46 protein-coding genes and 1 pseudogene are annotated in these 48,398 nt (G+C 69.9%); 25 read left to right on the top strand and 22 right to left on the bottom strand.

What is annotated here, in order from left to right; translation table 11 throughout:
* Positions 1-86: 86 nt before the first annotated feature.
* From A5706_RS01595 to rimP, 4 genes and pseudogenes are all read right to left on the bottom strand, one after another.
* Positions 87-363 (bottom strand): annotated as a pseudogene (locus A5706_RS01595) (translation initiation factor IF-2 N-terminal domain-containing protein); the annotation flags it as partial.
* Between the two features lie 64 nt (positions 364-427).
* Complete coding sequence (locus A5706_RS31915) at positions 428-676, bottom strand: YlxR family protein (RefSeq protein WP_369831775.1); 249 nt, start codon at positions 674-676, stop codon at positions 428-430.
* Positions 677-828: 152 nt separating this feature from the next.
* The gene (nusA, locus tag A5706_RS01590) at positions 829-1,872 is read right to left on the bottom strand and encodes a transcription termination factor NusA (protein WP_068126381.1); all 1,044 of its coding nucleotides are present in this window, start codon (positions 1,870-1,872) and stop codon (positions 829-831) included.
* Positions 1,869-2,420 carry a ribosome maturation factor RimP gene (gene rimP, locus A5706_RS01585; protein ID WP_068126379.1) on the bottom strand — a complete coding sequence of 184 codons (552 nt, stop codon included), beginning with the start codon at positions 2,418-2,420 and terminating at the stop codon, positions 1,869-1,871. Before rimP ends, nusA begins: the two co-directional genes overlap by 4 nt.
* A 182-nt stretch (positions 2,421-2,602) precedes the next feature.
* Here rimP and A5706_RS01580 point away from each other — a divergent pair, with 182 nt between their 5' ends.
* Together A5706_RS01580 and A5706_RS01575 are read left to right on the top strand one after the other, a co-directional pair.
* Positions 2,603-3,136, top strand: a complete 534-nt coding sequence (locus A5706_RS01580; RefSeq protein ID WP_068126377.1) for a twin-arginine translocation signal domain-containing protein — start codon at positions 2,603-2,605, stop codon at positions 3,134-3,136.
* Between the two features lie 13 nt (positions 3,137-3,149).
* On the top strand, positions 3,150-3,596 hold the full coding sequence (locus A5706_RS01575) for a ferritin-like domain-containing protein (RefSeq protein WP_068126375.1): 447 nt from the start codon (positions 3,150-3,152) through the stop codon (positions 3,594-3,596).
* A 6-nt stretch (positions 3,597-3,602) separates the two neighbouring features.
* On the opposite strand, the gene A5706_RS01570 is transcribed toward A5706_RS01575, so the two are convergent.
* Entirely contained in the window at positions 3,603-5,351 is a 1,749-nt protein-coding gene (locus A5706_RS01570; RefSeq protein WP_068126373.1) for a proline--tRNA ligase, read from the bottom strand.
* 156 nt (positions 5,352-5,507) lie between these two features.
* Here A5706_RS01570 and A5706_RS31910 point away from each other — a divergent pair, with 156 nt between their 5' ends.
* Positions 5,508-6,743, top strand: a complete 1,236-nt coding sequence (locus A5706_RS31910; RefSeq protein ID WP_082964128.1) for a sterol desaturase family protein — start codon at positions 5,508-5,510, stop codon at positions 6,741-6,743.
* Positions 6,744-6,750: 7 nt separating this feature from the next.
* On the opposite strand, the gene A5706_RS01560 is transcribed toward A5706_RS31910, so the two are convergent.
* From A5706_RS01560 to mqo, 7 genes are all read right to left on the bottom strand, one after another.
* A complete protein-coding gene (locus A5706_RS01560; protein ID WP_068126371.1) occupies positions 6,751-8,343 on the bottom strand; it encodes an MFS transporter in 1,593 nt (530 codons plus the stop codon).
* Between the two features lie 33 nt (positions 8,344-8,376).
* Complete coding sequence (gene cobA / locus A5706_RS01555; protein WP_068126370.1) at positions 8,377-9,573, bottom strand: uroporphyrinogen-III C-methyltransferase; 1,197 nt, start codon at positions 9,571-9,573, stop codon at positions 8,377-8,379.
* A gap of 44 nt (positions 9,574-9,617) precedes the next feature.
* Entirely contained in the window at positions 9,618-10,988 is a 1,371-nt protein-coding gene (locus A5706_RS01550; protein WP_068126392.1) for a cobyrinate a,c-diamide synthase, read from the bottom strand.
* 94 nt (positions 10,989-11,082) lie between these two features.
* Positions 11,083-11,697 carry a cob(I)yrinic acid a,c-diamide adenosyltransferase gene (gene cobO / locus A5706_RS01545; protein WP_068126368.1) on the bottom strand — a complete coding sequence of 205 codons (615 nt, stop codon included), beginning with the start codon at positions 11,695-11,697 and terminating at the stop codon, positions 11,083-11,085.
* A 16-nt stretch (positions 11,698-11,713) separates the two neighbouring features.
* Entirely contained in the window at positions 11,714-13,546 is a 1,833-nt protein-coding gene (locus A5706_RS01540; RefSeq protein ID WP_068126366.1) for a magnesium chelatase subunit D family protein, read from the bottom strand.
* Positions 13,543-14,013 (bottom strand): GNAT family N-acetyltransferase, encoded by a 471-nt coding sequence (locus A5706_RS01535; protein WP_068126365.1) that lies wholly within the window; start codon positions 14,011-14,013, stop codon positions 13,543-13,545. Before A5706_RS01535 ends, A5706_RS01540 begins: the two co-directional genes overlap by 4 nt.
* Before the next feature lie 58 nt (positions 14,014-14,071).
* Positions 14,072-15,502 (bottom strand): malate dehydrogenase (quinone), encoded by a 1,431-nt coding sequence (gene mqo / locus A5706_RS01530; RefSeq protein ID WP_068126390.1) that lies wholly within the window; start codon positions 15,500-15,502, stop codon positions 14,072-14,074.
* A 161-nt stretch (positions 15,503-15,663) separates the two neighbouring features.
* On the opposite strand from mqo, the gene A5706_RS01525 reads away from it, so the two are divergent.
* On the top strand, positions 15,664-16,674 hold the full coding sequence (locus A5706_RS01525; RefSeq protein ID WP_068126362.1) for an alpha/beta hydrolase: 1,011 nt from the start codon (positions 15,664-15,666) through the stop codon (positions 16,672-16,674).
* 10 nt (positions 16,675-16,684) lie between these two features.
* On the top strand, positions 16,685-18,064 hold the full coding sequence (gene mtr / locus A5706_RS01520) for a mycothione reductase (RefSeq protein ID WP_068126360.1): 1,380 nt from the start codon (positions 16,685-16,687) through the stop codon (positions 18,062-18,064).
* 78 nt (positions 18,065-18,142) lie between these two features.
* Here the strand turns inward: mtr and A5706_RS01515 are convergent, their stop codons facing one another.
* Positions 18,143-18,619, bottom strand: coding sequence for a Fur family transcriptional regulator (locus A5706_RS01515; RefSeq protein ID WP_068103563.1), 477 nt, complete (start codon positions 18,617-18,619; stop codon positions 18,143-18,145).
* A 100-nt stretch (positions 18,620-18,719) separates the two neighbouring features.
* Between A5706_RS01515 and A5706_RS01510 the strand changes: the two genes are divergently transcribed.
* The 20 genes from A5706_RS01510 (at position 18,720) to A5706_RS01410 (ending at position 38,336) form a co-directional block, all read left to right on the top strand.
* Complete coding sequence (locus A5706_RS01510) at positions 18,720-19,814, top strand: HoxN/HupN/NixA family nickel/cobalt transporter (protein ID WP_231984944.1); 1,095 nt, start codon at positions 18,720-18,722, stop codon at positions 19,812-19,814.
* 39 nt (positions 19,815-19,853) lie between these two features.
* The gene (locus A5706_RS01505) at positions 19,854-20,189 is read left to right on the top strand and encodes a hydrogenase maturation nickel metallochaperone HypA (protein ID WP_068126356.1); all 336 of its coding nucleotides are present in this window, start codon (positions 19,854-19,856) and stop codon (positions 20,187-20,189) included.
* Positions 20,190-20,217: 28 nt separating this feature from the next.
* Complete coding sequence (hypB, locus tag A5706_RS01500) at positions 20,218-20,988, top strand: hydrogenase nickel incorporation protein HypB (RefSeq protein ID WP_068126354.1); 771 nt, start codon at positions 20,218-20,220, stop codon at positions 20,986-20,988.
* A 314-nt stretch (positions 20,989-21,302) separates the two neighbouring features.
* The gene (locus A5706_RS01495; protein ID WP_068126352.1) at positions 21,303-22,358 is read left to right on the top strand and encodes a hydrogenase expression protein HypE; all 1,056 of its coding nucleotides are present in this window, start codon (positions 21,303-21,305) and stop codon (positions 22,356-22,358) included.
* A 46-nt stretch (positions 22,359-22,404) separates the two neighbouring features.
* Positions 22,405-24,204, top strand: coding sequence for a nickel-dependent hydrogenase large subunit (locus tag A5706_RS01490; protein ID WP_068126351.1), 1,800 nt, complete (start codon positions 22,405-22,407; stop codon positions 24,202-24,204).
* 3 nt (positions 24,205-24,207) lie between these two features.
* A complete protein-coding gene (locus A5706_RS01485; protein WP_068126349.1) occupies positions 24,208-25,119 on the top strand; it encodes a NifU family protein in 912 nt (303 codons plus the stop codon).
* On the top strand, positions 25,116-25,763 hold the full coding sequence (locus A5706_RS01480; RefSeq protein ID WP_068126347.1) for a DUF5947 family protein: 648 nt from the start codon (positions 25,116-25,118) through the stop codon (positions 25,761-25,763). Before A5706_RS01485 ends, A5706_RS01480 begins: the two co-directional genes overlap by 4 nt.
* Positions 25,760-26,413: a DUF6084 family protein gene (locus A5706_RS01475; protein WP_068126345.1), complete on the top strand. Its 654-nt coding sequence runs from the start codon at positions 25,760-25,762 to the stop codon at positions 26,411-26,413. The genes A5706_RS01480 and A5706_RS01475 overlap by 4 nt, the downstream gene beginning before the upstream one ends.
* Positions 26,410-27,741, top strand: coding sequence for a hypothetical protein (locus A5706_RS01470; RefSeq protein ID WP_068126342.1), 1,332 nt, complete (start codon positions 26,410-26,412; stop codon positions 27,739-27,741). Before A5706_RS01475 ends, A5706_RS01470 begins: the two co-directional genes overlap by 4 nt.
* 148 nt (positions 27,742-27,889) lie before the next feature.
* A complete protein-coding gene (locus A5706_RS01465; RefSeq protein ID WP_068126339.1) occupies positions 27,890-28,378 on the top strand; it encodes a hydrogenase maturation protease in 489 nt (162 codons plus the stop codon).
* A gap of 3 nt (positions 28,379-28,381) precedes the next feature.
* Complete coding sequence (locus tag A5706_RS01460; protein ID WP_068126337.1) at positions 28,382-28,648, top strand: HypC/HybG/HupF family hydrogenase formation chaperone; 267 nt, start codon at positions 28,382-28,384, stop codon at positions 28,646-28,648.
* Between the two features lies 1 nt (position 28,649).
* A complete protein-coding gene (gene hypF, locus A5706_RS01455) occupies positions 28,650-31,031 on the top strand; it encodes a carbamoyltransferase HypF (RefSeq protein ID WP_068126334.1) in 2,382 nt (793 codons plus the stop codon).
* A gap of 1 nt (position 31,032) precedes the next feature.
* Positions 31,033-31,743 carry a hydrogenase assembly protein HupF gene (locus A5706_RS01450; protein WP_068126387.1) on the top strand — a complete coding sequence of 237 codons (711 nt, stop codon included), beginning with the start codon at positions 31,033-31,035 and terminating at the stop codon, positions 31,741-31,743.
* Positions 31,743-32,411, top strand: a complete 669-nt coding sequence (locus tag A5706_RS01445; RefSeq protein ID WP_068126333.1) for an SIS domain-containing protein — start codon at positions 31,743-31,745, stop codon at positions 32,409-32,411. The genes A5706_RS01450 and A5706_RS01445 overlap by 1 nt, the downstream gene beginning before the upstream one ends.
* Positions 32,408-33,520 (top strand): hydrogenase expression/formation protein HypE, encoded by a 1,113-nt coding sequence (gene hypE / locus A5706_RS01440; RefSeq protein ID WP_082964126.1) that lies wholly within the window; start codon positions 32,408-32,410, stop codon positions 33,518-33,520. Before A5706_RS01445 ends, hypE begins: the two co-directional genes overlap by 4 nt.
* Before the next feature lie 13 nt (positions 33,521-33,533).
* On the top strand, positions 33,534-33,806 hold the full coding sequence (locus A5706_RS01435) for a HypC/HybG/HupF family hydrogenase formation chaperone (protein ID WP_068126330.1): 273 nt from the start codon (positions 33,534-33,536) through the stop codon (positions 33,804-33,806).
* A gap of 11 nt (positions 33,807-33,817) precedes the next feature.
* Positions 33,818-34,957, top strand: a complete 1,140-nt coding sequence (gene hypD, locus A5706_RS01430; RefSeq protein ID WP_068126329.1) for a hydrogenase formation protein HypD — start codon at positions 33,818-33,820, stop codon at positions 34,955-34,957.
* A complete protein-coding gene (locus A5706_RS01425; RefSeq protein WP_255406287.1) occupies positions 34,954-35,688 on the top strand; it encodes a DUF6390 family protein in 735 nt (244 codons plus the stop codon). Before hypD ends, A5706_RS01425 begins: the two co-directional genes overlap by 4 nt.
* Positions 35,689-35,756: 68 nt before the next feature.
* On the top strand, positions 35,757-36,869 hold the full coding sequence (locus tag A5706_RS01420) for an alkaline phosphatase family protein (protein ID WP_068126328.1): 1,113 nt from the start codon (positions 35,757-35,759) through the stop codon (positions 36,867-36,869).
* Between the two features lie 627 nt (positions 36,870-37,496).
* Complete coding sequence (locus A5706_RS01410; protein WP_068126323.1) at positions 37,497-38,336, top strand: PPE domain-containing protein; 840 nt, start codon at positions 37,497-37,499, stop codon at positions 38,334-38,336.
* Here the strand turns inward: A5706_RS01410 and A5706_RS01405 are convergent.
* The 9 genes from A5706_RS01405 to A5706_RS01365 form a co-directional block, all read right to left on the bottom strand.
* A complete protein-coding gene (locus A5706_RS01405) occupies positions 38,323-39,096 on the bottom strand; it encodes a 3-oxoacyl-ACP reductase (protein WP_068126322.1) in 774 nt (257 codons plus the stop codon). The genes A5706_RS01410 and A5706_RS01405 overlap by 14 nt on opposite strands.
* Complete coding sequence (locus tag A5706_RS01400; RefSeq protein WP_068126320.1) at positions 39,096-40,463, bottom strand: aldehyde dehydrogenase; 1,368 nt, start codon at positions 40,461-40,463, stop codon at positions 39,096-39,098. The genes A5706_RS01405 and A5706_RS01400 overlap by 1 nt, the downstream gene beginning before the upstream one ends.
* Positions 40,460-41,188: a gamma-glutamyl-gamma-aminobutyrate hydrolase family protein gene (locus A5706_RS01395; protein WP_231984942.1), complete on the bottom strand. Its 729-nt coding sequence runs from the start codon at positions 41,186-41,188 to the stop codon at positions 40,460-40,462. Before A5706_RS01395 ends, A5706_RS01400 begins: the two co-directional genes overlap by 4 nt.
* A complete protein-coding gene (locus A5706_RS01390) occupies positions 41,175-42,527 on the bottom strand; it encodes a glutamine synthetase family protein (protein ID WP_068126316.1) in 1,353 nt (450 codons plus the stop codon). Before A5706_RS01390 ends, A5706_RS01395 begins: the two co-directional genes overlap by 14 nt.
* Positions 42,528-42,538: 11 nt before the next feature.
* Entirely contained in the window at positions 42,539-43,090 is a 552-nt protein-coding gene (locus A5706_RS01385; RefSeq protein ID WP_068126315.1) for an alpha/beta hydrolase, read from the bottom strand.
* Between the two features lie 59 nt (positions 43,091-43,149).
* A complete protein-coding gene (locus A5706_RS01380) occupies positions 43,150-44,646 on the bottom strand; it encodes a cobyric acid synthase (RefSeq protein ID WP_068126313.1) in 1,497 nt (498 codons plus the stop codon).
* A 79-nt stretch (positions 44,647-44,725) separates the two neighbouring features.
* Positions 44,726-45,583, bottom strand: a complete 858-nt coding sequence (gene map, locus A5706_RS01375) for a type I methionyl aminopeptidase (protein WP_068126311.1) — start codon at positions 45,581-45,583, stop codon at positions 44,726-44,728.
* Between the two features lie 98 nt (positions 45,584-45,681).
* Complete coding sequence (locus A5706_RS01370; protein WP_068126308.1) at positions 45,682-46,266, bottom strand: DUF1707 domain-containing protein; 585 nt, start codon at positions 46,264-46,266, stop codon at positions 45,682-45,684.
* A 44-nt stretch (positions 46,267-46,310) separates the two neighbouring features.
* Positions 46,311-48,131 (bottom strand): penicillin-binding transpeptidase domain-containing protein, encoded by a 1,821-nt coding sequence (locus A5706_RS01365; RefSeq protein WP_068126306.1) that lies wholly within the window; start codon positions 48,129-48,131, stop codon positions 46,311-46,313.
* Positions 48,132-48,398 lie beyond the last annotated feature (267 nt).

Here is a 48,398-nt window from a genome sequence, read left to right as displayed (position 1 = left end):
CTACTGGGGCGGTGCCGGCGGCGTCGGCGCCCCGCCCGGGGGTGGCTTCAGGGCCGTCGCGGCCGGGGCGCTCTGCGCGGCGGCGGTGGCGGGCGCGGCGGTCGCTTCGCCGTTTCCGGCGGGCTTGCTGATCGCCTTGTCCAGGGCTCGATCAAGGGATTTGTCGAGCGACTTGGCGGGTGCCTTGGTGGCGGCCGGCTTGCTGCCGCCAAAGGACTCGCGCAGCCGGCGGGCTACCGGAGCCTCTACCGTCGACGATGCGGATTTGACGAATTCGCCCTGTTCATTCAGTCGGGCGAGCACTTCCTTGCTGCTGACACCGAGTTCCTTGGCCAACTCGTGTACGCGGGCCTTACCTGCCACTACTTCTCCTGTCTATGAGGCGACAGCAGCGGGGCCGCGCCTCGGGTTTAGCTATGACGCATGGTCATCGGGACTTCACGGTGTGCTCATGTTCTTTGCTGCCTCTTCTGTTGCCGGGCGAATCGTGCACTGCCAAATGCTCGACCACCGCGGATGTGTCCAGTGGACCGGTGATGCGCAACGCTTTGGTGAAAGCCCGCCGCCGAATCGCCTGTTGTGCGCACTGTGGCACGGGATGCAACCATGCACCCCGCCCCGGCAGGCTACTCCTGTCGTCAACGATCGCGGCGTATTCGCCGTTCCCCGTCGACACAGCCACCACGCGAAGCAGTTCGGCGGCCAGTTCTCGCTTTCGGCACCCCACACACGTTCGCACGGGGCCCGAAAGTTCGCGCTGGATCACGGCTCAGTCTAGCGTCACTTGACCGGAGGTCAGAACCGCCCGCACGGGCCGGTTAGGTGAGGTCAGTGATCGTGTGCCACCGGGTGACCGGCGCCGTGTTCGGCGTGGCTCTCGGCGTGCCCCGGTGAATCCCCGCGAATGTCGATGCGCCACCCGGTGAGTCGCGCGGCCAGCCGGGCGTTCTGGCCCTCCTTGCCGATGGCCAGCGACAACTGGAAGTCGGGCACCACGACGCGGGCGGCCCGGGCCGTCTGGTCGATGACCGACACGGAGACCACCTTCGCCGGCGACAGCGCGTTGGCGACGAAGCGGGCCGGATCCTCGTCGTAGTCGATGATGTCGATCTTCTCGCCGGAGAGCTCGCTCATCACGTTGCGGACCCGCTGCCCCATCGGGCCGATGCAGGCGCCCTTCGCGTTGAGGCCGGGAACGTTCGAGCGCACCGCGATCTTGGAGCGGTGCCCGGCCTCCCGGGCCACCGCCACGATCTCCACCGACCCGTCGGCGATTTCCGGGACTTCCAGCGAAAACAGCTTGCGGACCAGGTTGGGGTGGGTGCGTGACAGCGTGATCACCGGCTCACGGGACCCGCGCGTCACGCCCACGACGTAGCAGCGAATCCGGTTGCCGTGCTCGTAGCTTTCGCCGGGGACCTGTTCGGCCGCGGGGATCACGCCCTCGGACGCCTTGGTCTCGCTGCCCATCCGCACCACGACCAGCCCGCGGGCGTTGGCCCGGCTGTCGCGCTGGATCACCCCGGCGACGATCTCGCCCTCGCGGGTGGAGAACTCCCCGTAAGTGCGCTCGTTTTCGGCGTCCCGGAATCGCTGCAGCATCACCTGGCGCGCGGTCGTCGCGGCGATGCGTCCGAAACCCTCCGGGGTGTCGTCCCATTCGCTGATGACGTTGCCGTCTTCGTCGGTCTCCCGGGCCATCACGCGAACGGCGCCGGTTTTGCGGTCGATCTCGATGGTCGCGTCCATCTGATGACCCTGGGTGTGCCGATAGGCGGTCAGCAGCGCGGATTTGATCGTCTCGAGCAGCTCGTTGACCGAGATGCCCCGATCCACCTCGATCGCGTGTAACGCGGCCATGTCGATATTCATGTTCCGGCCTCCGTCCTGTCCGGCCGCCCCGCCTCAGCCAATCCAGCCAGTTCCAGCTCTGCCCGGGCTGGCGGTGAAAACTCAACCTGCACAACGGCTTTCACGATTTCGGCGCGGGGGATCTGGCGTACGGTCCAGTCCCGGCCGGCGCGAACCACCAGCGCGACCGTGCCATCGCGGGTCTCCCCGACCCGACCGGTGAGCTGCGATCCGTCGGACAACGCGACCTCGACCTTGCGGCCGCGGGCGCGGCGGAAGTGTTTCTCGCTGGTCAGCGGGCGGTCCACGCCCGGCGAACTGACCTCCAGCACGTAGCTGTCGCGGAAGGCGCCGGCGATGTCCGAGCCGTCCAGCAAAGCCGACGCCGAACGGGACAGGGTGGCGATCGTGTCGAGGTCGAGCGGCTCGTCGCCGTCGGCGATCACGGTGATCCGCGGCGGACGCGTGCGGCCGTCGATGACCACGTCTTCGATTTCGTAGCCGGCGCGCGCGAATTCTCCGTCGAGTAGCTCGATCACCTGCGTCTGCGAAGGTAGCCCGGTGGTCACGGCGAGCTCCTCATCTTGAGTTGTCCGGTCATCTGGCGGATGTCGCCACCCAGGTGGTTTCCGGGTGGTTTCCGGTGTCAGTCAGCTACCCACGATACGCCAGGAAACGCCCATAACGGCGTGATCGTGCGTGGTCACGGTCCTTGGACCGGCCCACCTTCGCGCAATGGCAGGATGTTGCTGTGCCTAGCGCAGTACCGGTTACCAACCGGCGGGGTGTGCTCGCCGGCGCCGCAGCCCTTGCTGCGCTCGGGGTGGTCACGTCCGCCTGCGGCGAACCGCAGCCGAAGCCGCCCGCCGTCGAAAACCTGTTGGGCCCGCTGGACCAGGCCCGCAAGGACAGCGCGCTGGCCGGGGCCGCCGCCACGGCCGTGGGTCTCGCGCCCCAGGTCGCGGCCGCGCTGACCGTCGTCGCGACCCAACGCGCCGCACACGCCCGCGCGCTGTCCACGGAGATCTCCCGGGCGGCGGGCAAGCTCACCGCGTCGTCGACCGAGACCACGAGCCCCAGCCCGGCCCCCACCGCGCCGCCGGGCCCACCGCCGCCACCGCCGCCGGTGCCCGACGTGATCAACTCGCTGCACGCGTCCGCGGAGAACGCCAGCCGGCTGGTGACGACGGAGTCCGGCTACCGGTCCGGGCTGCTCGCGTCGATCGCCGCGTCGTGCACGGCGTCCGCGACCGTGGCGCTGGTGCCCGGGGGGCCGTCGATATGAGTTCCGGCTCGATATGACAACAGGAAAAGACGCCGACAACGCGGCCCTGTGCGACGCGCTGGCCATCGAGCACTCGACGATCTACGGCTACGGCATCGTGTCCGCGCTGTCGCCGCCCAGCGTCAACGACATGGTGGTGGAGGCCCTGGGCCAGCACCGCCAACGCCGCGACGACGTGATCGCGATGCTGGCCGCGCGGAAGGTCAACGCGCCGGTCGCCGCCGCGGGATACCAGTTGCCGATGCTGGTCGGCAGCCCGGCCGACGCGGCGCGGCTGGCGGCCCGCATGGAGAACGACTGCTCGACGGCGTGGCGCGCCGTCATCGAGCACGCGGAGACGGCCGACGACCGCGCGTTCGCAGCCAACGCCCTGATGCAGAGCACGGTCATGGCCGCCAGGTGGAACCGCGTGCTGGGTGCCTGGCCGATCACGACCAGCTTCCCGGGCGGCAACGAGTAGCGCGCGTTACCGGTCCAGGGCCGCCACGATGTCGGTGGCCAGCGATTCGCCCACCGCGAGCTCGCGGGTCTGCCCGCCGAAGCGATCCCGCAGCTCGACCACGCCGTCGGCCCAGCCCCGCCCCACCACGACGATCCGCGGTACGCCCAGCAGCTCGGCGTCCTTGAATTTCACCCCGGGCGACGCCTGGCGGTCGTCGAGCAGCACCTCGAGACCCAGCCGATCCAGGTCGTCGGCCAGGGCGATCGCCCCGGCGCGGGCTTGGTCGTCCTTGTTGGCGATAACCAGGTGGACGTCGAACGGCGCCACGGCGGACGGCCAGCGCAGGCCCAGCTCGTCGTGGTGCTGCTCGGCGATGACGGCCACCATCCGGGAGACGCCCAGGCCGTAGGAGCCCATGGTCAGGCGCACCGGCTTGCCGTCCTCGCCGAGGACGTCGACGGTGAAGGCGTCGGTGTATTTGCGGCCGAGCTGGAAGATGTGCCCGATCTCGATGCCGCGCGCGGACACCAGCGGTCCCGCCCCGTCCGGGGACGGGTCGCCGTCGCGCACCTCGGCGGCCTCGATGGTGCCGTCGGCGGTGAAGTCGCGGCCCGCGACCAGCCCGACGACGTGCCGGCCGGGCTCGTCGGCCCCGGTGATCCAGCTGGTGCCGTCCACCACCCGCGGGTCGACGAGGTAGCGAACGCCATTGCCGCGCAACGCTTTCGGCCCGATGTAGCCCTTCACCAGGAACGGGTACTTGGCAAAGTCGGCGTCGTCGAGCAAGGCGTAATCGGCCGGTTCCAGCGCCGCGCCGAGCCGCTTGTCGTCCACCTCGCGGTCGCCGGGCACCCCGATGGCCAGCAGCTCCCACTCCCCGCCCGGCTGGCGGACCTTGAGCAGAACGTTCTTCAAGGTGTCGGCCGCGGTGATCTCACGGCCCAGGTCGGCGCCGTTGGCCCAGTCGACCAGGGTGGCGATCGTCGGGGTGTCGCCGGTGTCGTGGACCACCGCCTCGGGCAGCCCGTCGATCGGGCGCGCCTCGGGGCGGGCGGTGACGACCGCCTCGACGTTGGCCGCGTACCCGGACTCCAGGCAGCGCACGAACGTGTCCTCGCCGACTTCGCTCTCGGCCAGGAATTCCTCGGAAGCGCTGCCGCCCATCGCGCCCGACACCGCCGACACGATGACGTAGCGGACCTGCAGCTTCTCGAAGATGCGCTGATACGCCTCGCGGTGCGCGTGATAGGCGGCCTTGAGCCCGGCGTCGTCGATGTCGAACGAGTAGGAGTCCTTCATCACGAACTCCCGGACCCGCAGGATGCCGGCCCGCGGCCGCGCCTCGTCGCGGTACTTGTTCTGGATCTGGAAGAGCAGCAGCGGAAAGTCCTTGTAGGAGCTGTACTCGCCCTTGACGGTCAGCGCGAAGAGCTCCTCATGGGTGGGACCCAGCAGGTAGTCGTTGCCGCGGCGGTCCTGCAGGCGGAACACGCCGTCGCCGTATTCGGTCCACCGGTTCGTCGTCTCGTAGGGCGCGCGTGGCAGCAGGGCCGGGAACAGGATCTCCTGCCCGCCGATCGCGTTCATCTCGTCGCGGACGATCCGTTCGATCTTGCGCAGCACCCGCAGCCCCAGGGGCAGCCAGCTGTACAGCCCGGGCGCGATGGGCCGGACGTAGCCGGCGCGAATGAGCAGCTTGTGGCTGGGCACTTCGGCGTCGGCGGGGTCGTCGCGCAGGGTGCGCAGGAACAGCTCGGACATCCGGGTGATCACAGCGGGCCAGCCTAGCCTGGCGACGATGCAGGCCGGGACGGCCTGCTGAGGACACAGGCCATGGAAGTAGCCAGTGGCGTGGGCCTGCCGAAAATCGTCGCCTCATGTGCCCGGAAACTCAGCTTCTCCTCAGCGGCGCGCGATACGTTGACGCGCATGGGCACGTCCGCGACGGGCGGGGGCTCCGGTCACCGGAGCCGGCCCCTGCTGGCGACCTTGACCGCCTTGTATTTGCTCGAGCTGATCGGAATCCTCTGCGCCGCAACGGCTGTCGCGGCCCACAGCGCCGGATTGCTGACGCTGGCCCTGCTCGGCGCGGCGGCGCTAGTGGGCCGGCACGCGACGCGGCTGCTGCAGGGCCGACGGGTGTTGGGCGTGGCCGGCCTGGCCGTCCAGTCGGTTCTGCTGATCGGCGCGATCGCGCTGGCGACCCAGCGACCGGCCGCCGGTGTCGCGGGGGTGGTGGTGGCGGCCGGCGTGCTCGCGGCGTGGGGCCGGCTGGGCAGGCCGGCCCGTTCGGTCCAGCCGTTGACGGCGACGGCCGGGGTCCCGAGCGGGTCAGACGGGGTCAGGCCGGGCCTCGGTGGCGTCGTCCTGGTTCTCCTCACGTCGGCGCTGGTGTTGGCCGCCCTGTCCGTGCGCGGCGGAATCGTGATCGGGATGGTCGTGCTGGCGGTCATCTTCATTCCGCTCGAGCGGCTGTTCGCGCTGCGGCCGCGCCGGATTCTGCGGGCGGGATGGCGTACCGACCTGGTGCACTACCTGGTCAACGGGGCCGCGCTCAAGGTCGGGACCGTCGTCGCGGTGGTGGTGGTCGGCACCGTCCTGCGGGCCTTCGTCCCCCCGCCCGTCCGCTCCGCGATTGCCGCGAGTCCGGGCTGGGCCCAGATCGTCGCCGCGCTGGCGATCGCCACGGTGGGCGGCTACGCGGGGCACCGTGCGGCGCACGAGGTTCCGCTGTTGTGGCGGTTCCACCGCGTGCACCACAGCATCCGCGAAATGGACTGGCTCGCCGCCAGCCACCTGCATCCGCTGGATCAGATCTTCATCCGCTCCTGCGCGGTGCTGCCGCTGTATGCGTTGGGGTTCGGTCGAATCAGCCTGGGCGCCTTCGTCGTGCTGACCACGCTGCAGGCGATTTTCATCCACGCCAATGTGCGGCTCACGTTCGGCCCGCTGAGGTGGGTGATCGCGACCCCGCAGTTCCACCATTGGCATCACGCCCGCGATCCCCGGGCGTACAACTCCAACTACGCCGGGGAGTTCCCGGCCGTCGACGCGCTGTTCGGCACCCTGTACCTACCCGCGCACGGCTGGCCCGCGCAGTACGGCATCGACGAGGGCGAACCCGCGGGATATTTGCGTCAACTGGTGTGGCCGTTTGCGGCCTAGATCCGGGCTAGAGCTCGCCGGCGTCGAGCGCGTCCTTGACCTCTTGCGCGTGGGCGACCTGCTCGGGGGTGTAGCCGATGAGCAGCGCCGCGCCGCCGACGATGACGGCCACGCCGGCCACCCACAGCAACCCGTAGGTATAGCCGTGGTCGAGGGCCTGCAACTGCGCGGTGTTCATGAACTTCACCGGGCCGGTGGTGCCGCCCAGGTACAGCGTGCGCGAGGTGATCACGGCCTGGATGACGGCCAGCACCAGCGGGCCGCCCAGGCTCTGCAGCATCAGCGCGATCGCCGACACCGGGCCGATCTGGTCGAAGCCGACACCGGCGATCGCCGACAGGGTCAGCGGAACCACGCAAATGCCGATCCCGATCCCGCCCACGATGATCGGCAGCACCAGGTTGGGGAAGTACGGCACGCCGCGGTGCATGAAAAGCGAGCCGTAGATCATCGCCCAGAAGAGCAGGAGCCCGCCGCCGATCGTCAGCACCCGCGGTGAGAACCGCGACACCAGCTGCGACGACAGACCGAGGCCGATGCCCATCGCGATGACGAACGGGATGAAGCCGACACCCGCCCGCAGCGCGCTGTAGCCGAGGATGTCCTGCACGTACAGGCCGATGCACACCGTCAGGCTGAACATGAGTCCGCCGGCCAGGAAGATCGCCGCGAACGTGACCAGCCGGTTGCGGTCGCGGAACAGCTCGAACGGAACGACGGGGTTCTCGGCGGTGCGCTCGACGACGATGAAGGCGAGGGCGGCCGCCAGGGCCACCGCGGCCGAGCCGATGGTGGTGACCGAGACCCAGCCCTTCTCCGGGCCCATCGAGAAGGCGAAGACGGCGGCGGTGCAAGCCAGCGTGGCCAGCATGGCGCCGGTCGCGTCCAGCTTCATCCGCTCCCGGTTGGTTTCGCGCAGCGCGGTGCGGGCCAGGTAGATCATCACCAGCCCGATCGGCACGTTCACCAGGAAGGCCAGCCGCCAGGACAGCTCGGTCAGCGCGCCGCCGACGACGAGGCCCATCACGGAGCCGATCGCGGTCATCGCGGCGAACACGGCCGTCGCGGCGTTACGAGCCGGACCCTTCGGGAAGGTGGTGGCCACCAGCGCCAGACCGGTCGGCGACGCGATGGCCGAGCCGATGCCCTGCAGCAGCCGGGCGATGACCATGGTCGCCTCGTCCCAGGCGACCGCGCACAGCACGGAGGAGATGGTGAACAGCGCGACGCCGACGATGAACGTGCGCTTGCGCCCGATGGTGTCGCCGAGGCGACCACCCAGCAGCATCAGCCCGCCGAACGTCAGCACGTACGCGGTGATCACCCAGCTGCGCCCGGCGTCGGAGAGGCTCAGGTCGTTCTGGATCCGGGGCAGCGCCACGATGGCGATGGTGCTGTCCATGGTCGCCAGCAGCTGCATGCCACCGATCGCGATCACGGCCGCGATGAAGCGCCACGAAGGCAGCCACGTAGGCGAATACCTGCCGATACGTGCGGAGGCGGTCTCCGCCGGCGGCGTAGCGCGCACCGGGGCCGGACGATCGGGGCGTGCGGAGGTCCAGTTTTGGGCCGCGCGCTCTGCGTCGTTGAGAGCCGTCATAATGGGTTACCTTACAGTAATCTTAAGAATCTTTTAAACGCCGAACGCAGCTACGGCCCCGATCACGATGATCGCCGGAGGTCGGATCCCCTCGGCGCGGATCTTTTCCGGCGTGTCGGCGAGGGTGGCCCGCAACGTGTGCTGAGCTGCGGTTGTCCCGTGCTGGACCACCAGCACCGGCGTATCCGCAGGTCGGCCGCCCTTCAGCAGCACGTCGACGAACTGCTCGATGCGTTCGACGGCCATCAGCAAAACGATGGTGCCCCGCATCGCGGCCAATGCATCCCAATTCACTAACGATTCGGGGTGGCCCGGCGCAACGTGCCCGCTGACCACCACGAACTCGTGATTTATCGCCCGATGCGTGACCGGAACGCCCGCCAGCGCGGGCACGCCTATGGCACTTGTCACACCGGGCACCACGGTGACCGGAATTCCGGCCTCGGCGCATGCCAGCACCTCCTCATATCCGCGCGCGAAGACGAAGGGGTCCCCGCCCTTGAGGCGCACGACGAAGCTGCCGGACCGGGCCCGCTCGATCATGACGTGGTTGATCGCGTCCTGGGCCATGGCGCGCCCGTACGGGATCTTGGCCGCGTCGATGACCTCCACGTGCGGCGGCAGCTCCGCGAGCAGTTCCGGCGGCGCTAGCCGGTCGGCGACCACGACGTCGGCCTGGGCGAGCAGCCGCCGCCCGCGCACGGTGATCAGTTCGGGGTCGCCGGGGCCGCCGCCGATCAGCGCCACCCCGCCGCGCACCACGTCGGAGCTCTCGGCCGTGATGACCCCCTGCTGCAGGGCCTCCCGGATGGCCGACCGGATGGCCGCGGACCGGCGGTGCTCGCCGCCGGCCAGCACCCCGACCGACAGGCCGGCGTAGCTGAAGGTCGCCGGGGTGACCGCGGTTCCCTCGACGGCGATGTCCGCGCGGACGCAGAAGATCTGGTTGCGTTCGGCCTCGGCGACGACGGCGGCGTTCACCCGGGCGTCGTCGGTGGCCGCGATCGCGTACCAGGCGCCGTCGAGGTCGCCGTCGCGGTATTCGCGCACCGACAGGACGATTCCGCTCATCGCCTCGACGGCCGGGGTGGCGGTGCGCGTGATGACGTGTACGTCGGCGCCGCTGGCGATGAGCAGGGGCAACCGGCGCTGAGCGACGGTCCCGCCGCCGACCACGACGACCTTCTTGCCGGCCAGCCGCAGCCCGGCCAGGTAGGCGTTGTCGGTCACGCGGCAAGCCTAGTGTCGACCGCCAGCGGGTCGACACCATCGTTCTAAGGGGTGCTCGACGGCCGGCCGGCGCGGGCGACGAAGCGCGCCACGGCGCCCGGCGCGGCGGCCGGGTGGGTGTGCAGGTACGACGCGTGCACGCCGGCGAGCACCGCGCCGTCGGAGACGGCCTGGACCTGATCACCCTGGTACACCCACGCCGGCTGGTAGCTCTGGGCGAAAGTCACTGCGGTCCGGTGAAATTCGTGCCCGACCACCCGCTCGCCGACGGAATACAGCGGCGAATCCACCACCGCGACGGCCTCACGGTAGGCCAGCGTGAGGTGCGGCGTGAAGTGCGCCGACCCGGCCAGCACCCCACACATCGGTTGCCCGTCGAGTTCTGAGGCCAGGTAGATCAGCCCGGCGCATTCGGCGTGCACGGGCCCCCCAGCGGCGGCCAGCTCGTTGATCTGGCGGCGGACAACGCCGTTGGCGGACAGCTCCGCGGTGAACTGCTCGGGAAAGCCGCCGGGCAACAGGACCGCGTCGGTGCCGTCGGGCAACGCGTCGACGAGCGGGTCGAACTCGGCGACGTCGGCGCCGGCGGCGCGCAGCAGCTCCGCGTGCTCGGCATAGCCGAAGCTGAACGCCTTTCCGGCCGCCACGGCGACGGTGGCGCGCGCGGCCGGCGTCTCGCCCACCGCCGCGGCGGGATCCCACGGCGCGTCCGCGCAGCCACAGCGGGCGGCCGCCACCACGGCGGCCAGATCGACGTGGCGGGCGACCAGGGCGGTCATCGCCTGCACCGCGTCGTGCGCACGGCGCCCGTACTCCACGGCCGTGACGAGCCCGAGATACCTTGTGGGCAGTTCTAATTCGGCGGTGCGCGGGATGGCGCCCAACACCGGGACGCCGGCCTGCTCGCAGGCCTGTCGCAGCACCTGCTCGTGGCGGGGCGACCCGACCCGGTTGAGGATCACGCCGCGGATGCGGGTGGCGGCGTCGAAGGTCGAAAACCCGTGCAGCAGCGCGGCGATGCTGTGGCTCTGGCCGCGCGCGTCGACCACCAGGATCACCGGGGTGCCCAGTAGGCCGGCGACGTGGGCGGTGGAGCCCGCCGCGGGCGCGGTCGTTCCGATGCGCCCGTCGAAGAGCCCCATCACGCCCTCGATGACGGCGATGTCGGCGCCGGCGGTCCCGTGCGCGTACAGCGGGCCGATGAGCCGCTCCCCCACCAACACCGGATCGAGGTTGCGGCCGGGGCGCCCGGCGGCCAGGCCGTGGTAGCCGGGGTCGATGAAGTCGGGGCCGACCTTGAACGGCGCGACGGCATGGCCCGCCTCGCGCAGAGCACCGATCAAACCCGTTGCGACGGTGGTCTTTCCGCTTCCCGACGCCGGCGCGGCGATGACCACCGCGGGGACCGGCGTCATCGCCGGTTCCGGTGCCGCGAGCGCGCGCAAAATGACACCGAATACGGCGTGTCGCCGTACAAACACGCGCCCTCGCCGGACCAGGCGGGGACGCTCACCACTCGATGCCCTTCTGCCCCTTGCGGCCCGCATCCATCGGGTGCTTGACCTTGGTCATCTCGGTGACCAGATCGGCGGCGTCGACCAGCCGCTGGGGGGCGTCGCGACCGGTGATCACCACGTGCTGGTGGCCGGGCCTGGCCAGCAGGGCGTCGACCACGTCGTCGACGTCGACCCAGCCCCACTTGAGTGGATAGGTGAATTCGTCCAGCAAGTAGAAGTCGTGGCGCTGGGCGGCCAGCCGGCGCGCGATCTCGGCCCAACCGTCGGCCGCGGCCGCCGCGTGGTCGATTTCGCTGCCGGCCTTGCGCGTCCAGGACCAGCCGGCCCCCATCTTGTGCCATTCGACCGCTCCGCCGGCGCCGTCGCGGCCGTGCAGCTCGCCGAGCCGGGCGAACGCCGCCTCCTCGCCCACCTTCCACTTCGCGCTCTTGACGAATTGGAACACGGCCACCCGCAGGCCGGCGTTCCACGCCCGCAACGCCATGCCGAATGCCGCCGTCGACTTTCCCTTGCCCGCGCCGGTGTGCACCGCCAGCACGGGCGTGTTGCGCCGCGCCCGGGTGGTCAGGCCGTCGTCGGGCACTTCGAGCGGTTTCCCTTGTGGCATGGGGGCTTATCCTCGCTCAGGCCGCGCCGCGCACGGCGCGCGTCAGGTGATCGGCGCGCAACTGCTCGAGCCGCACCGCCGGCGCGCCGAGCTGATCCGCGAGTTGGCGGGCCAGCCCCAGCCGCACGTACGACGTCTCGCAGTCCACGACCACCGCGGCGGCACCTTCGGCGAACAGCCGGGCCGCCGCTATTCGGCTGCGCCCCAACGGGTCCGGCCCGGCGGTGGCCCGGCCGTCGGTGAGCACGACGACCAGCGGGCGTCGCGCGCGGTCGCGCGCCTTTTCCCGGATGATCAGCTCGCGCGCGGCCAGCAGGCCCTCGGCCAGCGGGGTCTTGCCGCCGGTGTCGAAGCGGGCGAGCCGCCGACCGGCGATGTGCGCCGACGATGTCGGCGGCAGCAACAGCCGGGCCTGCTGTTGGCGGAAGGTGATTACCGCGACCTTGTCCCGGCGCTGGTAGGCGTCGCGCAGAAGTGACAGGGTGGCGCCACTCACGGCGGCCATGCGGTCCCGGGCGGCCATCGAGCCCGACGCGTCGACGACGAAGATCACCAGGTTGCCTTCGCGCCCTTCGCGGATGGCGCGGCGGACGTCCTGCGGGCCGGGCCGCAGCGGCGCCGTTCCGGTGCGCTCCGCGGCCGTCAGCAGGGTGGCGAACAGGTGCAGCCCGTGCGCGCCGGAGGCGGTGTCGCCGCCGTCGGCGGCGGACACCACCATGCCGGAGGTGTTGCGCGCCCGCGACCGCCGTCCCGGCGCGCCCTCGCCGACGCCGGGCACCGTCAACGCCCGGGTGCGAAACGTCGACGACGGCGGTGCGCTCGGTTTCATCGACGACGACCCCGGCTTCGAATTCGCTTGCGGTGCAGGTGCTTCGGCGGCCTGCCCGCCCCCGGGCGGGTCAGGATCGTGCTCGGGGTCTTCGGAACCGGCTTGCGCCAGGGCCTCGTCCAACTGGTCGCGATCGATGCCGGGCTCGTCGAACGGGTCGCGGCGGCGCCGGTGCGGCAACGCCAGCTCGGCCGCCACCCGGATGTCCTGTTCCTCGACGGCGCTGGCGCCGCGCCACGCGGCGTGCGCAACCGCGGTGCGGGCCACGACCAGGTCCGCCCGCATGCCGTCGACGTCGAACGCCGCGCACAGGGCGGCGATGCGCCGTAATTCGTTGTCCGGCAAGGACACCTGGTCGACGAGGGCCCGGGCCGCGGCGATCCGGCGGGCCAGTTCCGCGTCGGCGTCGGCGTAGCGCGCCGCGAACGCGTCCGGGTCCGCCTCGTAGGCCATGCGCTGCCGGACCACCTGCATCCGCACGTCGACGTCGCGTGACGCGCGCACGTCGACGGTGAGGCCGAACCGGTCCAGCAGCTGGGGACGCAGCTCGCCCTCCTCCGGGTTCATGGTGCCGATCAACACGAAGCGCGACTCGTGCGAGTGGGAGATGCCGTCGCGCTCGATGTGCACCCGGCCCATCGCGGCGGCGTCGAGCAACACGTCGACCAGGTGGTCGTGCAGCAGGTTCACCTCGTCGACGTAGAGCACGCCGCCGTGGGCGCGCGCCAGCAGCCCCGGGGAGAACGCGTGCTCGCCGTCGCGCAGCACGCGCTGCAGGTCCAGCGAGCCGATCACCCGGTCTTCGGTTGCGCCGAGCGGCATTTCGACGAGGCCGGCGCGCTCCCCGTTTCCGGTCGCGGCAGAAAGCAGCCCGGCCAGCCCGCGCACGGCCGTCGACTTGGCGGTGCCCTTCTCGCCGCGGATCAGCGCGCCGCCGATCTCCGGGCGCACGGCACACAGCAGCAGGGCCAGCCGCAGTTGGTCGTGCCCGACGATCGCGCTGAACGGATACGGCTTCACGGCGCCTCCGCCAGACCGGAGCCCGGACGCACCATCGGAATGTGCGGGATGCCGTCGTCGACGAAATCGTCACCGGCCCGCACGAATCCGTGCTGGGCGTACATGTCGGCCAGGTAGGCCTGCGCGTCGATGCGGCAGGGGTAATCGCCGACCTCGGCCAGCGCGGCGCGCAGCAACCGGGTGGTGTGACCCTGGCCGCGGGCGCTGCGTTTGGTGCACAGGCGCCCGAGCCGAAAAGCCTTCTCGCCGCCGGCGTGCTCCTCCATCAACCGCAACGTGCAGATCACCTCGCCGTCGGGCGTTTCCAGCCAGAAGTGCCGGGTTTCGGCGAGCAGGTCGCGCCCGTCCAGCTCCGGGTACGGGCAGGCCTGCTCGACGACGAACACCTCCACTCGCAGCTTGAGCAGCTCGTAAAGGGTGGCGGCGTCAAGGTCTTTGGACCAGGCGCGGCGCAGCGCTTCCGTCATTGGCGCCACTCTCCCCCGCAAGCGGCAGGTGCCCCCATTGCATCGTCGCCGGCGCGACTCACGATGCCCCCAGCCCTAGCGCCTTGGTCCCCCATGACCAGACGGCCTCGAACAGCGCGGGCTCCCGGGACAGCTCCGTCCCCAGCGACGGCACCATCTCCTTGAGCGCCGGCAACCACGAGGCATACCGGTCGGCGAAGCAGCGCTGCAGAACGTCGAGCATGGCCGGCACCGCGGTGGACGCCCCCGGCGAGCCGCCCAGCAGGCCGGCGATGCTGCCGTCCTCGGCGCTGAGCACGGTGGTGTTGAAGTCGAGCGCCCCGCCGCGGCGCCTGTCGCGGCGGATCACCTGAACCCGCTGGCCGGCCACCGTGAGCTCCCAGTCCGAATCGGTTGCACTGGGCGCGAATTCGCGCAGCGCGCGCACCCGGTCGGGTTCGGAGAGCCGCAGCTGGCCGATCAGGTAGTTGAGCAGCGTCAGCTGCGTGACCCCGACGCCGAGCATCGACACCAGGTTGTCCGGCTTGACCGAGCGGGGCAGATCGGTGAAATGACCGTGCTTCAAGAACTTCGGCGACCAGCCGGCGAACGGCCCGAACACCAGCCACGACTTGCCGTTGACGAACCGAAGGTCCAGATGCAGCGCACCCAGCGGCGGCGCGCCCGGCGCCGGGGCGCCGTACACCTTGGCGCGGTGCGCGGCGGTGAGCGCCGAGTTGTCGGCGCGCAGGAACCGGCCGCCGATCGGGAAGCCGGCGTACCCCTTGACCTCCTTGATGCCCGACTTCTGCAGCAGCGGCAGCGCGTCTCCCCCGGCGCCGACGAACACGAATTTGGCGTTGAGCCGGCGCCTTTCGCCCGTGCGGCGGTTGCGGACCAGCAGCGTCCAGCTGCCGTCGGATTGGCGGGTCAGGTTGCGGACCTCGTGACCGAACAGCGCCGTCGCACCGCCCCGCACGCAGTAGCCGACGAGTTGTCGTGCCAGCGAACCGAAGTCGACGTCGGTGCCGTCGGCGGCCCAGTTGAGGGCGGTCGGCTCGGAGAAGTCGCGTTTGGCGGCCATGAAAGGTAGGCGCCGGGCGAAATCGTCCGGGTCGTCGATCAATTCGGTGCGCGCGAACAGCGGGTTACCGGCCAGCGCGCGCTGCCGGCGCCGCAGGTAGTCCACGCGCCGCGCCCCCCGCGCGAAGCTGACGTGCGGGACCGGGTTGAGGAAGCCGCGGTCGGTCAGGATGCCGTTCTCGACGGCGTACGCCCAGAATTGGCGGGTCATCTGGAACTGCTCGTTGATGCGAACGGCTTTGGTGATGTCGATCGAGCCGTCGGGGTTCTCCGGCGTGTAGTTCAGCTCGCACAGCGCGGAGTGCCCGGTGCCGGCGTTGTTCCAGGGGCTGCTGCTCTCGGCGGCGACAGCGTCCAGCCGCTCGATCAGCGTGATCGACCAGTCGGGTTCCAGACGATGCAGCAATGCGCCCAGCGTGGCGCTCATGATGCCCGCGCCGACCAGCACGACGTCGGTGCGTGCGGTTCTGGCTGGGCCTGACACCGTCCCAGGTTATCCCGGGCCTATCGGGAGCTAACGACGTGCGGCCCACCCGTAACCGGCAAAGCCTCTAAGCTGGCCTCGTGACTGGCGGGGCGACTGGCTGGGTGCCCGACGTGCTGCCCGGCTATTGGCAGCGCACGATCCCGCTCGGGCTCGACCCCGTCGGCGAGGGTGAGATCGTGGCGACGCTGGTCCGCCGCGGTGAGCCCGAGGACGCGCGGCACGCCGTCCTTGCCGTGCACGGCTACACCGACTACTTCTTCCACACCGAGTTGGCGGATCGCTTCGCCGACCGTGGCTTCGCCTTCTACGCGCTGGACCTGCAGAAGTGCGGCCGGTCGCGCCGCGACGGCCAGACCCCGCATTTCATCACCGACCTGGCCCACTACGACGCCGAACTCGAGCACGCGTTGGCGGCCATCCGCGAGCCCGGGCCCTCCGGCCGGCGAGCCAAGGTCCTGGTCTACGGCCATTCCTCCGGCGGGCTCATCGCGCCCCTGTGGCTGGACCGGCTGCGCCGGCGCGATCCCGCGGCGCACGCCGGGGTCGGCGGCCTGGTCCTCAACAGCCCCTTCCTCGACCTGCACGGCCCCGCGGTGCTGCGCCACTCGGTGACCTCGGCGGTGATCGCCGGCCTGTCCCGGGTGAAGTCCAAGGGCGTCGTCCGCGGATCCACCGAAGGCGGATACGGCACCACCCTGCACCGCGACTACGACGGCGAGTTCGACTACAACCTGCAGTGGAAGCCGCTGGGCGGCTTCCCGATCACCCTCGGCTGGTTGCACGCCATCCGCCGCGGCCAGGTGCGCCTGCACCGCGGGCTCGACGTCGGCGTTCCCAACCTGATCCTGCGTTCCGACCGCACCGTGCGCGAAACCAACGACCCGGCGTCCATGCAAACCGGCGACGCCGTCCTCGACGTCACCCAGATCGCCAAGTGGGCCGGCTGCATCGGCAATCGCACCACCATCGTCCCGGTGCCCGACGCCAAACACGACGTGTTTCTGTCGCTGAACCAACCGCGGCGCAGAGCTTATCGAGAACTGGACCTGTGGCTGGACCACTACCTCGGCAGCGAAACCAGCCCCGCGCCCGCGTCCCCGGGGAACGGGTGACGGCCCGAGCATGGAAACGTACGACCTCGCGATCATCGGAACCGGTTCGGGCAACACCATTCTGGACGACAGGTACGCCGGCAAGCGCGTTGCCATCTGCGAGCAGGGCACCTTCGGCGGCACCTGCCTCAACGTCGGGTGCATCCCGACGAAGATGTTCGTCTACGCCGCCGAGGTCGCGGCCACCGTGCGCGAGGCGGCCCGCTACGGCGTCGACGCGCACATCGACGGGGTGCGCTGGGACGACATCGTCTCGCGTGTCTTCGGGCGCATCGACCCCATCTCGATGAGCGGCGAAGAGTACCGGCGCTCGTTGCCCAATGTCGATCTGTACGAACGGCACACCCGATTCAGACCGGTCCAGTCCGACGGGCGACACCTGCTGCGCACCGACGCGGGCGAAGAATTCACCGCCGATCAGGTGGTGATCGCGGCGGGCTCGCGACCGGTGATCCCCTCGACCATTCTTGCGTCTGACGTGCACTACCACACCAGCGACACCATCATGCGCATCCCCGAACTGCCCGAGCACCTCGTGATCATCGGAAGCGGTTTCGTGGCAACGGAGTTCGCGCACGTGTTTTCCGCACTCGGCACCCGGGTCACCCTGGTGGTGCGGGGCTCCACGCTGCTGCGCCACTTCGACGACACGATCTGCAAACGGTTTACCCGCATCGCCTCGCGCAAATGGGAGCTGCGCACCCACCGGATGGTCGCTCGCGCCGCCAACCGCGGCTCCGGCGTCGCCCTCGAGCTCGACGACGGCTCCACCCTGAACGCCGACGTGCTGCTGGTTGCGACCGGCCGGTTGCCCAATGGGGACCTGCTGGACGCCGAGCAGGCCGGTATCGATGTCCAGAACGGCCAGGTGGTGGTCGACGAATACCAACGCACCTCGGCGCGCGGCGTTTTCGCGCTCGGCGACGTCTCGTCGCCGTACCAGCTCAAGCACGTCGCCAACCACGAGGCCCGCGTCGTGCAGCACAACCTGCTGTGCGACTGGGACGACACCGAGTCGATGGCCGTGACCGACCACCGGTTCGTGCCGTCGGCGGTGTTCACCGATCCCCAGCTGGCGACCGTCGGCCTCACCGAAAACCAGGCCATCGCAGGCGGATTCGACATCGCGGTCGCCGTCCAGGACTACGGCGACGTCGCCTACGGCTGGGCGATGGAGGACACCACCGGCATCGTCAAAATCATCGCCGAGCGCAACAGCGGGTGCCTGCTGGGCGCGCACATCATGGGCCACCAGGCGTCGTCGATCATCCAGCCGCTGATCCAGGCGATGAGCTTCGGGCTGACCGCCCCGGAGATGGCGCGCGGGCAGTACTGGATTCATCCGGCGCTGGCCGAGGTGGTCGAGAACGCCCTACTGGGCCTGCGCTAGCGGCGATCGCAAGCGCGGCCGCGGCGATCGCAAGCGCGGCGTAGCCGGGCGCAGCGGGTCGCCGCCATCTAACCCACCTCAGCCGCGCTGACACTGCGGGCACAGCCCGTGCAGCGTCAAGCCGGCCGCCTCCGACAGCGCGAACGCGCTGCCCGCCATCGCGTGCTCGAGCGCCGAGCTCAGCTGCCGGGCGGGCACCTCGATGATCGAGCCGCAGCGGGTGCACACCGCGTGGTGGTGGGGGGCGGTGGCCAGGCCGTAGGTGGTCACGCCGCCCTCGAGGGTCAGCGCGTGCAGCACGCCCTGGTCGACCAGGGTCGTCACGGTGCGGTAGATCGTCGCCACGTCGGGCGGCGGGGTGCCGGGCGGCAGGGACGCGCGCACCCGCTGGTGGATCTCAGCCACGGGGAGGTGCCCGTTGACGGGCTCGAGCACCGCCAACACCTGGATGCGCGACGCCATCCGCCGCAGCCCGTGGGCCCGAAGGAGGCCACCGATCCGCTCGGTGACCGCCGGGTCCAGCGCGGTCGCCTGCTTCGAGGCCTTGGGCGTCATCCTCTCAGTGTCGCGGCCGACGTCGGGGATTGCCAGTTTTCACCCGCGACTCCTGCAATCCACTTGCACTTGGCTTGCGACCCCTCCTAGTGTCGTGATGGTGGCCGGTAAGCTGCGAAGCGCCCTGGCGCCGGCGGAATGGTGGCGGCTGGGGTCGATGCTGGCGGTCATCGCCGCGCTGCATGTGATCGGCTGGGGCACTCTGGTGCTGCTCGTGGATCCTGCACGAATTAGCTTGGGGGGCAAGGCTTTTGGCATCGGCGTCGGGCTGACGGCCTACACCCTGGGCATGCGCCACGCCTTCGACGCCGACCACATCACCGCGATCGACAACACCACCCGCAAGCTGATGGGCGACGGACAGCGCCCCCTGGCCGTCGGCTTCTTCTTCTCGCTGGGCCACTCCACCGTCGTCTTCGCGCTTGCGGTGCTGCTGGCGACGGGGGTCAAAGCGATAGTCGGGCCGGTCGAGGACGACTCGTCGACGTTGCATCACTACACCGGCCTGATCGGCACCAGCGTCTCGGGCGTGTTCCTCTACCTGATCGCGATCCTCAACATCGTCGTGCTGGTCGGCATCCTGCGCGTATTCGCGCGCCTGCGCCGCGGCCACTATGACCCTGCAAAAGACGACTCCGAGCTGGACCGGCAGCTGCAGAACCGCGGGCTGATCAACCGGTTCCTAGGCCGCCTCACCCGATCGATCACCAAGTCCTGGCAGCTCTATCCGGTGGGGCTGTTGTTCGGGCTGGGTTTCGACACCGCCACCGAGGTGGCGCTGCTGGTGCTGGCCGGCACCAGCGCGGCGGCGGGCCTGCCGTGGTACGCCATCCTGTGCCTGCCAGTGCTGTTCGCCGCGGGCATGTGCCTGCTGGACACCATCGACGGCTCGTTCATGAACTTCGCCTACGGCTGGGCCTTCGCCAGCCCGCTCCGCAAGATCTACTACAACATCACCATCACGGGGCTGTCGGTGGCGATCGCGCTGCTGATCGGGACCGTCGAGCTGCTCGGCCTGTTCGCCGGCCAGCTGGGATGGCGCGGCCCCTTCTGGCGGTGGCTGGCCGGCCTCGACCTCAACACCGTCGGCTTCGCGGTCGTGGGCATGTTCGTCCTCACCTGGGCGGTGGCCCTGCTGGTCTGGCGCTACGGGCGCATCGAAGAAAAATGGGGTTCGGCCGAAAGCGCGGGCTGACGGGCCGCGCGCGCCGCGGTCGGGGTGTAGAAAAGTGCCATGCACGAGCTGTCGCTGTGCGAGGCCATCGCCGGTCTGGTCAAGACCCATGCCGAGGGCCGGCACGTCGACGTGGTCCGGGTGCGGATCGGGGCCCTGCGCCAGGTGGTGCCGGAATCGCTGTCGTTCTGCTGGACACTGGTGCGGGATTCCGAGGACATGCCGGACGCCGAGCTGGAACTCGAATGCGTAGGCGCCGAGGTGAGGTGCCGCTCGTGCGGGCGTGAATCGGAGATCACCTCGGCCTGGTCGATCTGGTGCCCGCGGTGCGACAGCCCCGACGTCGAGGTGCTGCGCGGCAACGAGTTCCTGGTGACGTCCTTGGACGTCTCGTGAAAACCGCTCCCCCCGAATGGATTTGACCATGGGCAGATTTCACCGGCACGACGACGGAACCGTGCACAGCCACGATCACGACCATCCCGAGCACGAGCACGGGGACCACAGTCAATACCAGACGGGCAAGCAGCGCATCGACGTGCTGGAGGCGATCTTCGCCGAGAACGACGTCCTCGCCGCGGCCAACCGAGCGGCGTTCGAGAGCCACGGGATCCGCACGCTGAACCTGATGAGCTCCCCGGGGTCGGGCAAGACCACCATCCTGCAGTCGACGCTCGACGAGCTCGCCGGCGAATTCGCGATCGGCGTCATCGAGGGCGACATCGCCACCGATCTGGACGCGGCCAAGCTCAGCGGGCGCGGTGCCCAGGTGTCGCTGCTCAACACCAGCAATGGGTTTGGCGGGGAATGCCACCTCGACGCGCCGATGGTCAATCGCGCCCTGCCCGGCCTCGACCTCCCCCGCCTGGACCTGGTGATCATCGAGAACGTCGGCAACCTGGTCTGCCCGGCGGAGTTCGACGTCGGCGAGCACGCCAAGGCCATGGTGTACTCCGTCACCGAGGGCGAGGACAAGCCGCTGAAGTACCCGGTGATGTTCCGGTCGGTGGACGTCGTGCTGCTCAACAAGATTGACCTGGTGCCCCACCTGGACGTCGACGTCGACGCGTACATCTCGCACGTCCGCGAAGTCAACGCCACGGCCGAGATCCTGCCGGTCAGCGCGCGCACCGGCGCCGGCATGGGCGCCTGGTTCGGATGGCTGCGGCGCTTCACGACGAACTCCGAGGACTGATGCCGGCCGTACTGCGATTGGCTCGCATGACCCACCTGCCAATCACTCGCAAGATGACCGGGGATTATCCGGTCGTTCGTTAGGCTTACTCACGGGTTGGCCGGCCCCGACGCCCGTCGGGCGAAATCCCCTGCGCGGCAACGCCAACGGGTGCAAGCAGGGGCCAATAATGCATCTGTACATTTGCCGGCAAACGGTGGACCGTTGACAACCGACTGAGGCGGGAGTAGACCCAAATTCAACGCTGCGCAAGTGGGCCGACGGTCGACTCCGGCAGCGTAGGAGCGTCCAGCCCGGCTCCGGAAAGCTGCAGCATGCCAACAGAAGCGGCAGTCAAAGCAGAAGAGACACTGATCCATGTTCTATGGATTAACGCGGGCCTTAGTTGCGACGGCGATTCGGTGGCGTTGACTGCCGCCACCCAGCCCAGCGTCGAGGAAATAGCACTCGGTGCGCTTCCGGGCTTACCCAAGGTTGCCGTGCACTGGCCCCTGATCGATTTCGAATGCGGCCCGAACGGCGGAGCCGACGACTTCCTCGAGTGGTTCTTCAGAGCCGATCGTGGCGAGCTCGAGCCGTTCGTGCTCGTCGTCGAGGGATCCATCCCGAACGAGAAGATCAAGGACGAGGGGTACTGGTGCGGGTTCGGCAACGACCCGGCCACCGGCCAGCCCATGACCACCAGCGAGTGGCTCGACCGGCTGGCACCCAAGGCCACCGCGGTCGTCGCGGTCGGGACCTGCGCCACCTACGGCGGCATCCACGCGATGGCCGGCAACCCGACGGGCGCGATGGGCGTGCCCGACTACCTCGGGTGGGACTGGAAGAGCAAGGCCGGCATCCCGATCGTCTGCGTTCCGGGCTGCCCGATCCACCCGGACAACCTGTCCGAGACGCTCACCTACCTGCTCTACATGGCCACCGGTCAGGCGCCGATGATCCCGCTCGACGACGCGCTGCGCCCCAAGTGGTTGTTCGGCAACACCGTGCACGAGGGGTGTGACCGCGCCGGCTACTACGAGCAGGGCGATTTCGCCACCGAATACGGCTCACCGAAATGCATTGTGAAGCTTGGCTGTTGGGGGCCGGTCGTCAAATGCAACGTGCCCAAGCGCGGGTGGATCAACGGTGTCGGCGGTTGCCCGAACGTCGGCGGCATCTGCATCGGGTGCACCATGCCCGGCTTCCCGGACAAGTTCATGCCGTTCATGGACGAGCCGCCCGGCGGCAAGCTGTCCAGCACCGCGGTCGGGTTGTACGGCAGCGTGATCCGCAGCCTGCGCGGCGTCACGGGCCGCACCGTCGACAAAGAGCCGAAGTGGCGCCACAACGGCAACCAACTCACCACCGGGGCCCGCCGCACCTGGTAGGTCGCGGCACGCTTCGTTCAATTTCGCCTCACCCGGAGGGACTTCGATGACAACTATCGTCCCCGAGCCGACCACCGCCAAGCGGGAACCCGGCCAGCTCGTCGACATGGCCTGGGACCCGATCACCCGGATCGTGGGCAGCCTCGGCATCTACACCAAGATCGATTTCGAGAACAAGGAGGTCGTCGAGTGCCACAGCACCTCGTCGATCTTCCGCGGCTACTCGATCTTCATGAAGGGCAAGGATCCTCGCGACGCCCACTTCATCACCAGCCGCATCTGCGGCATCTGCGGCGACAACCATGCCACCTGTTCCTGCTACACGCAGAACATGGCGTACGGGGTCAAGCCGCCGCACCTGGGCGAGTGGCTGATCAACCTCGGCGAGGCCGCCGAATACATGTTCGACCACAACATCTTCCAGGAGAACCTGGTCGGGGTGGACTTCTGCGAGAAGATGGTCTCCGAGACCAACCCGAGCGTGCTCTCGCTGGCCGAGAAGACCGAGGCGCCGCACGCCGACGCGCACGGGTACCGCACGATCGCCGACATCATGCGCTCGCTCAACCCGTTCAGCGGAGAGTTCTACCGCGAGGCGCTCCAGGTCAGCCGCTGGACCCGCGAGATGTTCTGCCTCATGGAGGGCCGCCACGTGCACCCGTCCACGCTGTACCCCGGCGGCATCGGCACCGTCGCGACCGTTCAGCTGATGACGGACTACATGACGCGGCTGATGCGCTACGTGGAGTTCATGAAGAAGGTCGTGCCGATGCACGACGACCTGTTCGACTTCTTCTACACCGCGCTGCCCGGTTACGAGAAGGTCGGGCTGCGGCGCACGCTGCTCGGCTGCTGGGGCTCGTTCCAGGACCCGGAGGTGTGCAACTTCGCGTACAAGGACATGGAGCGTTGGGGCAACGCGATGTTCGTCACCCCGGGCGTGGTGGTCGACGGCAAGCTGGTCACCCACTCGCTGGTGGACATCAACCTCGGCATCCGGATCCTTTTGGGCAGTTCGTATTACGACGACTGGACCGACCAGGAGATGTTCGTCAAGACCGACCCGCTGGGCAACGCGGTGGACCGGCGCCACCCGTGGAACCAGCACACCAACCCCCACCCCCAGAAGCGGGACATGGAGGGCGGCAAGTACAGCTGGGTGATGTCCCCGCGCTGGTTCGACGGCACGGACCACCTGGCGCTGGACACCGGCGGCGGCCCGCTGGCCCGGCTGTGGGCGACGGCGCTCGCCGGCCTGGTCGACATCGGCTACGTCAAGGCGACCGGCAACAGCGTCAAGATCAACCTGCCCAAGACCGCGCTGAAGGGTCCCGTCGAGTTCGAGTGGAAGGTCCCCCAGTACGGCAGCAACACGATCGAACGCGACCGGGCCCGCACCTACTTCCAGGCCTACGCGGCGGCGTGCGCGCTGCACTTCGCCGAGAAGGCGCTGGAGGAGATCCGCGCCGGGCGCACCAAGACCTGGGAAAAGTTCGAGGTGCCCGACGAGGCCATCGGTTGCGGCTTCACGGAGGCGGTCCGCGGCGTGCTGAGCCACCACATGGTGATCCGGGACGGCAAGATCGCCAACTACCACCCGTACCCGCCCACGCCGTGGAACGCCAACCCGCGCGACAGCTACGGAACGCCGGGCCCGTACGAGGACGCGGTCCAGGGCCAGCCGATCTTCGAGGAGAACGGCCGGGACAACTTCAAGGGCATCGACGTCATGCGCACGGTGCGCAGCTTCGACCCGTGCCTGCCGTGCGGCGTGCACATGTACCTCGGAAAGGGCAAGACCCTCGAGAGACTGCACACGCCGACGCAGTCGCCTGTCGGGGAGTGACGTATGGCGGATCGCCCGACGAGCCCAATGAAGGGGCCTGAGAACGACACACAGTGGCGCGCAGCGGGCGATCGGATCCAGACCCTCCTGGATTCCTGCGCGGCGAGCGGGGCGGCCGCGCACGAGCGCGCCCAGCAGTTGGTCCGCGAGGTGGTCGGCCTCTACGGGGCGGCCCTCGAACGGATCGTGCGAGCCGGCGACGCCGGTTTCGCCGAGCGGCTGGCCACCGACGACCTGGTGGCCAGCCTGCTGCTGGTCCACGGGCTGCACCCGCACGGCTTGCACCGGCGGGTATCCGACGCGCTGGACCGGGTGCGGCCCTACCTCGGGTCGCACGGCGGCGACGTCGACCTGCTGGCGGTGCTCGACGACGGCACCGTGCGGCTGGCATTCAAGGGCAGCTGCAAGAGCTGCCCGTCGTCGGCCGTGACGCTGGAGCTGGCCGTCGAGGACGCGGTCCGGGCCGCGGCGCCGGAGGTCACGTCGATCGAGGTGGTGAGGGCGGAGCCGGCTGCCAACGCGGCCGTGATCCCGACGGAATCGCTGATGGCACACGTGCGTTCGAACGGCCAGAGTCATGCGAACGGGACCGGCACCTGGCACCCGCTGCCCGAATTGGCCGAGTTGGAGCCGGGCGACGTCGCGGGGTTCCGGGTTGCGGACACCGCGCTGTTGGTGTGCCGGGTCGGCGACCTGCCGCTCGCCTACCGCGACCACTGCCCGGTGTGTGACGACTCGTTGGCGGGCGCACGACTGAACGAGACGCTGCTGGGTTGCCCGCGCTGCGGCACGCAGTTCGACGTCGTGCACGCGGGCGCCGGCCCCAACGGGACCCACCTCGAGCCGCTTCCGCTGCTGCCCCGCGACGGGGTGCCCTCGGTGGCGCTGCCGGAACCGATGGGAGCGCGGGCATGACGACCCCGTATGAGGTTCTCGCCCGGATCCGAAGCGACCGCGCGGCCCCCGAGCCGGCCGCCGAGCGGTGCGAAATGTGCTCGGAAATCATTCCCGACGAGCATCAGCACGTCGTGAACGTCGGCGCCCGGCAGCTGATGTGCGTCTGCCGCGCCTGCTATCTGCTGTTCACCGACACCGGTGCCGAACTGCGCTACCGGTCGGTGCCCGACCGCTACCTGGCGTTTCCCGATTTCGCGCTGGACCGCCGCGCGTGGGAGGCGCTGCAGATCCCGGTCGGCGTCGCCTTCTTCTTCACCAACTCGGCGCTCGGGCGCACCGTCGCCTTCTATCCCGGCCCGGCCGGGGCGACCGAGTCCGAACTCGACCTGGACGCCTGGAACGCGATCGGCGGCGCCGACCCGCGGGTGGCCCTGCTGACCGACGACGTGGAGGCGCTGCTGGTCCGGGTCCCGGAGACCAGCACCGACGAATCCGAAAGTGCCGACCCGCAAAGCTATCTCGTGCCCATCGACGCCTGCTACGAGTTCGTCGGGCGGCTGCGCATGCTGTGGCGGGGGTTCGACGGCGGCCAGGAGGCCCGCGCGTTCATCGACGACTTCTTTGCCCGGGTCGCCGCCCGGGCGGTGGAGACGCGGCCATGACGACAGAGCACCTGGACGTGAACTTCGCAGTCCTCGACGTGGCACCCGAGCCGTACGCGGTGACCCCGGTGCTGACCGCGCGGGTCAGCGTCGCCGCCAGTGGGGACGATCCCGTGCACGCGATCGCCCTGCGCTGCCAGGTCCGGATCGAACCGCTGCGCCGCTCCTACTCGGAGGCGGAGGCGGCCGGGCTGCTCGACTTGTTCGGTCCCCGCGAACGCTGGGCCGCCACCCAGCGCACCTTCCTCTGGCAGCACGCCACCGCGATGGTGCCGGGGTTCGCCGGCAACACGACGGTCGCGCTCCCGCTGGACTGCACCTACGACTTCGAGGTCGCGGCCGCCAAGTACCTGCACGCGCTGCGCGACGGCGCGCTGCCGCTCCAGTTCCTGTTCAGCGGGACCATTTTCGTCAAGTCCGAACGCGGGTTCTCGGTCCAGCAGGTGTCGTGGGACTGCGAGTACCGCTACGACATGCCGGTCTCGGTCTGGCGGGACTTGATCGCGCAGCACTATCCGAACACCGGCTGGGTCCGGCTGAGCCACGAAACCATCGCGGCGCTGGCGGCCTACAAGTCGGCGCAGGGACTGCTCGACCTCGACCACGCGGTCACCTCGCTGCTGGACACCGAACGGGAGGCGGCCACATGACCTCCGCTTGGGACCGGGCCCGCGCCGTCGCCGACGCGGTGTTGTACGAGGGCTACCTGCTCTACCCGTATCGCGGCACGTCGAGCAAGAACCAATCACGCTGGCAGTTCGGCGTTTTGGGCCCGCCCGGCGCCGCGGAAGCGGGCCTGGGCGAGGACGACACCCTGGCGGCGGAGTTCCTGGTCGACGGGTCGGCAGCGCTGACGCTGGTGGTCCGCTTCCTGCAGCTGCAGCACCGCGGCGCGGAGCGCGAATTCGCCCACGGCGCATTCGAACCGGTCGACGAGCTGAGGACCGCGGCCGGGTCGTGGCTCACCTGGGACGAGGCGGTCGAGTGCGAGCTGTCCTTCGGCCCCCTGCCGTTGGACGGTCCACCGCGCACGCTGCCGGTGGTGGCGAATGCCGCCACGAACGTCGAGCTGCTCGCCGGTGGTCGGCTGGTCCGCGAGCGGCGCGAGGTGCGCGGCGAGCTGACGGTCAGCAGCGAGCGGGACGGTGACCTGCGCCGCGTGTCGGTGCGGGTCGCCAACGTCGGCGCGGCCGCGGAAAGCAAAACCGATTCGATCGCGCGGTCCATGATCGGGACGCACGTCATCGCCGAAGTCGTTGGCGGGGAATTCGTTTCGCTGCTCGAGCCGCCGCCGAGCGCCGTCGAGGCGGCGTCGCGGTGTCGCCAGCACCGGTGTTTCCCCGTGCTGGCGGGCCCCGTGGGCACGCGCGACATCCTGCTGATCTCGCCGATCATCCTCTACGACCACCCCGAGGTCGCCGAGCAGAGCAACACGGCGCTGTACGACTGCACCGAGATCGACGAGATCCTCACCCTGCGCGTGATGACGATGACGGACGAAGAGAAGGCCCAGGCCCGGGCGACCGACCCGCGGGCGGCGCAAATCATCGACCAGTGTGACGCCATGTCACCCGACGCGATGGCGCGCCTGCACGGGGTGCTGCGCGACCCGCACACCCTGGAGGTCCCCGCCGGACTGGTCCCGGAGATCCCGGAAGGGGTCGACTGGTGGGATCCGCTGGCCGACAACGCCGTTCGCCCCGAAGTCGACGCGGTGCTGGTGAACGGGGTGCGGGTCGCGCGCGGCAGCCGGGTGCGGTTGCACCCGATGCGCAACGCCGATGCGCAGGACATCTTCGTCGCCGGCAAGACCGCCCGCGTGACGTCGGTGCACGAGGACGTGGAGGGCAATAAGCATGTCGCGGTCGTCGTCGACGACGACCCCGCCGCCGAGCTGCACGACTGGTACGGCCGCTACCTGTACTTCTCCCCCGATGAGGTCGAGCCACTCGAAGCCGGACAACCCGCAAAACCCTGAAAGGAGTTCCAAATGGAAGTCTTAGGCTGGATATTCGTCGCCATCATCGCGTTGGTGGCCGCGATCGCAGTCATGCTCGGACTGATATCGCTGCCCGACGCCCGCCGCTACCTCAAGTTGAGGCGTATGTAGCCGACCGGGGGAATCGATGACAGCGCGCATCCTGGTAGCCGGGATCGGCAATATTTTCCTGGGGGACGACGGATTCGGCTCGGAAGTGGTCCGCAACGCCGAGATCCCGCGGGATGACGCGGGCGTCCGGGTCATCGACTACGGCATCCGTGGCATGCACCTGGCCTACGACCTGCTCGAAGAGTGGGACTCGTTGGTCCTCGTCGATGCCGTGCCCAGCCGCGGCAGCCCCGGCACGTTGCACGTGTTCCAGGCCGACTGCGAGCAAGACTCGGACGCAACGGGTTTGGACGCCCACAGCATGGATCCGGCCGCGGTGTTCGCCAGCCTGCGGGCCCTGGGCGGCAGCCCGCCGTACACAGTGGTCGTGGGCTGCGAGGCGGCCAGCGTCGAGGAAGGCATCGGTCTGAGCGAGCCGGTGGCCAAGGCCGTCCCCCGCGCCGCGCGGGCCGTCGAGGAAATCGTCGCGGCGCTGCAGACGTCCACCGTACGAGAGGACCGCTGAGCCATGTGTCTGGGGATCCCCGGTCAAGTGATCCGGATGTTGGACGGATACGAGGGACAGCTCGCGCTGGTCGACGTCACCGGGGAGGAGCGCCGGGTCAACGTCGGCATGCTGCCGGAGGAGACGTTCGCGCCCGGCGACTGGATAATCATCCACATGGGCTTCGCCGTGGAGAAGACGGACCGCGCCGGCGCGGAGGAAGCGATGGCCGGCCTCGAGCTGATGGGCAGGGGCCGCCCCGACCCGACGGTCAGCCCGGGGGGCGGTTGAGATGACCCAGTCCCCCCTGATGCTCGCCTTGTCTTCGGAGCACGACGATGACGTCCGGCAGCGCTTCACCGTGACCGGTGTCGTCCAGGGGGTTGGCTTCCGTCCGTTCGTCCACCGCATCGCCAGCGAACTCGGCCTGGCCGGATTCGTCGGCAACGATTCCGGGGCGGTGTTCCTCGAGGTGCAGGGCGACCGCGGGCGCGTCGAGGAATTCGGTCGCCGCCTGCGCGCCGAGGCGCCGCCGCTGGCGCGCATCGGCAGCGTGACGGTCACCGACCTGGCCGCCGAGGCCGTCGACGACCGCGAGTTCCGGATCGTCGAGAGCCGGACGATCGCCGGTGAGCGCATTTTCAAGACGCCGATCCCGCCCGACATCGCGGTGTGCGACGACTGCGTCCGGGAGTTGTTCGACCCGCGCGACCGCCGCTACCGGCACCCCTTCGTGACGTGCACCAACTGCGGGCCGCGGTTCACCATCATCCGCGAGTTGCCCTACGACCGCCCGGCGACCACCATGGCGGGATTCGCCATGTGCGAGGAGTGCGCGGCCGAATACCACGACCCGGCGGACCGCCGCTTCCACGCGCAGCCGATCGCGTGCCCGGATTGCGGTCCGTCGCTGCGGTTTTCGTCGGACGCCGGTGAGGTCACCGGGTCGGATGCCGCGCTGGCGGCCGCCCAGCGCGCGCTGGCGGCCGGTGCCGTCGTCGCCGTCAAGGGGATCGGCGGCTACCACCTGGCCTGCGCGGTCGACGACGACGCGGCGGTCGGCGCCCTTCGGGCCCGAAAGGCGCGGGGCGCCAAGCCGTTCGCCATGCTCGTCCGCGACCTCGAGGTCGCGCGGCGCTACGTGCACGTCGACGCCGACGAGGCCGCGATGCTGTCGAGCCCCGCCCGCCCGATCGTGCTGCTGCGCCGCCGCCCCCCAAACAGCGCAGCGCCCGTCGCCGACGCCGTCGCGCCGGGCAGCCCGCTGCTCGGGCTGATGCTGCCGTACTCCCCCATCCATCACCTGCTGCTGGCGCCCGTGCCCGGCGCAGCCGAGTGGGTCCCCGATGCGCTGGTTATGACGAGTGCCAACCGCTCCGACGAGCCCATCTGCTTCACCGATGGCGATGCCGCCGAACGGCTTCCGGCGCTGTGCGACGCGGTCCTCGACCACGATCGGCCGATCCACGTGCCGTGCGACGACTCGGTGGTACGCGTTATTAGGGACGAAAAAGGGGCTCGCGAGCTGCCGATCCGCCGCTCCCGCGGCTATGCGCCGCTGCCCGTAGATCTCGGGCGGACGGGCCCGGCGGTGCTCGCCGTGGGCGGGGAGCTGAAGAACACCTTCTGCCTCACCGACGGCTCGCGGGCGTACCTGTCCGGCCACATCGGCGACATGGCCACCTGGGAGACGCTGCGGGCGTTCGAGCGCGCGGTCAGTCAGCTCTCCGGGATGCGGGGCGAGCCGGCACGAATGGCCGCGGACCTGCACCCGGGGTATCACACCCGGGGTTGGGCGGAGCGCCACACCGGCGAGCGGCCGCTGGATCTCGTCCAGCACCACCACGCACACGTCGTCTCGCTGCTTGCCGAGCACGGCCGGCTCGGGGAGCCCGTCATCGGGGTTTCGTTCGACGGCACCGGCTACGGCTGCGACCAAACCATCTGGGGCGGCGAGGTTCTCGCCCTCGGGACCGACAGCCACCGGTTCGCTCGGGCCGGCCATCTGCTGCCGGTGCCGCTGCCGGGCGGTGACGCCGCGGTGCGCAACCCGTGGCGGATGGCGCTGTCTCAATTGTGGATGGCCGGCATCGACTGGACCCCCGACCTCGCGCCGGTCGCCGCCGCGACCGAGGACGAATTGCGGCTCACCCGTTCGCAATTGGAGAGCGGAGCCGGGTGTGTGCCGTGTTCGAGCGTCGGCCGGCTGTTCGACGCGGTCGCCTCGCTGCTCGGGGTGCGGCACCGGATCGACTACGAGGGCCAGGCCGCCATCGAGCTCGAGGCGCTCGCGGAGACGGCCTCGGACGACCAGGGGCCGTCGCTGCCGCTGACGGTGCGGGCCGACGGGGTGATCGATCCGACGACGATGGTGCAAACGATGGTGGCGGCCCGCTACGCCGGCACCGCGCCCGCGCTGCTGGCCGCCGCCTTCCACGAGGCGCTCGCGGACGCCGTCGCCAAGGTGGTCCGTCACGTGGCGGGCGATATCCGCCTCGTGGGGCTCACCGGCGGGGTTTTCCAGAACGTGCTGCTGCTGCGTGCTTGCCGTAAGTGCCTGCAGCGCAACGGATTCGAGGTGCTGACCCACCACATCGTCCCGCCCAATGACGGTGGGCTGGCGCTGGGTCAGGCCGCCATCTCGATGCTGACGGGTTTGGAAGAGGATGCGTGAGGTGACCACTACTGCCATTGATCGCGGGCTGGGCGCCGAGTTGGCGGAGGACCTGGCGGCCGCCGCGTTCACGCTGGCCAAGCGTTTCGCCGCGGGGGCCACCATGTGGTCCATCGCGCCGTCGTGGGAACCGCACGCGCTGCACATCGCGGTCGAGTTCGTGCACCCGGTGATCGTGGGTAAGCGCGCGCTGCCCGCGGTCGCGCTGACCGGGCCCGACCTGGTGGACCTGGTGCGAGTGTCGGTGCGGCCCGGTGACATCGTGGTCGCGGTCTCCGGGGCCGACGATCCGCAGGTGCGCTCGGTGATGCGGCGCGCCCCGGCATGGGGGGCAACCACGATCTGGATCGGCAGCGGCGAGCGGCCGTCGGCCGGGATGGCCGACCACGTGCTGTGGCTCGACGACCCGGATCCGCGGGTGCCGGCGACGGGCGGCTTCGTGCTCTTCTATCACCTGCTGTGGGAACTGACCCACGTGTGTTTCGAACACCCGGGGTTGCTGAAGGACGAGTGTTCGGAAGAGATTTGCGTGACGTGCAGCGACGAGGGTCGCCTGGGCGAGGTGATCAGCCCCTCCGCCGGCGGCCAAGCGTCGGTGCGCACCGCGCGCGGCGTCGAGGACGTGATAACCACGCTCGTCGACCCGGTCGACGCCGGCGACCTGGTGCTGGTGCATGCCGGGGCGGCGATCGGCCGGCTGGAGGACTGCTGATGAGTCAAGACGAGCCCACCAACTTCCTGTACCCGTTCATCGACGCGCAGGAGGATGACGCGAAGTCGCTGCTGGCCGACCTGGCCGCGTCGGCGCAGGCCAAAGCGGCCGAGAGCCTGGCGCTGCGCCGCTCCACCCTGGAGGCCAACGCCGACCTGGTGGAGGCGGCCGCCGCCGAGCTGGCGCGCCGGTTCGCGACGGGCGGACGGCTTTTCACCTTCGGAAACGGCGGCAGCTGCACCGATTCCACGACGCTGGCGAGGCTGTTCGCCCGACCCCCTATCGGCAGGCCGCTGCCCGCGTGGCCACTGACGGCCGACCAGGCGGTCATGACCGCACTAGGCAACGACGTCGGATTCGAGTTGGTGTTCGCCCGCCAGTTGATCGCGCGGGCGAAAGTCGGCGACATCGCGATCGCCATGTCGACGAGCGGCGGGTCGCCCAACCTGCTCGCCGCGCTGGCCGAGGCACACCGGCGCGGCCTGTACACAATCGGTTTCGCCGGCTACGACGGCGGCGCGTTCGCCGACAACCCCAACGTGGACGCCTGCTTCGTCGTTCGGTCGCAAAGCGTGCACCGGATCCAGGAGTCACAGGCGCTGCTGGGCTACCAGCTGTGGCTGAGCGTGCATCACCAGCTGGGCGATAAGGGTCTGGGGGCGGCATGAATAAGCCTGCGGGCGAGTACCTTTCGTCGGGCCCACGGTTCGGCGAGGGCGAGGTGATCGAGCGGATCGAGTCGTTTCGCAGGCGTCGCCCCCGGTTGCTCGACGACCACGTGACGCTGGCCCACGGGGCGGGCGGCAAGGCATCGGCCGCACTGGTGGACGCGGTGTTCCTGGAGGCCTTCCGCAACCCGCTGCTGGAGTCCCTCGGCGACGGCGCGGTCCTGGCGCTGCCAGGAGGCGAGCGCCTGGCGATGTCGACGGACTCGTTCGTGGTGCAGCCCAGGCGTTTTCCCGGCGGGTCGATCGGTGAGCTCGCCGTCCACGGCACCTGCAACGACCTCGCGATGGCCGGGGCCGTGCCGTCCTGGATCTCCGCGGCGTTCGTCATCGAAGAGGGCTTTCCGATCGCGGAGTTGAAGGAGATCGTCGCCGACATGGCGGCCGCCGCCGCGGTCGCGGGTGTGCAGATCGTCACCGGAGACACCAAGGTGGTCCCCAAGGGCGCGGCCGACGGGCTGTTCGTCACCACCACCGGCGCGGGCGTCATCCCCGACGGGCGCTCGCTGTCGGCGCAGTCGGTGCGCACCGGGGACAAGGTGCTGCTGTCGGGGCCGATGGGCGATCACGGCATGGCCGTGATGCTTGCCCGCGGCGACCTGGCCATCGAGGCCGACATCGCCTCCGACACCGCGTCCGTCAGCCCACTGGTGGAGCTGCTCCTGGCGGCCGCCCCGTCCACCCGGTGGATGCGCGACGCGACCCGCGGCGGGGTCGGCACCGTGTGCAACGAACTCGCCCAGGCCTGCGGCCTCGGGGTGCTGCTCGAAGAGGAGCGACTTCCCGTGCGGCCCATGGTCAATGGCGCCTGCGAGTTGCTCGGCATCGATCCCTTGTACGTCGCCAATGAGGGCAAGTTCGTCGCCGTCGTCGCCCCGGAGGAGGCCGACGCCGGGCTGGCCGCGTTGCGGTCCCATCCCCTGGGCGTCGACGCGGCCGAGGTAGGGAAGATCGTCGCCGAACCCGCCGAAACCGTGGTGCTGCGCACCGGGTTCGGCGGAACGCGGATCGTCGACATGCTCGTCGGGGACCCGCTGCCGAGGATTTGTTAAGGGAGGACCGAAGATGTGTCTTGGGATTCCGGGCCGGATCGTCGAAATCACCGATCCCGCCAACTATCTGGCCAAGGTGGACGTCAGCGGCGTGCAGCGCACCATCAGCGTGCGGCTGCTGGAGGACGACATGCCCGAGCCCGACGACTGGGTGCTGGTCCACGTCGGCTTCGCCATGGCCAAGATCGACGAGAGCGAGGCGCTGCTCACGCTGGCCGCGATCCAGAAACTCGGTGAGGCCTATCAAACCGAAATGGAAGCGTTCGACTCGTCGGCCATCATCTAAGGGGAATTGCTATGAAATTCGTTGACGAGTTTCGTGATCCGGCCGCCGCCCGCAAACTGCTGGGGGCCATAAACAGCCTGGCGCGCTTGGCGGGCGACGGTGGCGATCAGTTCAAGTTCATGGAGGTGTGTGGTGGGCACACGCACACCATCTACCGGCACGGCATCGAACACCTGCTGCCCGACAACGTGGAGCTGGTGCACGGCCCGGGCTGCCCGGTCTGCGTGATCCCGATGGGCCGCATCGACGACGCGATGTGGCTGGCCGGCCAGCCCGACGTCATCTTCACCTGCTTCGGCGACATGATGCGGGTGCCCGGGTCCAACGGCAGCCTGCTGGACGCCAAGGCGCGCGGCGCCGATGTGCGGTTCGTCTACTCGCCGCTCGACGCGCTGAAAATCGCCGTCGACAACCCCGACAAGCAAATCGTGTTCTTCGCCATCGGCTTCGAGACCACCGCGCCCTCGACCGCGGTGACGCTGGTGCGCGCCCGCGACCTGGGCCTGCCCAATTTCAGCGTCTTCTGCAACCACGTCACCATCGTCCCGCCGATCAAGGCCATCCTGGAATCCCCCGACTTGCGGCTGTCCGGGTTCATCGGACCCGGGCACGTGTCGACGGTGGTGGGCAACCGCCCCTACCGGTTCGTGCCCGAGGTGTACCGAAAGCCGTTGGTGGTGGCGGGTTTCGAGCCGTTGGACATCTTGGCGGCGGTCGCGATGCTGCTGACCCAGATCCGCGAGGGCCGCTGCGAGGTGGAGAACCAGTACAAGCGCGTGGTCCCCGAGCGCGGCAACCCCGCCGCGCTGGCGCTGATGGGCAAGGTGTTCGCGCTGCGCCCGCACTTCGAATGGCGCGGCCTGGGCTTCATCTCGCAGAGCGCGCTGCGGCTGCACGACGACTTCGCGGAATTCGACGCCGAGCTGCGCTTCGCGATGCCCGGCGTTCGCGTCGCCGACCCCAAGGCCTGCCAGTGCGGCGAGGTGCTCAAGGGCGTGCTGAAACCTTGGGAGTGCAAGGTTTTCGGCACCGCGTGCACCCCCGAGACGCCGATCGGCACGTGCATGGTGTCGCCCGAGGGGGCGTGCGCGGCCTACTACAACTTCGGCCGCATGCATCGTGACGCGGTCAAGCTGGTGGGGCGCACTTGACCGACATCCGCGGTGCCGACATGTTCGCCCGCTACGCGTACGCCCCCAACGCCCTGGGCTACTGCGGGCCCCCGCTCGGGGCCACCCTGCGCGACGGTTCCGTCGACGAGGTGCGCCGCGCGGCGACGGGATTTTCCGGGGCCTGGCCCTACCTGCAGGTGCTGTCCCGGCTGACCGGCGTCGCCGACCCGCTGGATTACCGGCTCGTCGAATCCTATTGGCTCGGCGGCGGTCTCGGCGCCGGCCTGGATCCGGGCGCGTTCTTCGACGCGCTGCTGGACATCATCGGCCCACAGGCCGGCCGGTACTGGTCGCACCTCACGCCCGAGCTGGGCCACGAGGCCGCCGCCAACCACTGCTTCCATGTGTTCGGCGTGTATCCGTGGACCCGGTTCTTGGGTCGCGGCATGGATGAACACCCGTTGAGCGTGCTGGACAGCTGCCGGATCACCTGGGGCACAGTCGTTTCCCGCGAGAACGACGACGTCGAGGTGTCGTGCCGGAACCTGCTCTGGGACGGCCGGGCCCTGACCCTGTCCGAGCCCGCCGTGCGACCGCTCGACGTCTGGGCCGACGGGTACAGCGCCGTGCCCGACGTCGCCGTCGGCGACGAGGTCGCGGTGCACTGGGGCCGGCTGTGCGGCCGGCTGACACCGGAGCAGGTTCGCGCGCTCGCCGACAGCACCGACCGTCAGCTGCGGGTGACCAGCCAACGGCTGGCGCACGTTTAGGCACCGTGGTTGCCCAGAACGTGCGCCGAATCAACTGAGACCGTCTGGCTCGTGCCAGACTGGGCGTCGTGCCCGGCTCGATCTGCGACGTGCTGCCGGCCGCCGCCGCCCTGCTCGGCGCCCCCGACGGGGCCGACCGCTTGGGCCTCGCGGAATCCGTCGGCGCCGTCGACCGCGTCGCGGTCGTGCTGGTCGATGGGATGGGCTGGCACCTGCTACCCAAGCTGACCGGTGACGCGCCGCTGCTGGCCTCGGTGCTGGCGGGTGAGACCGGAAGCCTGGCGGAACTCACCTGCACGTTTCCCTCGACGACGCCGAGCAGCCTGGTCTCCCTGGGCACCGGCGCGCGGCCCGGTGAGCACGGCATCCTCGGGTTCACGCTCAATGTGCCCGGCACGGACCGGGTGCTCACGCACATCGTGTGGCGCGATGACCCGCCCCACGCCGAATGGCAGCCGCTGCCGAGTTGGTTCGGCCGGCTCGAGCAGGCCGGCATCGCCGCGCGGGCGGTGCTGCCCGCGCCGTTCATCGGCAGCGGACTGACCGACGCGGCGTACCGCGGCGCGCGCTTCCGCCCGACACAACCGACCGACGACTACGCCCAGGTGATGGCCGACGAGCTGCAGGCGGGGCCGGGCCTGGTCTTCGGCTACATCGCCGACCTGGACACCGCCGCCCACATATTCGGCATCGGGTCCCAGCACTGGCACGAGGCGGCGGTGCGCGTCGACGCCCTGCTGACCCGGCTGGTCGATACCCTGCCGCCGAACGCGGCGCTGCTCGTGACCGCCGACCACGGCGGCCTCAACGTCCCCGCGGAGTCCCGCGTCGACCTCGACACCGACCCGCGGCTGAGCGACGGGGTGCGCGTGGTCGCCGGCGAGCCGCGGGTGCGCTACCTGCACACCGACCGGGGTGCCGCCGACGATGTCCGGGCCGCGTGGGCCGAGGCGCTCGACGGCCGGGCGGACGTCTACGACCGCGAGCACGCGGTCGCCACCGGCATGTTCGGGCCCGTCGACCCGGCGCACCTGGCGCGGATCGGCGACGTCGTCGTCGTCTGCACCGGCGACACCGCCGTGCTGGCGACCGCCCACGAGCCCCCGGAATCCGCCCGCCTCATCGGCTTTCACGGCGGGGCCACCCCGGCCGAGATGGCGATTCCGCTGATCGTTTTCTGATCCGCCCGGGCCCCTCGGCGCGTCACCACCAGGCCATGCGGAACCGCGCCAGGTCCTTCAGCCGAACGAGGGCACGCCCAAGGCGCATCCGGACGGCCTCAGGGACATGCGGCCGCCGGATGCGTCGGCGCTTGGAGTCGCCGTCCACACTCGCGGTGGTACGAACGCGGGAAGCGTCCGGGGACAGCCACCGGGGCGCCCCCGCCAGGTCGGAAGGCATGGGTTCGTGCAGCATCCGGGGGCGGCGCAAGCCGGCTGAGACCGGGCAGTAGATGCCATCGGGATCGCTTTTCATGGAGCCATTCCGGGGGATCCACACCCCCGAAGGGTGCTGGACAATTTCCCTGCCGCAGTGGCGGCAGGTCGCCGCATACAACTTTCGTCCCCCGTGATATTCGCTTGCAGGTTAGCGCCGCCCCCGACCGCACCGCTGGTTATGTCAACCTTACTTCGCAGTCACCCAAAAATGAAAGCACCTGTTTTCAAAGTCGGCGCCGAGCATTCTCACAGCTCATTCACCGTTATGAGGGCGACCTGGCTGTAACCCTGGCACGTATATCAGGGAAGATTCCATGGGTTCGGGTGGCATTCGGGTGGATTCGGGTGGATTCGGATGGAGGGGTGGTAATGGATTTCGCGACGCTTCCGCCGGAAATCAACTCCGGGCTGATGCATTCGGGCCCCGGCGCGGGATCGATGACCGAGGCCGCTGCGGCCTGGGACCGGCTTGCGGCGGGGCTGTATTCGGCGGCGCAGGCGCCAATGCTGGAGGGCGCGGCGCCGTACGTGAATTGGCTGCACACTGCCGCGGCGCGCGCCGAGCAGGCGGGCGCCCAGGCCGCGGCGGCGGCGAGAGCCCATCATTCGGCGCTGGCGGCAATGGTTCCCCCACCGGCGATCACCGCCAACCGCGCGCAGCTGAGGTCGCTGGGCCGCGGGAACTGCCTTGCGCAAAGCGGCCCGGCCATCGCGGACGTCGACGCCGAGTACGAGCAGATGTGGGCCCGCGACGCCGACGCCATGTACGCCTACGCCGTCGCCGCGGCCGACGCGGCGACGCTGGCTCCGTTCAGCTCGCCGCCGGGATACGCGGGCGCGACGGCCGGTCCCTGGGCCCTGCGCTCGGCGCCGGACGTCGTGTCGGCCGGCGGTCGGGTGATGTCGGCCATTCCCGAAGCGCTGCAAGCATTTTCGGTGTCGCCGTTGACGCCCCTGGAGGCGTCGCTGTCGCCGGTGACCCCGGCGCTGTCCAGGCTGAGTTCCCTGTGCGCACCGTCGGGCCCGGCGATCGGATACCTGAGCGCGCTCAACAAAAGGGCGGCGCTGCGCTCGCTCGTCCGGAAGCCGGCCCGCGTCGGACCGTTGGCCAGTTTCGGACGTGGGGCGTCAATCGGGGGGCTCTCGGTGCCACGGGCGTGGGCGATGGCGATGGCGCGGCTGCGCCACCCGGCCGTCAGAGCGGGGTGACGTAGGCGGAGCTGATGCCGCCGTCGACCAGGAACGTCGACGCCGTGATGAACGACGCGTCGTCGCTGGCCAAAAACGCCACCGCGGCGGCGATTTCGTCGGGCTCGGCGAATCGGCCCAGCGGCACGTGCACCAGCCGGCGCGCCGCGCGTTCGGGGTCCTTGGCGAAAAGCTCTTGCAGGAGTGGGGTGTTGACCGGTCCGGGGCACAGCGCGTTGACGCGGATGCCCTGCCGGGCGAACTGCACGCCCAACTCCCGCGACATGGCGAGCACCCCGCCCTTGGACGCGGTGTAGGAGATCTGCGACGTGGCCGACCCCAGCACCGCGACGAACGACGCCGTGTTGATGATCGACCCCTTCTGCGCGGGCACCATGTGCCGCAGCGCGGCCCGGCAACACAGGTAGACCGATTTGAGGTTGACATCCTGCACTCGTTGCCACGCCGGAAGTTCGGTGTTCTCGATCAGGTCGTCCTCGGGCGGTGAGATGCCGGCGTTGTTGAACGCGATGTCGACCCAGCCGTAGGCCTCGGCGGCGGCGTCGAACAGCGCGTTGACCGCGTCCTCGTCCGAAACATCCGTCGGCACAAACAAACCCGAGAGCTCCTCGGCGGCGGCCGCGCCGGCGTCGCGGTCGACGTCGCCCACGACGATGCTCGCGCCTTCCGCGCGCATCCGCCGCGCCGCGGCCAACCCGATGCCGCCGGCACCGCCGGTGATCACCGCGACCCGGCCCGCCAGCCGCTGCGACAGGTCCATTACGAGCCCTCCTTGACGGCGATGAACACGTTCTTGGTCTCGGTGAAATGCAATGGCGCGTCGGGGCCCAGCTCGCGGCCCAGCCCGGACTGCTTGAACCCGCCGAACGGCGTGTTGTAGCGGACCGAGGAGTGCGAGTTCACCGACAGGTTGCCCGACTCGACCGCCCGCGACACCCGCAGGGCCCGGGACAGGTCGTCGGTCCAGATGGATCCCGACAGCCCGTAGGCGGTGTCGTTGGCGAGCGCGACGGCGTCGTCCTCGTCGTCGAACGCCAACACGGTGACGACGGGACCGAAGATCTCCTCGGTGACGGCGCGGTCGTTGCGCTGCGGGGTGAGAACCGTTGGCGGAAACCAGAACCCGCGGCCGGACGGCGCGGTGCCCCGGAAGGCGACGGGGGCGTCGTCGGGCACGTAGGAGGCGACCTTGTCGCGGTGCGCGCCCGACACCAGGGGACCCATCTCGGTGTCGCGGGAGGCGGGGTCCCCGACGGCGACAGCCTTGACCGCCGGCTCGAGCAACTCCATGAAGCGGTCATACACGCTGCGCTGCACCAGGATCCGGCTGCGTGCGCAGCAGTCCTGCCCGGCGTTGTCGAACACCCCGGCGGGCGCGGTCGCCGCCGCGCGCTCCAGGTCGCAGTCGGCGAAGACGATGTTGGCGCTCTTGCCGCCGAGTTCCAGCGTCACCCGCTTGACCTGCGCCGCCGCGCCCGCCATCACGCTCTTGCCCACCTCGGTGGAGCCGGTGAACACCACCTTGCGCACTCCCGCGTGGGTGACGAGCCGCTCCCCCACCACGGCGCCCTTCCCGGGCAGCACCTGGAGCAGGTCCGCATCGAGCCCGGCCTCGACCGCCAGCTCGCCCAGCCGCATCGTGGTCAGCGGCGTCCACTCGGCGGGCTTGACCAGTACGGCGTTGCCGGCGGCCAGCGCGGGGGCGATGCTCCACGACGCGATCGGCATCGGGAAGTTCCACGGCGTGATCACGCCGACGACGCCCAGCGGCTCGTTGAAGGTGACGTCGATGCCGTCGGCGACGGGAATTTGCTTGCCGGACAAGCGTTCCGGGCTGCCCGAGTAGAACGTCAGCACGTCGCGGACGTGGCCGGCCTCCCATTCCGCCGATGTGATCGGGTGCCCCGAGTTGGCCACCTCGAGCGCGGCCAGTTCGTCGACGTGGGCGTCGACGATGGCGGCGAACGCCCGCAGGGCCGCCGCTCGATCCGCCGGCGCCAACCGCGCCCAGCGCCGCTGGGCCGCCCGGGCGCGCGCCACGGCGTCGTCAACGGCGGGGGCGTCGAAGAGCTCGACGGAACGCAGCTCTTCCTCGGTCGCGGGGTTGACCAGTTGCGTTGCCGTCATCGGGTGACCCGCGCGGCTTCCACCACCGCCTTGAACAGCCGCAGGTCGTCAAGCGATTTCTCCGGATGCCATTGCACCGCAAGCGCGAACGCGTCGCCGGGCACCTCGACGGCCTCGACCACGCCGTCGGGGTCCATCGCGCTCACCACCAAGCCGTCGCCGACCTTGTCGATGGCCTGGTGGTGATAACAGGGCGCGTCGACGCACTCGCCGATCAACGCGGCCAGGCGCGTGCCGGAGACCGTGCGGACCGGCAACCGGTTGAACACCCCGTTGCCGGCGCGGTGGCCACTGTGGCCGAGGACGTCGGGCAGGTGCTGGTGCAGGGTGCCGCCGAACGCGACGTTGAGTAGTTGCGCGCCCCGGCAGATGCCCAGCACGGGAAGCCCGCGGTCCAGTCCGCCGCGCAGCAGCGCGAGCTCCCAGGCGTCGCGGTCGGTGCGGGGCTCGTCGGTGGCCGGGTGCGGGTCCTGGCCGTAGTGCGCGGGGTCGAGGTCGTAGCCGCCGGTGATCACCAGCGCGTCCAGGCCGTCCAGCAGGCGATCGACGACCCCGGAGTCCGCGCGCTGCGGCGGCAGCAGCACCGCGATGCCGCCGGCCATGACGACGCCCTCGAAGTAGTCGGCGGGCAGGTAACCGGCGGGGATATCCCAGGTCCCGGTCCGCACCTGCTCGAGATAGCTGGTCAGGCCGACCACCGGCCGATCGGGACTAGAGCCGTTCAAACCCTCGCATCCTCTCCCAGTCGGTGACCGCCGCGTTGAACGCCGCCAACTCCACGCGGGCGTTGTTCAGGTAGTGCGCGACGACGTCGTCGCCGAAGGCCTCCCGCGCGAGCGCCGAGCCTTCGAACAGCGCCGCCGCCTCGGCGAGCGTGCCGGGCAGCCGCTCGACGTCGGTTGCCTCGTAGGCGTTCCCGGTGTAGGGCGCGGGCGGCTCGAGGCCCCGTTCGATACCGTACAGCCCCCCGGCGATCAGCGCCGCCGCAGCGAGGTAGGGGTTGACGTCGCCGCCGGGCACCCGGCATTCGACCCGCAGGTTGCGCCCGTGGCCGACCACCCGCAGCGCGCAGGTGCGGTTGTCCAGGCCCCACGCGATCGCGGTGGGCGCGAAGCTGCCGTCGGCGAATCGCTTGTAGGAGTTGATGTTTGGCGCGTAGAACAGCGTCAGTTCGCGCAGGGTGGCCAACAGGCCCGCGAGGAAACCGCAGAACGTCGCCGACATGCCGTGCGGGCGGCCGCCGTCGTCGAACACGGCCGTATCGTCCGGCCCTCGCAGCGACAGATGGATGTGGCAGCTATTGCCTTCCCGCTCATCGTATTTCGCCATGAACGTCAGGCTCTTGCGGTGCTGATCGGCGATCTCCTTGGCGCCGTTCTTGTAGATGGTGTGGTTGTCGCAGGTGACCAGCGCCTCGTCGTAGCGGAACCCGATTTCCTGCTGGCCCCGGTTGCATTCGCCCTTGACGGCCTCGAACCGCAGGCCCGCGCCCTCCATCCCCAGCCGGATGTCGCGCAGCAGCGGCTCCATCCGCGACGACGCCAGCATCGCGTAGTCGATGTTGTAGTCGCTGGCCGGCGTCAGCCCGCGGTAGCCGCTCGCCCATGCCTGGCGGTACGGCTCGTCGAACACGATGAACTCCAGCTCGGTGGCGATGTCGGCGGCCAGGCCGCGCTCGCCCAGCCGGGCGAGCTGGCGGCGCAGGATCGCCCGGGGCGCGACGGCGACTTCACCGCCGTCGGCCCAGCCGAGGTCGGCGATCACCAGCGCGGTGCTCGGCAGCCACGGGACCAGGCGCAGGGTGGCCAGGTCCGGCGTCATCACCATGTCGCCGTATCCGGTTTCCCAGCTCGACATCGCGTAGCCGGAAACCGTGTTCATGTCGACGTCGACGGCGAGCAGATAGCTGCAGCACTCGGCGCCGTGCGCGGCGACCTCGTCGACGAAGAGCCGGGCCGACATGCGCTTGCCGACCAGCCGGCCCTGCATGTCGGCGAACGCCACGATGACGGTGTCCACGGCGCCGCCGCCCACCAGTTCGTCCAGCGCGGCCAACGTGAGCATGGCGGAAGGCGCTACCACGTGCTGGTGCGCAGGACGATCTCGGCGGCCAGCTGTGCCGTCGACTCCTGCACGGTGCGCCGGCCTAGGTCGACCACGCGGTATTCGGCATAGACGTACCGCTGGCTCGCGTCCGCCACGGCCTTGGCGGCCGGCGAGCTGACCAGCACGGTGGTGCCGATTTCCACCGGCGGGCAGTGCTCGTCGAGCACCACGCCGTTGGGGTCGGCAACCCGCGGATGCCCGCGGTCGATGACGACCAGGCCGACGAACCGGCCCAACCGGGTGGCCGCCAGTTCCCAGGCGAGCTCACCCCCGGCGCGGTCGCCGAAGACCACGGCCCAGCGGATGCCCAGCGAGTCGAGGATGCCGACCACTGATTTCGCGGTCAGGCGCGGGTCGAGGCCGATGACGACCGTGCGAAGCGAGGCGGTATGCAGGCGCTCGCACACCGCTTCGTAGGCGACCGGCGAACGCTGCTGGTCTCCGAGGATGACGACGACGACACCCTTCTCCGGCCCGGCTACGGACACCGGAACGGGAAATCCGTCGAGCGTGGTCATCATCGAGTGCACTCACGCACGTTACCTGTCAAAGGCCAGCGTGCGCGAGGTTTCCTCCTCTCCTACTGGCGTAACGCACTGGTAATCAACGGTCGCGGCGGCGGCCCGTCGAGCAGCCCTAGGACCGCGTCGACGTCGAGATGGGCGGCCAGCAGGTCGGCGATCGCGTCGAGTTGGGCGTCGCGGCGCGCGGCGACGTTGGTGTCGGCGACGACGAAACCGTCGCGGCCGGCCGTGTCGGCGACCCGGGTGAGCCAGCCCCGGCGGAAGTCGTCGTTGTCGAGCAGGCCGTGCCAGTGGGTGCCGAAGACGGCGCCGCGCACGACGCCGTGGGGTTCGGCGTCATGGGCAAACCAGGTGTCCTCGGCGCAGCGGGAGAGGCGCCCGTGGTGGATCTCGTATCCGGAGAGCGGCCGCTGCCAGCGCCGCAGGACCTTGGCCTCGCCGAAGGCGATGTCGGCGTCGAGCAGGCCCAGACCGGCGACCTCCCCGGCGCCGGATTCGACCGTGTCCTCGATGCGCCGGCACAGCATCTGGAAGCCGCCGCAGATGCCCAGCACCGGCTTGCCGGCCCGGGCGTGGTCGACGATCGCGCCGGCCAGGCCGCGCTCGCGCAGCCACGCCAGGTCGGCGACGGTCGCCTTGCTGCCGGGCACCACGATCAGGTCGGTGTCGGCCAGGTCGGCGGGATCGGTGATCCAGCGCACCAGCACGCCGGGCTCGCAGGCCAGCGCCTCGACGTCGGTGGAGTTGGAGATGCGGGGCAGCCGGATCGCGGCGACCCGCAGCCACTGATCGCCGCGGGGCGGCGCGGGCGTGCCGAGGACACGGCTCGCGACCACCGACAGCGAGTCCTCGGCGTCCAGCCAGAGTTCCTCGGCGTAGGGCAGCACGCCGTAGGTCGGGCGGCCGGTCAGGGCGTGCAGCTGGCGCAGACCGGGTTCCAGCAGCGCGGGGTCGCCGCGGAACTTGTTGACGACGAAGCCGGCGATCAGCGCCTGGTCCTCGGGCTCGAGCACCGCGACCGTCCCGAACAGGTGCGCCAGCAGCCCGCCGCGGTCGATGTCGCCGACCAGGAGCACCGGCAGGTTCGCGGCGCGGGCCAGCCCCATGTTGGCCAAATCCGTTGCGCGCAGGTTGATCTCGGCCGGCGAGCCGGCGCCCTCGCAGATCACCGTGTCGAATTCGGCTCGCAGGCAAGACAATTCGTGTGCGACGATGCCGGCGAGCCGGTCGCGATGCTCGATATAGCCGGCCGCGGTGACCGACTCGGCGACCTGGCCCCGGATCACCAGCTGCGAGGTGCGGTCGCCGCCCGGTTTGAGCAGGATCGGGTTGAACCGCACGCTGGGCTCGAGCCCCGCCGCGCGCGCCTGGATCGCCTGGGCGCGGCCGATCTCGCCGCCCTCGACGGTGACCACCGAGTTGTTGGACATGTTCTGCGCCTTGAACGGCGCCACTCGAATCCCCTTGCGCGCCAACAACCGGCACAGGCCCGCCACCACCACCGATTTACCGGCGTCGGAGCTGGTGCCCGCGACCAGCAGAGCCCCGCTCACCTTTCTGTGGCGACCAGACGCAAAAGCCCCCAATTTCGCGCCGAAATAGGGGCTTTTGCGTCTGCTCGCGGGGGGAACCTCACGGCAAGGTGAGGATCTCGGCGCCGGTGTCGGTGACCAGCAGCGTGTGCTCGAACTGGGCGGTCCACTTGCGGTCTTTGGTGACAACCGTCCAGCCGTCGTCCCAGATCTCGTAGTCCAGCGCGCCGAGGTTGATCATCGGTTCGATGGTGAACGTCATTCCCGGCTGGATGACCGTCGCCACGGAGGGCTGGTCGTAATGCAGCACCACCAGCCCGTTGTGAAAGGTGGTGCCGATGCCATGGCCGGTGAAGTCACGAACGACGTTGTACCCGAACCGGTTTGCGTACGACTCGATGACGCGGCCGACCACCGAGAGCGCGCGGCCCGGCTTGACGGCGTTGATCGCGCGCATCGTGGCCTCGTGCGTGCGCTCCACGAGCAGCCGGTGCTCCTCGGCGACGTCGCCGGCCAGGAACGTCGCGTTGGTGTCGCCGTGCACCCCGTCGATGTAGGCGGTGACGTCGATGTTGACGATGTCGCCGTCCTCGATCACCGTCGAATCGGGGATTCCGTGGCAGATGACCTCGTTGAGCGACGTGCAGCACGACTTCGGGAAGCCCTTGTAGCCCAGCGTCGACGGGTAGGCGCCGTTGTCGATCATGTACTCGTGGGCGATCCGGTCGAGTTCGTCGGTCGTCACCCCGGGCGCGACCGCCTTGCCCGCCTCGGCCAGGGCGCCGGCCGCGATCCGGCCGGCGACGCGCATCTTCTCGATCACCTCGGGCGTCTGCACCCACGGCTCGCTGCCCTCCCGGGCGGTCGGCTTGCCGACATACTCGGGGCGGGGGATGCGCCCGGGCACCGGCAGAGTCGGCGACATCACCCCGGGAGAAAGCGCGGTGCGAGCTGGCATGCAGGCCAGCTTAATAGGCGCTCGCCCGGCGCGGCGCGTGTGCGTCAGCGGCTTCGAGTGTGAGCGTGGGGCGCCACAGGTTCACACGCGAAGCGCGATCAACCAGATCGGCGGCGCAACAGCGAGCGGCGCGGCCCGCGGATGATCAGCGACCCGCACACCACTCGGCCCGTCAACACGACATGCGGCGTACCCTCGCCCGGCGCGCCCTTGCGGCGATCGCTGGCGCTGCCGACGTAGACCTCGACGTCGTCGATCGACGCACTGGCGCCCTCGGGCAACCGGACCTCCACCGAGCCGAACCTCATGTCGAGCTCGATGATCACCACCGGCCCGGCGAATCGGGCCCTGGTGAGGTCGAGGTGCACCGAGCCGAGCCGGCGCACCAGCGCCAGCCGGGTCGGCACGGTCCACTCGCCGTGGCGCTTCAGCGAGCCGGCCCAGCCGCGCAGCTCCACCCGGTCGGCCGCGGACGAGACGAATGCGCCGGGCCCGGGCAGGTCACCGACCAACCCGTCCAGCTCGCTTCGGGTGCGCGCGTAGGACACCTGCGTCGAGCGCTGCTCGAACTCGTCGATGTCGATCAGGCCGAGCGCGACGGCGTTGTGCAGCCGCCGCATCGTGCCGTTGCGGTCGGCGTCGGAGACCCGTAACGCCAGCATGTCCCCGCCGGTATCGGTCATGATCGCAAATTTACCGCTGTTGGAGCCCCCGGGACCGGGGCAGTTCAGGCCAGGTAGCCCGGCGGCATCGCCTCGAACATGAATTTCGTCATCCGCACCGCCCACTCCGAGCTGCCACCCCCGACGATCAGCGCGGCGAACGCCAGGTCGCCGCGGTACCCGGCGAACCAGGAGTGCGACCCGCCCGGGAACTCGGCCTCACCGGTCTTCCCGTAGATCTCGCCGCACCCGGCGATCTCCTTGGCGGTCCCGTTGGTCACCACCAGCCGCATCATCGGCCGCAGCGCCTCGACCATCTTGGGGCTGATCGGGGTGTCGTCCCCCTCGACCGTCGTCGGGCGGCCGGCGATGAGCTGCGGCACCGGGGTCTTGCCGGCCGCGACCGTCGCCGCCACCAGGGCCATGCCGAACGGGCTCGCCAGCACCTTGCCCTGGCCGAAGCCGTCCTCGGTGCGCTCGGCCAGGTCCACCGTCGGGGGCACCGACCCGGTCACGGTGGTGAGGCCGTCGACGGTGTAGTCGAGCCCGATGCCGTAGCGGGTGGCCGTTTGGGTCAGGCCGCGGGGCGGCATCCTGCTGCTCAGCTCGGCGAACGTCGTGTTGCACGAACTGGCGAACGCCCGCGACATGGGCACCACGCCGAGGTCGAAGCCGCCGTAGTTGGGGATGGTGCGATGCCCGATGTCGATGTGGCCCGGGCAACCCAGCATCGAGTTGGGGGTGGCCATGTCGCGGTCGATGGCGGCGCCCGCCGTGATCATCTTGAAGGTCGACCCGGGCGGGAACAGGCCGTTGGTGGCGGGCAGGCCGTCGGCGTCGGCGCCCTTGTTCTGTGCGATCGCGAGGATCTCCCCCGTCGACGGCTTGATCACGACGATCATCGCCTTGCCGCCCTTGTTGTCCACGGCGCGCTGGGCGGCGTTCTGCACCACCCGGTCCAGCGTGATCGACACCGACGGCGCCGGCGACCCCTCGACCTCGTGCAGCACGGCGACGTCGACGTTGTTCTGGTTGACGCTGACCACCCGCCAGCCCGCCTGGCCGTCGAGCTGGTCCATCACGGCTTTCTTGACCTCGGCGATGACGGCCGGCGCGAAATGCGGGTCGGTGGGCAGCATTTCGGCCTGCGGCGTGACGACGATGCCGGGCAGCCGACCGATCGCTGGGAAGACCTTGTCGTTGTCGTCGGGGTGCAGCGTGACGCCCAGGTCCAGCGGGTGCGTCGCCGCGCTGGCCTGCTCGGCGAGCACCTGCGGGTCGGTGAGCGTGTTGTTGAACGGCCGCAGCACGTCGACGATCGTGTGAGTGGTGAAGCTCAGCGACTCCGACGGGCCGGCCTTGGTGGCGTCCAGCGTGTAGTGATACAGATAGCCCGGCGCCAGCACGTCGCTGCCGCCGAGCTCGTTCACCGAGGCGCGCCGCGGCCGATCGGCCCGCAGCGCGAACGTCTGGTGCTCGCCAAGCTTGGGATGCAGGTCGGTGGTGGCCCACCGAACCTCCCAGCGCCCCTCGTCGCGGGCCATCTTCAGTTGGCCGTCATAGCTCCAGGTCCGGTTCTTGGGCAGGTGCCAGGTGAACCGGTAATCGACTGTCCCGGTGTCCTCGGCGTACTTCGAGCTGAGGACCTGCGCATCCAGGTGGGTGGCCTGCAGCCCGGCCCAGGCGGCGTTGAGCGCTTCACGGGCCTCGTTCGGGTTGTCGCTGAGCTGCGCGGCCGTCGCGGTGTCCCCGATTGCCAAGGCGCCGAAGAACTTCTCGGCGGCCGGCGCGGGGCCGTCGGGCCGCGGCGTGCACCCGGACAGGCTTATCGCCGCGACGAGCAGCACGCTCGCGCCGGCTGAGGCTGCTGTTGCTTTTGTGACCATCGGTGCAAATGTTATGAACTGCGGCGCCCACACCTGCCTCGACACACCGAGACCCGACCGTTATGCACGCGCACGTAACGTGGCGGCCCGACGAGTCCGTCGCGTTGAGTGTGAATCCAGGGCTTTCAGTGTGTACAAGTGGAGGGAATCACGCGATCTTTCTACCCAGGATTCACACGCAAAGCCCACAATTCACACCCAACGCGATCGACTCGTCGGGCCGCCACGTTACGTGCGCGTGCATAACGGTCGGGTCTCGGTGTGTCG

The organism is Mycobacterium sp. E796, from assembly GCF_001672815.1.
GTDB lineage: Bacteria > Actinomycetota > Actinomycetes > Mycobacteriales > Mycobacteriaceae > Mycobacterium.
This window is presented reverse-complemented; position numbering and strand designations above follow the sequence as displayed.

What these genes read in the sequence shown, in the direction of transcription:
- nusA (WP_068126381.1), bottom strand. Translation starts at nt 1,872, where the DNA reads ATGAATATCGACATGGCCGCGTTACACGCGATCGAGGTGGATCGGGGC.
- A5706_RS01575 (WP_068126375.1), top strand. Translation starts at nt 3,150, where the DNA reads ATGACAACAGGAAAAGACGCCGACAACGCGGCCCTGTGCGACGCGCTG.
- A5706_RS31910 (WP_082964128.1), top strand. Translation starts at nt 5,508, where the DNA reads ATGGGCACGTCCGCGACGGGCGGGGGCTCCGGTCACCGGAGCCGGCCC.
- A5706_RS01560 (WP_068126371.1), bottom strand. Translation starts at nt 8,343, where the DNA reads ATGACGGCTCTCAACGACGCAGAGCGCGCGGCCCAAAACTGGACCTCC.
- A5706_RS01550 (WP_068126392.1), bottom strand. Translation starts at nt 10,988, where the DNA reads ATGACGCCGGTCCCCGCGGTGGTCATCGCCGCGCCGGCGTCGGGAAGC.
- cobO (WP_068126368.1), bottom strand. Translation starts at nt 11,697, where the DNA reads ATGCCACAAGGGAAACCGCTCGAAGTGCCCGACGACGGCCTGACCACC.
- A5706_RS01535 (WP_068126365.1), bottom strand. Translation starts at nt 14,013, where the DNA reads ATGACGGAAGCGCTGCGCCGCGCCTGGTCCAAAGACCTTGACGCCGCC.
- mqo (WP_068126390.1), bottom strand. Translation starts at nt 15,502, where the DNA reads ATGAGCGCCACGCTGGGCGCATTGCTGCATCGTCTGGAACCCGACTGG.
- mtr (WP_068126360.1), top strand. Translation starts at nt 16,685, where the DNA reads ATGGAAACGTACGACCTCGCGATCATCGGAACCGGTTCGGGCAACACC.
- A5706_RS01515 (WP_068103563.1), bottom strand. Translation starts at nt 18,619, where the DNA reads ATGACGCCCAAGGCCTCGAAGCAGGCGACCGCGCTGGACCCGGCGGTC.
- A5706_RS01505 (WP_068126356.1), top strand. Translation starts at nt 19,854, where the DNA reads ATGCACGAGCTGTCGCTGTGCGAGGCCATCGCCGGTCTGGTCAAGACC.
- hypB (WP_068126354.1), top strand. Translation starts at nt 20,218, where the DNA reads ATGGGCAGATTTCACCGGCACGACGACGGAACCGTGCACAGCCACGAT.
- A5706_RS01495 (WP_068126352.1), top strand. Translation starts at nt 21,303, where the DNA reads ATGCCAACAGAAGCGGCAGTCAAAGCAGAAGAGACACTGATCCATGTT.
- A5706_RS01490 (WP_068126351.1), top strand. Translation starts at nt 22,405, where the DNA reads ATGACAACTATCGTCCCCGAGCCGACCACCGCCAAGCGGGAACCCGGC.
- A5706_RS01485 (WP_068126349.1), top strand. Translation starts at nt 24,208, where the DNA reads ATGGCGGATCGCCCGACGAGCCCAATGAAGGGGCCTGAGAACGACACA.
- A5706_RS01480 (WP_068126347.1), top strand. Translation starts at nt 25,116, where the DNA reads ATGACGACCCCGTATGAGGTTCTCGCCCGGATCCGAAGCGACCGCGCG.
- A5706_RS01475 (WP_068126345.1), top strand. Translation starts at nt 25,760, where the DNA reads ATGACGACAGAGCACCTGGACGTGAACTTCGCAGTCCTCGACGTGGCA.
- A5706_RS01470 (WP_068126342.1), top strand. Translation starts at nt 26,410, where the DNA reads ATGACCTCCGCTTGGGACCGGGCCCGCGCCGTCGCCGACGCGGTGTTG.
- A5706_RS01465 (WP_068126339.1), top strand. Translation starts at nt 27,890, where the DNA reads ATGACAGCGCGCATCCTGGTAGCCGGGATCGGCAATATTTTCCTGGGG.
- A5706_RS01460 (WP_068126337.1), top strand. Translation starts at nt 28,382, where the DNA reads ATGTGTCTGGGGATCCCCGGTCAAGTGATCCGGATGTTGGACGGATAC.
- hypF (WP_068126334.1), top strand. Translation starts at nt 28,650, where the DNA reads ATGACCCAGTCCCCCCTGATGCTCGCCTTGTCTTCGGAGCACGACGAT.
- A5706_RS01445 (WP_068126333.1), top strand. Translation starts at nt 31,743, where the DNA reads ATGAGTCAAGACGAGCCCACCAACTTCCTGTACCCGTTCATCGACGCG.
- hypE (WP_082964126.1), top strand. Translation starts at nt 32,408, where the DNA reads ATGAATAAGCCTGCGGGCGAGTACCTTTCGTCGGGCCCACGGTTCGGC.
- A5706_RS01435 (WP_068126330.1), top strand. Translation starts at nt 33,534, where the DNA reads ATGTGTCTTGGGATTCCGGGCCGGATCGTCGAAATCACCGATCCCGCC.
- hypD (WP_068126329.1), top strand. Translation starts at nt 33,818, where the DNA reads ATGAAATTCGTTGACGAGTTTCGTGATCCGGCCGCCGCCCGCAAACTG.
- A5706_RS01410 (WP_068126323.1), top strand. Translation starts at nt 37,497, where the DNA reads ATGGATTTCGCGACGCTTCCGCCGGAAATCAACTCCGGGCTGATGCAT.
- A5706_RS01405 (WP_068126322.1), bottom strand. Translation starts at nt 39,096, where the DNA reads ATGGACCTGTCGCAGCGGCTGGCGGGCCGGGTCGCGGTGATCACCGGC.
- A5706_RS01400 (WP_068126320.1), bottom strand. Translation starts at nt 40,463, where the DNA reads ATGACGGCAACGCAACTGGTCAACCCCGCGACCGAGGAAGAGCTGCGT.
- A5706_RS01390 (WP_068126316.1), bottom strand. Translation starts at nt 42,527, where the DNA reads ATGCTCACGTTGGCCGCGCTGGACGAACTGGTGGGCGGCGGCGCCGTG.
- A5706_RS01385 (WP_068126315.1), bottom strand. Translation starts at nt 43,090, where the DNA reads ATGATGACCACGCTCGACGGATTTCCCGTTCCGGTGTCCGTAGCCGGG.
- map (WP_068126311.1), bottom strand. Translation starts at nt 45,583, where the DNA reads ATGCCAGCTCGCACCGCGCTTTCTCCCGGGGTGATGTCGCCGACTCTG.
- A5706_RS01370 (WP_068126308.1), bottom strand. Translation starts at nt 46,266, where the DNA reads ATGACCGATACCGGCGGGGACATGCTGGCGTTACGGGTCTCCGACGCC.
- A5706_RS01365 (WP_068126306.1), bottom strand. Translation starts at nt 48,131, where the DNA reads ATGGTCACAAAAGCAACAGCAGCCTCAGCCGGCGCGAGCGTGCTGCTC.